Below are 57,671 nucleotides of genomic sequence, written 5' to 3' on the forward strand. Positions count from 1 at the left end.
CGCTGATCAAGGGAGCGGCGCTCACGCTGGACGACGACACACTGGACCGCATCGACGCGATCGTGCCGCCCGGCACCAACGTCTACCCACCGGACGGCGCGTGGACCCACCCGGCGCTGACCGAGACCGAGCAGCGCAGACGGCCCCTGCCGGACCGGCCGGCGGCATGACGCCCGGCGGCGCCTGATCCGGGCTCGGCAGGCGTCAGTCCGCGATGGGGCGGTGATGGACGTACTCCACCACCGCCCCGTCGGCGTGCCGCACGGTGAAACCGGCGCCGCGGGTACCTGCCTGAGGCCGACGACCTCGGCGCCCGTGCCGAGCAGCCGTTCATCGTAGGGCTCGACGTCGTCGGTCACTGGCAGGCGATTGCTAAGATCGGCAATTATCCAGGTCAGCAACAATCACCGAGGCGGAGTGGTCCCCGCGGTGGTGACAGACGGGAGCATCGGACCGGCTGAGCGACATGGTGCGGATGTGCAGGAGAGGGAGGGTGCCGCGGTGAGTACGCCGCTGTACCAGTTGAAGGCGGAGTTCTTCAAGACGCTGGGGCATCCCGCCCGGATCCGTGTGCTGGAGCTGTTGAGCGAACGCGAGCATGCGGTGTCGGAGATGCTGCCGGAGGTCGGTATTGAGCCGGCGCATCTGTCGCAGCAACTGGCGGTGCTACGGCGGGCGAATCTGGTGGTCTCTCGCAAGGAGGGTTCCGCCGTGTACTACTCACTCACCAGCCCGCACGTGGCGGAGTTGCTGGCGGTCGCCCGCCAGATCCTTACGGGCGTGTTGTCGGGGCAGGCGGAGCTGTTGGAGGATCTGCGTTCCTCGGCGGGCGGTTCCTGAGGACCGGCCCGTCCCGCGGACACCCCGGGTGACCGCCCGCCGACCAGGCCGGTCAGAAGGTCAGGCGTCGTTCCGGTGAGGGAAGCGGCCGGATGCGGGTTTTCAGGTCGGCGAGCCAGGGTCGCGTAGCGGCAGCGACCGCTCGAATCCGCAGCCGTCGTTCGGGCTGGGAACCCTGCCCGGGCGATCGGGCGGAGCAGGGGGTCACCCGGCTGGCGCTCGTATCGTTCAGGACCCCGTGGAGCCGAACGATCGCGCCCCCGCGATAGGTCATCCCCGGGATGTGCGGCCCCATCGCCCCCGGTCGATGTGACATGCCAACCGCGCCCTGACGTCCGACGCGTCTGCGGTATTGCTAAAGTTAGCAACTGCCAATGTATGTATGCGCCGGTACGTGGTCGTATCGGTGCGTAGTCGGCCGACGGGCATCGCACGAATCTTCCCTGGGCACCGCGCGATGCCCCTTTCTGCGCCCTGTGGGGCGGCGGTGAATGAGGGGCAGGTGGAGCCGGAATGGGGCTGATCGCCAAGATCTGGGACACAGGGCGGGTCGCCGAGCCGGCGCCGCCCGTACCGGAAAGCGCCGCAAGTGAGGCTGTCGAACAGGTATCGGGGTCGGTTCAGGTCCGGCACGTGGACGCCGGGTCGTGCAACGGGTGTGAGGTCGAGATCGGGCAGGCGTTCTCCCCGGTGTATGACGCTGAGCGGTACGGGGTCCGGTTGGTGGCCTCTCCGCGGCACGCGGACGCACTGGTGGTGACCGGTCCGGTCACCCGCAACATGGCCGACGCGCTGGTCAAGACGTATGAGGCGGCGCCGCGTCCATGTCTGGTGGTGGCGCTGGGCGACTGTGCTCATGACTGCGGGATGTTCGCCGGTGGGCATGGGGTGGCCGGTCCCGTCTCCGATTTCGTCCCAGTGGATGTGGAGGTACCGGGGTGCCCGCCGCCGCCGGAAGCGATCGTGGCCGCACTGCGCGGTCTGTCGGGCCGATGACCGGATCGTTGGTCATCGGGTGAGCCTGGTCGCCGGTGGGCTGGGCGCAGCCGTCGCCGCGGCGGGCGTCTCAGGCCTGGCCGCAGCAGTACTGCCACGACGGTGGCGCGCGGGCGTGGTCGGGAGCGGCACCGCGGCGGCCGGTGTGGCGGGCGCGGTCGCGGGCGGAGCCGCACTGTCGGGACAGGCATGGCGTTCGGCGCTGCCGGGGCTGCTGCCGCTGAGTGGCGTACGTCTCGAGGTGGACGCGCTGTCGGGATGGTTCCTGCTCCTGGTGGGCGGCGTGGCCGCGCTGGTCGGGGTGTACGCGGCCGGCTATGCCGGCCGGTCCGGGACCGGCGCGTCGTCACGTACGGCGCTGGCCGCCCTGCCGCTGTTCGTCGCGGCGATGCTGGCGGTGCCCGCGGCGGGCAGCGTCTCGACGTTGTTGCTCGCCTGGGAACTGATGGCGTTGCTCTCGCTGATGTTGGTGATGAGCGAGCACGCTAAGGGCCCTGCGGTTCGTTCGGCGGGCCGGTGGTATGCGGTCATGACCCAGGCCGGGTTCGTCGTGATCCTTCTCGCCCTGGTGTGGGCGGCCGCCGCGTGCGGCGGGGAGTCCTTCGCCGCGATCCGCCACGCCGCGCCCGGCCTTCCGGGCGCGGTACGCGGCGGGGTGTTCGTGCTGGCGGGGGCCGGGTTCGCCGCCAAGGCCGGGATGGTCCCGGCTCATCCATGGCTGCCGCGGGCACACGCCGAAGCGCCGAGTCACGTCTCGGCGCTGATGAGCGCGGCGATGGTGAGCCTGGGCGTGTACGGGATCATCCGGCTGGGTTTCGACCTGCTGGGCGGCGGGCCGTCCTGGTGGTGGATCCTGCCGGCCGCCGGCGGCGCGCTGTCGGCGCTGTACGGGATCTTGCAGGCCGCGCTGGCCACCGATGTGAAGAAGATGCTGGCCTATTCCACCGCCGAGAACACCGGGTTGATACTCCTCGGCGTCGGGGCCGCGGGCTTGTTCGCGGACGCGGGCGAGCCGGGCCTGGCCGCGTTGGCGTTGGCCGGAGCGCTGCTGCATACCCTCAACCACGCCGGGTTCAAGTCGCTGTTGTTCTTCTCCGCCGGCGCGGTGGTGCGCGCGACCGGCACCCGTGACCTGGACGCCCTCGGAGGGCTGGGCCGCCGCATGCCGGCCACGACCGCGGCGTTCGCGATCGGCGCGTTGTGCGCGGCCGCCCTGCCGCCCGGCAACGGCTTCGTCAGCGAGTGGCTGTTGCTGCAGTCCCTGGTCCAGGCGCTGCCGCCGGCCTCGGACCTGAACGCGATCGGCGCCCCGGTCGCCGTCGCCGTCATCGCGCTCACCGCCGGGATCGGCGTCGCGGCCTATCTCAAGGCGCTCGGTACGGGATTCCTCGCCCGGCCCCGCAGCGCCGCCGCCGAGGCGGCGCGGGAGCCTGGCCCGGCCATGCTGGCCGCCATGGCCGCCGCCGCCCTCGGCTGCGGGCTGCCGGCGATCGCGCCGGGGCTGATGGCGCCCGCCCTCACGCGCATCGTCGGCGTCGTGGGTGGAGGTGAGCCGCTGGAGGGAGCCAGACGGCTGCACCTGCCGGGGGGCGACGCCTTCTACTCGCCGGTGCTGATCACCGCCGGTCTGGCCGTTCTCGTCGCGGCGGTCGCGGCCGTGGGACGCATCGCGGGAAGACCGCGCCGCCGGGCGGCGGCGTGGGGGTGCGGAGGCCGCCCGCAGACCGCCCGTACCGAGTACACCGCCACCTCCTTCGCCGAACCGTTGCAGCGGGTCTTCGACGATGTGCTACGGCCCGAACAGCACGTCGAGGTCAGTCACTATGCCGAGTCCGCCTACCTGGTGGAGCGGGTGCGGTTCCAGCTCCGGGTGCCCGACCGGATCGAGACCTACCTGTATGTCCCGCTGCTGGCGGCGGGCCGAAGAGTCGGCCGGTCGGCTCGTGTGCTGGCGAACGGGAGCGTGCATCGTTACCTCGCCTATGGCCTCATCACGCTGCTGGTCGTGCTGGTGGTGGGGGTGAGCGGATGAACGGCTGGGCCGTGGCGATCGGTCAGCCGGTGCTGATGGCCGTGGCGGCGCCGTTGCTGATCGGGTGGATGCGCCTGATCCGCGCTCGTCTGGAGGGCCGGGCCGGTGCCGGGATCGGCCAGTCGTGGCGGGACCTGCGGAAGCTCGCCCGCAAGGAACCGATCAGCCCGGCCGACGCCGGCTGGCTGTTCGTCTGTGCGCCACCGGTGCTGGCCGCCACCAGCCTGCTGATCGCCGCGATCGTGCCGCTGGCCTCCACCACCTCGGTGGCGGGTGGCTCGGCGGATCTGATCGCCGTGGTGGGATTGCTGCTGCTGGGCACGGTCGCGCTCGCGCTGGCCGCCCTGGACGCCGGCACCGCGTTCGGCGGGATGGGCGCCAGCCGGCAGATGACGATTGCCGCGCTGGTGGAGCCGACGCTGTTGCTGGCGGCCTTCGCGCTGTCGGAGCGCGCCGGATCGACCAGCCTGGCCGCCATCGTGAACGCTGGAGTCCACCACCCGGACCGGCTGGTCTCACCGGCCAGCCTGCTGGCCGCCGCGGCCTTGGCCGTGGCGGTGCTCGCCGAGACCGGGCGGATGCCGGTGGACAATCCCGCCACCCATCTGGAGCTGACCATGGTGCACGAGGCCATGGTGCTGGAATACGCCGGCCGTGACCTGGCCCTGGTCGAGCTGGCTTCGGCGATGCGACTCTCGCTGCTGCTCGGCCTGCTGGCCAACCTGTTCGTCCCCTGGGGAGTGGCGACCACCACCGGCTGGGCCGCCCTGGCCGTCGGCGTGGCCGCATTGGTGATGAAGCTCTCGCTGCTCGGGGGCGTGCTCGCCGCCGGTGAAGTGCTGATGGCCAAGGTGCGTCTGTTCCGGGTACCCGAACTGCTCGCCGGCTCGTTCGTGCTCGGTCTCCTCGCCGTCACCGCCTCCTACGTACTCACCTGACCGCACCGGGAAAGAAGCCGCCATGACCGCCCCCATCCGACAGGAGCCAGAACGAGCGCGATGAGTTCCGCCTCCACCCAAGTGCTGTACGCCGCGTGTGGTGTGCTGGTGCTGTCCGGCATCGGCGTGGTGTGGCGACGTGAGCTGTCCGCACTGGTCCACCTGCTCGCCCTCCAAGGCGCGGCACTCGCGCTGATCGCCGCCGTCCAGGCCGCCCACACCGCGAGCGTGGAACTGGCCGTGATCGCCGTCGTCGTCGCCACGGTGAAAGCGGTCATACTCCCACGGGCGCTACGACGCGTTCTGGTTCACGACGACCAGCCGCGTGAAGCGGCACCGCTGGTGAACGTGACCGCCTCGTTGCTCGCCGCGGGCGCCCTCACCCTGGCCGCCTACGCAGCCGCCCGCCCGTTGGTCGACCTGAACCCCACCCCGGCCGGCCAGGCGGCGTCCGCGGCGCTGGCCGTCGTTCTGATCGGCTTCTTCGCCCTGGTCACCCGCAGGCGCGCCCTGTCGCAGATCGTGGCGGTCCTGATGGTCGACAACGGCATCGCCGCGCTCGCCTTCCTCATCGCCGCCGGAGTCCCGCTCATCGTCGAACTCGGCGTCACCGCTGACGTGCTGCTCGCCGTCCTCGTCCTGCAGGTCCTCACCGCCCGCATGCACACCCACCTCGGCGGCACCGACCTGGACGACCTCCGGGAGCTCCACGACTGATGGACACCGACCTGTTGCTGTACCCGCCGCTCGTCCTCCCCGCCGCGGCCGCCCTGGTGTACGCGGTCTTCGGATGGCGGACCTGGACCGCCTGGTCGGGCGTGGGCACCGCCGCCGGGCAGCTCGCCGCCGCGATCGCCCTCGGCCCCCAGATCGTTCACGGCACGGCCCGTACGGCGGCGGGCGGGCTGTTGCGCGCCGACGCGCTCACCGGCTTCATGCTGATCGTCATCTCCGCGGTCGCCCTCATCGCGACCTGGGCGAGCGTGCACCACATCGCCACCGAACAGGACATCGGGCGCATGAGCTCCGGCGATGCCCGCCGCTACGGAACCCTCATCCACGCCTTCCTCGCCGCGGTGGGCGCCGCCGTACTCGCGGACAACCTCGGCCTGATGTGGGTCGCGCTGGAGGCCACCACGGTCATCACCGCGTTCCTCGTCGGGCACCGCCGCGACCGCGCAAGTCTGGAGGCCGCGTGGAAGTACGTGGTGCTGTGTTCGGTCGGCATCGCCATGGCCTTCCTCGGCACGGTGTGCGTCTACGCCACCGCGCTACACGCCGGCGGCCACGGCGCCGACGCCCTCGACTGGACCTTCCTGCTCGGCCACGCGAACCGGCTCGATCCTCAGGTGATCCGGCTCGCCGCCGGGCTCGCCGTGCTCGGGTTCGGCACCAAGGCGGGGTTGGCCCCGATGCACGCCTGGCTGCCTGATGCCCACAGCCAGGCCCCCGCCCCCGTGTCAGCGCTGATGTCCGGGGTGCTGCTGTCGGTCGCGTTCACCGCCATCCTGCGCTACAAGGTCCTCACCGACGCGGTCCTCGGCCCCGGCTACATGCGAGCCCTGCTGGTCGCCGCGGCCCTGGCCTCCCTCGCGGTCGCCGCACTGCTGTTGATCAGCCAACGTGACTACAAGCGGATGCTCGCCTACTCCTCCATCGAGCACATGGGCCTTGCCGCGCTCGGCGCCGCCGCCGGCACCCGCCTGGCCGCCGCCGCGGTACTGCTCCACGTCCTCGGCCACGGCCTCGCCAAAGCCGTCGCCTTCACCAGCGCCGGGCAGATCCTTCAGCGCACCCGGACCAGCCGCATCGCCGGCGTACGCGGGCTGGCCACCAGCAAGCCCGCACTCGCCGGCGTCTTCGGCCTCGCCGTCGCCGCGCTCGCCGGACTGCCGCCGTTCCCGCTGTTCGCCTCCGAACTCGGCATCGCCCGATCCACCGCCGCCGCCGGGCTCGGCTGGGTGCTCGCGGCCGCCTTGGTCCTGCTACTGGTCATCTTCGCCGCACTCGCCCGCCACACCACCGCCATGTTGCTCGGCCCGGCGCCCGGCACCGACCCGGCGACCCCGGTCCTGACCCGCGGCGCGGTGACACCGCTCGCCCTCGCGCTGATCGCCGCCGCCATCCTCGGGACCGCCCTCGGCCCACTGCAGCCACTACTCCGCGCCGCCGCGACGATCGTGGGAGCACCCTGACCATGCCAATCGAAAACCACCCGACCGACGATCAGCCATACGGCATCGGCTCGGCCGCCGGCGGATCCCCGGCTTGGGGAGACCTTCCGCCCTCACTGAACGACCGCCCCGTCGTTCGCCGTACCCACACCGAGCCCATCGAACAGGCCCGGCTGCATCAACGCGCCGCCGAACTGCTCAGGCAAGGTCATCGGCTCGCTCTGGTCGCCGCTCACCACGACACCGCCGAGGCCGTCGGCGGCCCCGGCATCCGCGTCGTCTACCTGTTCGTCTCCGGCCCGCCCGACACCCGTATCGAGTTGCACCTGAGCCTCGATCCGGACACGCCGGCCGTGCCCACCCTCGCCGGGCTGTCCTTCCCCGCCGGCCGGTTCGAACGCGAAATGCGTGACCTGTACGGAGTGGTGCCGCTGAGCCACCCGTTGCCCCGTCGCCTGGTCCGCCACCCCCACTGGCCTCAAGGCTGGTACCCCATGCGCGCCGACGCCGGACCGCCCCCGCCCTTCGGCGATCCCGACACCCCTTACCCATTCCGTCCGGTCGAAGGTCCGGGAACGTATGAGATCCCGGTCGGTCCCGTCCACGCCGGGCTGATCGAACCCGGCCACTTCCGCTTCACCGTCGTCGGCGAGACCATCCTCAAGCTCAAAGCCCGCCTGTGGTTCACCCACAAAGGCACCGAGAAACTCTTCGAAGGCCACGCGCCCGCCAGCCGCGTCGCGCTGGCCGAACGCGTCAGCGGCGACACCGCCGTCGGCCACGCCCTCGCCTACTGCCTCGCCGTCGAAGACGCCACCGACACCCGAGTACTGCCCGAGGCCGCCCGGATGCGCGCGATCCTGCTCGAACTCGAACGCCTCCACAACCACGTCACCGACCTCGGCGCGCTGTGCAACGACGTCGGCCACTCCATCCTCCATGCCCACGCGCTGCGGATCCGCGAAACCCTGCTGCGCCTCAACCACGACACCACCGGACACCGGCTGCTCCGCGGCGGCATCCTCCTGGGCGGCGCCAACCTCCGCCGCATCCCCGACCCTGCCCGTCTTGAGGCCATCGGCGCCGATATCCGCGAGCTGGTCGCCCTGGCCCTGTCCCACACCGTCATCCGCGACCGCTTCACCGGCACCGCCGTCCTCACCGGCAAGCAAGCCCACGACATCGGGACCCTCGGTTACGTCGCTCGCGCCAGCGGCCTCGCCTATGACGCCAGGATCAGCCACCCTGTCACCGACTACGGGGACGCTCTCACCATTCCTGTTCGGACCGGCGGAGACGTCCTCGCTCGCTTCCTCGTTCGTGCCGATGAAATCGACGTCTCCATCAACGTCATCACCGAGCTCAGCAAGGGCTTGAACCCTGGCTACATCACCAGCTGGCCACCCATCGCCCACACCGGGCCCACCAATACCGGAACCGGCATCGTCGAAGGCTGGCGCGGCGCCATCACCCACCGCGTCGAACTCGACGCCGAAGGACGCCTCACACGCGTCAAAATCGCGGACCCGTCCTTTTTCAACTGGCCGGCCGTCCCCGTCGCCCTTCGCAGCACGATCGTCCCCGACTTCCCCCTCACCAACAAAAGCTTCAATCTCTCTTATGCCGGCAACGACCTCTAACGGTGACGCAGTTATGCGCCGTACACAAATATTGACACCAGGAAATATAGGCGAGGAAATTGTGTCACAAGAAAAATCATGGCAAGAGAAGTTTGAAGAGCGGGTGGCCAAGCAGCAGGCAAAGCGCGGCCCTCTGAAGGAGGGCAAGGTCTTCGAGCATGGTCCCGCCAAATTCCTATTCATCTTCATCATCGGGTTCGTGGTCATCACCCACCTCGCCATCCTCGTCGTCATGATGCAGAGCGGCATGCACTGAGCCCACCCCGCCGGGATCCGCGGGGTCTGTCCAAAGTCACCTTGGCGACCGCACGCGGCGACCCGACGAGGTGGAACGGCGCATGGTCGGAAACGCCGTATGCCCCGGAGATGTCAAGCCTGCGCCGGATTCGTAGTACGGAACGCGTGGCGTACGGTCTCAATGCCGACCGAGGTGCCGGTCCGGTCGAGGCCCAGCAGTGCCGCGCCCGCGACCGGGGGTGCGTCGACGATCGCCAGGGTGAACTCCTGCTCCAGCTCCGGTGCGACCCTCCACACCGCGGTCAGGAGGCGGCCCGCCGGATCGGCGAACAGGCCGCCGCCCAGCACCAACGTCCACGGGCCCTCGTCGCCCAGGCTTCGCCGGGCCGCGCGGGCCATGGTCACGACCTCGCCGGCCAGCTCGCCCACCACCCCGGCCGCGACCGGGTCGCCGGCGACCGCCTGGTCCAGGACCACCGGCACCAGGACGCCCAGTCCGTCCCCGGTCAGCGCGCCCGCGAGCAGTGCCTCTCCCACCGCGCGCACCGACGCGACGCCCAGCGTCGAGCAGACCGCGTCGCGCAGGGTGGTCGACGGGCCCCGGCCGTCCTCGGCGCGGGCGGCGACGCGTACGGTCTCACGGGCCAGGAAGTCGCCGGCGCCGCTCAGGTCGCCCGTCTGCCAGCCCAGCGACGGCAGCTCCCAGGCGCCGGAGCCCGCCCGCGCGACGCACTTCAGGCCCGCGCCGCACACCACGCCGACGGCGGGCGCCCCCGACGGAGCGCCCAGGCGCAGCAGCGCCCACGCGTCGTTGCCGACCTCGACGGAGCCGAACACCCCGAGTGCGGCCAGCGCCTCGCGCCGCTCCGACGCCTGCCACGGCACGTCCACCCCGGCCAGGTAGCAGGCGGCGTGCACGTCGGACAAGGTCACGCCCGCGGAGGAGGCCGCGACGCCCGCCAGCCGGGCGATCAGCGCGGCCACGGCCGGTGCGGCGAGGGCGCAGCCCGGCCCGCGGACCCAGGCCAGGAGCCTCCCGTCGCCGTCCAGCAGCGCGACGTCGGTCTTGGAGTTGCCGCCGTCGACCGCCAGGACCAGCGACGGCATCACGCGGCCCAGGGCAGGTGCGCGCGGTTCGCCTCCAGCAGCAGTTCGGTGAGCCGGTCGGCGACCGCGTGCCGCCCCACGAGCGGGTGGGCCAGCAACGCGCGGAACACCCGGTCGCGGCCTCCGTGCACGGCGGCCTCCAGCGCGAGGTGCTCGTACGCGGTGACGTGGGCGATGAGCCCGGACAGCAGCGGCTCGACCGGTGCGACGGGCAGTGCCGCCGGGCCGTCGGCGCCGACGGTCGCGGGGACCTCGATCACCGCGTCCTCGGGCAGGAACGGCAGCGTGCTGCCGTTGCGCAGGTTCACCACGTGTGTGCGTCCGTCGCCGTCGCGCAGGGAGGCCATCAGGTCCAGCGCCGCCTCGGAGTAGAACGCGCCGCCGCGCCGGGTCAGCAGCTCCGGCTTGGTCGTCACCGAGGAGTCGGCGTACGCCTCCAGCAGCCGGCCCTCGATCTCCATGACCTCCTGGGCGCGCACGCCGTTCGCCTTCTGCTCGGCGACCACCTCATCGTGGGCGTAGTAGTAGTGCAGGTAGTAGGAGGGCACGGTGCCGAGCCGCCGGACCAGGTCCACCGGCAGGCCGGTCGCGGGCGCCACCCTCTCGCCGTACTCCCCGAGCAGGCGCGGGAGCACATCGACGCCGTCGAGCAGCACGCGGCGCTCCCACGTCAGGTGGTTGAGCCCGACGTGGTCGAGGGTCAACCGCGACGGATCGACGCCGAGCACCTTGGCGAAGTGCCGCTGGAACACCACCGCCGCGCTGCACAGGCCGACCACCCGCGTGTGACCCGCCTGGAGCAGCGCCCGGGTGACGATGCCGACGGGGTTGGTGAAGTCGATGATCCACGCGGACGGGTTGACCGCGCGTACCCGCTCGGCGACGTCCAGCATCACCGGCACGGTGCGCAGCGCCTTGGCCAGGCCGCCGGCGCCGGTGGTCTCCTGGCCCAGGCAGTCGCAGCGCAGCGGCAGCGTCTCGTCCTGGAGCCGGGCGGCCTGGCCGCCGACGCGCAGTTGCACCAGCACGATGTCCGCGCCCTCGGCCGCGGGGGCCAGGTCGGTGTGCGTGGTCACGGACGCCGGGTGGCCGCCGGCGGCGAGCATGCGGCGGCTCATCGCGGCCAGCACGTCCAGCCGGCCGGCCGACACGTCCTGCAGGGCGACCTCGGTCACGTCGAGCCGGTCGCGCATGCGGACCAGGCCGTCGATCAGCTCGGGCGTGTACGTCGAGCCGCCGCCGACGATGGTGAGCTTCATTCGTCCTCCTGGAGGTCGACCACGGCGTTCGCGGCGATCACGCGGGCGTAGTAGCGGGCGCTGTCCTTGACGCGCCGTTCCTGGGTGGCGCGGTCGACGTGGACGAGGCCGAAGCGCTGGGCGTATCCCTCGGCCCACTCCAGGTTGTCCAGCAGCGACCAGTGCAGGTAGCCGAGCACCCGCGCGCCCTCGTCCATCGCCCCGGACAGCGCGAGCAGGTGCCGCCGGAGGGCGTGCGCGCGCCCGGTGTCCCGTACGCGCCCCGTGGCGTCCGGCTCGGCGTTCCACACGCCGCCGTTCTCGGTGATCAGCAGCGGGATCCCGTAGTCGCGGTGCAGCCGTACGAGCAGGTCGTGGAAGGCGCCGGGCACGTCCTCCCAGCCGCTCTCGGTGCGCGGGACGCCCTCCTCGGCGCGCAGCACCTTCCAGGGCAGGCCGTCCTGGGGCGCGGCGGCGACCCGGCGGCGCGTGTAGTAGTTGACGCCGAGCAGGTCCGAGCGGGTGCCGATGACGTCGAGGTCGCCGGGGCGCACGAAGTCCAGCGGGCCGACCAGCCGCTCGAACAGCGCGACCATGTCCGCGGGGTACTTCCCGCGCAGGACGGGATCGAGGAACCAGCGGTTGGTGTACCCGTCCGAGCCCCAGGCCGCCTCCGCGTCCGCCTCCGACAACGGGTACGTGGGGTAGAGGCTCAGCGGGATGCCCGCCCGGGCGTCCGGGCGCCGCTCCCGGATGCGGCCCATCGCCAGACCGTGCGCGAGCAGCAGGTGGTGGGCCACGAGCACGGACGTGCGCAGATCCCGCTCCCCCGGCGCGTGCAGGCCGAGCCGGTAGCCCAGCACCGACACCACCCACGGCTCGTTCACCGTCAGCCAGGTCGGCACTCGGTCGCCGAACGCGTCGAGGCAGACCTCGGTGTACGCGGCGAAGGCCTCCGCCGTCTCGCGCGACTTCCAGCCGCCGCGATCCTCCAGCGCCTGGGGCAGGTCCCAGTGGTAGAGGGTCGGCACCGGGGTGATGCCGCGTTCGAGCAGACCGTCGATCATCCGGTCGTAGTGCGCGAGGCCGGCCGGGTTGACCGGGCCGGTGCCCGCCGGGACGATCCGCGGCCAGGCGAGGGAGAACCGGTAGGCGTTCATGCCCAGGCCCGCCATCAGGTCGGCGTCGGCCGGCCAGCGGTGGTAGTGGTCGCAGGCCACCGCACCGGAGTCGATGCCCCGCTCGGCGGTGAAGGTGTCCCAGATCGACGGGGCCCGGCCGTCCTCGGCCACCGCGCCCTCGACCTGGTACGACGACGTCGCGGCGCCCCACAGGAAATCGGGCGGAAAGTTCACCACTGCACTCCCGGCAGGTTCAGGGCGGCCTCGCAGCCGAGGAGGAGAACGCCGACGCTCCACGCGTGCGAGAGCGTGAGCAGCATCCCCTTCGCCTGGAAGCACGCCGTCTGGTAGTAACGTTCGCTGGCCATGCCCTTGTAGGCGTTGAAGTCGCCGTCCTCGCGGGCGATGAACTGCCGGAAGCAGGCGAGGTTCTCCCGGGTCAGCTCCAGGTAGTACGGATCGCCGGTCGCCTCGGCCAGCTCGACCATCTCCGGCAGGCAGATCAGGCCGTACGCGTGCAGGTGCTGGTTGCTCGGCGACGCCTGGTCCGCGCCCCGGCTGCGGAAGCCGTACGCCCCCAGCAGCGTGTGCGGGTCGAAGCGCACGTCGTAGGTGTAGCGGAAGGTCAGCATCCAGTCCGCGGCGCGGCGGGCGAGGTCGCGCCAGCGCGCCTCGCCGGTGACCCGCCACAGCGCCATGTACGCGAGGATCGCGGCGTACCCGTCCTCGGACGTCGGCGCCAGGTCCACGTCCTCGGGCGCGCCGTGCAGGAACTCCTCGTCCACGAAGTGCGCGTAGTGCTCACCGCCGCGGACCGCCGCGGGCAGGTGGGCCGGATCGAGGTCGGCGGCCTCCGCGAGCGCCGCCACCCAGGTCAGCCCGGCCGCCCCTTCGCGCGACAGGACCCGCCCGTCCTCGGCGTGCAGCATGCTGCCGAGGTTGCCGTCGGCGCTCTGGCTCTTGACCGCGACGTCCAGGTTGCTGCGCACCGCGCGCTCCCAGGAGTCGCGGGCGACGCCCGCCGCGCGCTCCGCGAGGACCGCCCGGCGCAGGAACAGCGTCGCCTCGGCGAGGGTGCGGGCGTGCAGGCCGCCGGGAACCGGCGTCCAGCTCCCGACCCAGCCCCGGCTGCCGCCCCACTGGCCCCAGAACGTGCCCGACGGCGCGAGGTTGGCGCAGATGTGGTCGATGACGGCGGCGCCGGCCGCGACCTCCTCGGGCAGCCTCCGGCGGCGGCCGTGCGCCAGCAGCGCGTGCGCGTACGGGATGCCGCTCACCCAGGCGACGTGCATCGCCTCCCGGTCGCCGAGGCCGCGGACGTTGCCGTTGAACTCCCGGTCGAACGCCGCGGTCTCCAGCAGCACCGCCGGGTCCGGACGGTAGTGCCAGCGGTGCAGGCCGTACGCGGCGAGGTCGGCGGCCTCGGCCACGCCGACCCAGGGCCGCAGCGGCTCGGTGGCCGTCCGCGCGTGCCGCTCGCGGAGCACCGGCGCGTACGCGTGCCGGTCCGCGGGCAGCGGGTAGACGCACAGCTCGACCGTGTGCCGCTCCCCCGGCCGCCAGAGGTGGGTCTGCGCCATCGGCGGCAGCGGCACCCTGTCGCCGTAGTAGCTGACCGGCGCCTCACGGTAGGGGAACTCGGCGTGCAGGGTCGCGGTGCCCGCCTCCCAGGCGAAACCGATGCCGGTCAGGCCGAGAGAACTGTTCTCGTCGACGGCCAGCGCGAGCCCGCCCTCGCCGGTCCAGGCGAACACGGCGGGCGTCGCGGCGCGGTCGGCGCGGAAGCTCCACGCCGGCGAGACGAACCTTTCGGTGTCGGCCTCCCGCGCGTACCGCGGGTACAGCCGGTCGTTGCCCTCCGGGCGGTTCTCGCCGTAGAACAGCCCGGGGATCAGCCAGTACGGGTCGTCTTCGGCGGGCAGGCTCGCCGACACCCGCAGCCGCCCCTCGACGGGCCCGGTCCCCCGGTAGGTGGCGGTCACCGTGACGGTGACGCCGCCGGCCGGGGTCGGGTCGGCCGAGCGGTCCAGCTCCACGTCGAACACACCGGGGTCGAGCCCGGTGACGGTCAGGTCCATGTCCGCTCCCCATCGGAGTCCTCGGTCAGCACGCGGGTTCTCCGGCCGGCGTGCGGGTCCTCGGTCAGCACGCGTGCGGGAACGTTCCAGCCGTCGAGCAGCACGCGCCGCTCGGCGGGCGGCGCGCCGTCCCACCGGCACCGCAGCACGATCTCCTCGCCCGGCAGCAGGTCGACGGCGTTGTCGTCCCAGCGGGCCCAGCCGGGCCGGTCCGCCGGACGGCCGTCGAGCAGCCGCACGAACGGCGCGGCCGGGCCGTCCTCGTGCCGCAGCCGCAGCGCCCACTCGTCGCCGGAGGCCGACAGCCGTACGGAGAGACGGGCCGGCGGGAGCGCGAGCAGCGCGCCGAAGCCGGTGCCGGCGGTGAGCAGGTACCGGTTGCGGTACGTCCGCCCGCCCACCCGCAGCGCCAGGTCGAGGAGGAAGGGCGCGCCCGCCAGCGTGGCCGTGGCGCAGCGAATCTCGCCGAGGGGCCGCAGGCCGCCCACCTCACCCCGCGATCCGTCCGCTCCGCCGCGCGATCCGCCCGCCTCGGTCGCGGGGCCCTCCGCGTCGCTTCGCCACGCGGCGGACGCGATCTCCTCGCCGTCCAGGCGCAACACCCGCGCGGTGACCTCGCCCGGCGCGGCCCACACGGTGGCGGTGAACTCCTCGCCGGTCACGCGCGGTGCCGGAAGGGCCGCGCAGACGAGCGGCGAACGGTACGCGCGCCGCACGTAGTGATAGGCCGCCTTCGGCTCGCCGAAGTAGTCGACGGCCGCCGTGCACCAGCCGTTGGGGAAGGACTCGTTGAGCTGCCACGGCAGCACCCCGCAGCTCTCGGGCCGCCGCCGGTTGGCCTCGACCGCGTACCGCAGGCCGTCGGCCTGGAGGAACTGGCTCGCCCGCGACATCGCGGCCAGGTCGCCGATCGCGTCGTCGAAGGCCGCGCGGACCAGGGGCTCGTTGTTCCACCACCGGCCCAGGTGGTCCCAGACCGGGTCGCCGTGCGTGGGGATCCTCGCGCCGGGCACGACCGAGGCGATCGCGCGCAGGTTGCTCATGCCCTCGACGCCGAACTCGCTGAGGAGCAGGCCGCGCCCCTCGTCGTAGAGCCGGTAGTGGTCGTCCAGTCCCTGGTGCTCCCACGGGCCGTGCACGTCGTGCTGCTCGGGCGCGGTGCGCACGCTGTCGAGGGTGTTGCCGAACACCGGCCCGGACGGCGAGGTCGGCAGCCACCGCCGGTCCGGGTCCAGGCGCGCGACCACGTCGTGCAGTGCGGCCAGCACCGGGGAGCCGGCGTCGGTCAGCGGGACGCCGCCGGCGTTCTGCAGCTCGTTGCCGCCGCACCAGATCGCCAGGCTCGGATGGTTGCGGCGCGCGGGCACGATCCGCTCCGCCTCGGCCCGCATCCGCGCGACGAACGCCGGGTCCGCGCTGGGCACGCTGCTCATCCCCGAGCTGGACTGGGCGAACTCCTGCCACACGAGGATGCCGTACTCGTCGCACAGGTCATAGAAGGCCTCGCTCTCGACGAGGCCGCCGCCCCAGACCCGCAGCATCATCACCCCGGCCTCGCGGGCGAGCGTGAGCAGATGGCGGAGCCGGTCCTCGCCGGCCGCTCCGTACATCGCGTCGGCGGGCACCCAGTTCCAGCCCAGGATGTCGACCGGCTCCCCGCCGACCGTCAGCCGGTACGGCAGCGCGCTCGCCGGGCCGCCCGGCTCACGGACGAAGCCGATGTCGCGGAAGCCCACGCGGACCCGGCGTTCGTCGCCGGGCCGACCCGAGCCGTCCCGTACGGCCGTGTCGAGCGTGTACAGGTACGGCTCGCCGAAGCCGTTCGGCCACCAGAGGCGCGGCGAGGGCACCTCCAGGACGAGCTCGGTGACCGCGCCGGTGAGCGGCACGACGGACTCGGCGACCGCCGCGCCGTCCGCGTCGCGCAGCACGCACGCGACGGCCGCCCCGGCCACGTCGCCGTCGGCGGTCACCGTGACGGTGAGCCGGTCGGCCGCGGGACGCGCCCACACGTCCGCGAGGCGCACCGCGCCGGTGATCCGGAGCCGGGCCGGACCCCACAGCCCCTGGTGGACGAGGCGCGGGCAGAAGTCCCAGCCGTAGCCCATCCGGCCCTTGTGCACGGTCACGGCCTCGGTGTGGCCGACCTGCGGTTCGCTGACGGGAGCCGGGTCGACCACGACCGCCAGGGTGTGCTCGCCGGCGCCGAGCCGCCCCGTCACCTCGGTCACGAGCGGGACGAACGTGCCCTCGTGCGCGGCCACCCGCTCGCCGTCGAGGTGCACGGTCGCGGAGTGGTCGACGCCGTCGAACTCCAGGAACGCCCGCTCGCCGTCCGCCAGGGCGGGCGCGCGCAGCGTCGTCTGGTACACCCAGGTCCGCTGCGGCACCCACTCCGACAGCAGGCTCTGCCGCCCGACGCGCGGATCGGGCACCTCGCCCGCCGCGAGCAGGTCCGCCAGCACCGAGCCGGGCACCCGCGCGGGCACCCACCGGCCGCCCACGTCGCGGGCGTGCAGCTGGGCGCGGTGGAGCTGCCAGTCGTCGCCGAGGAAGCCGCGCAGGCGCCAGCCCTCGTCGAGGGCGACCACGGACGTCATTCCGTACGGTCCAGGGTGGTGTCCTCCGGGTGGTCCTCCGCCCCGCCCAGCGGGCGTTCCAGCAGGTCCGTCTCGACCACCGGCAGCGCCCGGTCGTCCGGCACGAACAGCGTCTTGATCTCGTGCGGGTCGAACTCCGCGATCACCGTGCGCCGCAGGAACGGCAGGTGGACCGTCGCTGTCGCCGCCGCGCCGTCCGTCTCGTAGCCGCGCACGATGTGGCCGCCGCCGTCCTCGGCCCGCTTGACCACGGTGATCACGACGTTGCCCGCGTCGCGTACGTCGGCGAAGGACCGGTGCTGGGCCAGCGGGCCGTCGTGGAAGGACTCCAGCAGGGCGACCGGGCGCTGGTCCAGCTCGGCGGCCGCACGCGGGGTGCCGGCCGCGCGCCAGTCGCCGTCGTGCGGCAGCAGCCGGTACGTGAAGCGCTGCACGCCCTGGTCCATCGCCTCGAAGTCGCCGTCCTCGGGCAGCGGCTCCGGGGTGTGCCAGGCGTACGGTGGGCTGCGCAGGACCGTGACGCCGAGGTCACCGTCGGACACGTCGCCGCCGTACTTGGCGTCGTTGAGCACCGACAGCCCGGCCGGGCCGGCGGGCGTCTCCCCCGACACGTCCACCCAGGTGTGGCTCACCGTCTCGTGGCCGTCCGGGACGCGCTCCAGGTGGCCGTACGGGATGGCGTGCGTCGCGGTCACGCCGGTCAGCGCGGTCGGGAAGCGCAGCTTGAGCATCCTCAGCCGCTCGTGCCAGTCGACGGTCACCCGGACCTCCAGGTGCCGCGCGCCCGCGACCAGCACGTAGTCCTCGCGCATCGTCGAGGAGCCGTACGCGCTGTCGACCCGCACCACGTGGCGCACCGGACCGGACTCGACCACGCGGACGGACGTCGGGGTGAACCGGCCGATCACGTCGCGGTAGGAGACGACGCTGTGGCCCCAGGTGTCGGTCCGGTCGTCCAGGACCGCCGCGTGCGCCGCCCGCGCCGCCTCGTCGTCGATGAGGTCGACGCCGCTCGCCTTGTGCACGAGGCTCGACAGCCAGCCGGTCTCCGGGTCGATCTCGGCCCGCAGGTGCTCGTTCTCCAGGACGGTGCCGCGCTCGGCGACCGGGCCGCTCGCCGGGTCGGCGTACAGCCGGTAGAGCCGGTAGCCGAGCGGCGGCAGCTCCACCGGCACCACGAGCACGCGACGCCCGCCGCACACCGTGGACGAGCGCGCGACCTGCACGGGCACGCGCCGGTCCGCGTCGTCGACGGCGACGATCGCGCCCCGGCCGAGCTGGGCGCCGAACTCGACCTCGACCGTGGTCGCCACCGGCCAGGGGTGCGGGTTGAAGACGGCCAGCGGCGCCATCCCCTCCTCGGGCGCGACCGCGATCTGGCGGCTGATGCTCTGGATCGCCCGGTTCTGCAGACGCGCCGCGATCGAGCGGGCCTCGCCGAGCTGGTCGCGCGCGTCGTCGTACGCGCTCGGCAGCGCCGTGCCGGCCGCCGTGTCGTGGAAGTGGTTGAACAGGACCTGCCGCCAGGCCGTCTCGAACTCCCCGGTGACCGGCGCCATCCCCGCCACCTCACCGGCGATCGCCGCCCACTTCTCCGCGGCGGAGAGCGCGTGCTCGGTGGTGCGGATCAGCTTCTTGATCCCCGAGTGCGCGGAGTAGCAGCCGACTCCGTGCGGCTGGATCTCCCCGGTGTACTCCGGCAGGTCGCCGTCCGCCGCGTCGTCGAAGAACGCGGCGGCCGTGGAGAAGATCATCCGGGGGAACTGGTCGCTGCCGTTCAACTCGACGATGCTGTCGATGTTGGCCCGGGTCGGGCCGCCGCCGTGGTTGCCGACGCCGTAGAAGCACATCAGCGGCTCGGTCGTGTGCGGAAGCTGGGCCAGGGCCTTGCCGACGTGGGTGCCCAGGTGCCCGGCCGGGCTGCAGTACTCGTGCGGGATCCGGTAGGTCAGCACCCGGGAGCCGTCCGCCGCCCGCCACCAGAACGTGGGGCCGGGCAGCTCGGCCTCGTGCGGCTGCGGCCGCATGAAGGCGTACCTGTCCATGCCGGACTTGCTGAGCAGCTGCGGGATCACGGCGTTCTGGCCGAAGGGGTCGACGTTGCAGCCGACCGAGGCCATCCTCCCGAACCGGTCGGCCAGGAACCGCTGGGAGTACAGCGCGTGCCGGACGAACCCCTCGCCTCCCGGGATGTTGCAGTCCGGCTCGACCCACCAGCCGCCGACGATCTCGAACCGGCCCGCGCGCACCTGTTCGCGAAGCGCGTCGAACAGCTCGGGGTCGTGTTCCTCGATCCACGCGAGGTACCCGATGGAGTCGCAGGTGAAGACGAAGTCGGGGTACTCGGCGATGCGGTCGAGGGCGGCGCGGAACGTCGCGCGCGCCTCCTGCAGGCCCTCCTGCCACGGCCACAGCCACACCGCGTCGATGTGCGCGTTGCCGATCATGTGGAGCGGTCCGCGGGTGGCCTGCCCGATCGGCGGCGCGGGGCGGGCGGGGGACGCGGTACGCGGCCGGGGGTCCGGTGTCGCGCTGATCATGGTGAAGCGGGGGTTCCTTCCAGTGGGGGGTGCCGGTCCGTTACGAGGACGCGGCGGCCCAGCGGTCGATGTGCTCGCTGAGCAGGTGCAACAGCAGGACATGCGCCTCCTGGACGCGTGCCGTACGGTCCGAGGCGACGGCGAGGACCCGGTCGGCGTGCTCGGCCGCCGGTCCGCCGCCGCTGTCCGCGTGCCCGGTGAGCAGCACGGTCAGCGCGCCGGCCTTGCGGCCCGCGGCGAGCCCGGCGACGACGTTGGGGGAACGCCCGCTCGTGGTGAACCCCACGACGACGTCGTCCGGGCCGGCCAGCGCGGTGACCTGGCGGGCGAAGACGTCGTCGAAGGAGTAGTCGTTGCCGATGCACGTCGAGACGGTCGGGTCGGTGGACAGCGCGACGGCGGCGAGCGGCCGGCGCTCGCGGCAGTACCGGCCGATGAGCTCGCCCGCCAGGTGCTGGGCGTCGGCGGCCGAACCACCGTTGCCGAAGGAGTAGACGACACCCCCGCGCTGGAGGCGGTCGCTCACCTCCTCCCCGAGTGCCTCGACCGCGGGCACCAGGCCGCGGACCGACTCGATCACGGCGAGGTGCTCCTCGAGATGCTCGACGAGCGCAGGCTGATCGGTCATGGAATCCTCCTTCGTCGAAGAAGTGGCCAGGCGGACTGCGCTCTCGATTCCCTCGCTTCGCTCGGTCATGGAGTCCTCCTGCGTCGGGGAGGGTGACCACAGGGCCGCGTCCTCGATTCCCTCGCTTCGCTCGGTCATGTGGATGCTCCGGTGGAGTCGTCGAGGTGGAGGAAGGCCGAGGCCGCCGCGCCGACCACGCCGACCGTGTCGCCGTGCGCGGACAGCTCGACGCGGGCGGCGGCGCCGGCCGGCCGCATGGCCTGCGACAGCGCCGCGCGGCGTACCGGCAACAGGAGGGCGTCGCCCGCGCGGGTGACGCCACCGCCGAGGACGACGAGCTGGGGCTCGACCACGTTGATCATGACCGCGAGGGCGCGGCCCAGCGCGGCGGTGGTCTCGTCCCACAGGCGCCGGGCGAGGGGGTCGCCCCGCATCGCGTGCGCGGAGACGGTCTCGGCGGTCACCACCGTGACGTCCCGCATGGAGGACGCCTCGCCGCCGGCGAGCGCCTCGTTCGCGCGCCGGGCGATCGAGCTGCCCGAGGCGTACGCCTCGATGCAGCCGCGCTGGCCGCAGCCGCAGCGGCGGCCGTTCCAGTCGATGATGACGTGCCCGAACTCCCCGCCGTTGCCGGCCGCGCCGCGGTACAGCCGGCCGTCGAGGATGACGCCGCCGCCCACCCCGGTGGAGACCGTGAGGTAGAGCATCTGGCGCACGTCGCCCCAGCGTCCGTAGTGGTATTCGCCGAGGGCGGCGGCGGTGGCGTCGTTCTCCAGGAACGACGGCCGGCCGTACGCCGCGTCGACCAGGTCGACGATGGGCACGTCGTCCCAGCCCGGCAGGCCGGGCGGGCCCTGCACCCGGCCGGTGACCGGGTCGAGCGGGCCGCCGCAGCCGATGCCGACCGCGGCCATGTCCTCGGCGCCGCAACCGGCCTCGGCCAGGGCGTCCCGGCCGAGGTCCAGCAGGCGTTTGACGGTCGTTTCCGGGCCCTCCTCGACCCTGGTCGGCGTCCGTACGAACGACCGTACGTCACCGGCCCGGCCCACGACACCGGCGGCCAGTTTGGTGCCGCCGATGTCGAGGGCGAGTACGTGATCCCCGAGTGTCACGTGTCAGCCCTTCCGGCCCGTGGTGGCGATGCCCTCGATGATGTGCCGCTGGGCGAAGGCGAAGATCACGATCATGGGTATGGTCGCGATCAGGCTCGCCGCCGAGATGATCTCCCAGTGGTGCTCGCCGCCGTTGCCGAACGTGTCGATGATCGACTTCAGGCCGCGGGGCATCGTGAACAGCGAGGTGTTCTGCAGGTAGATGAGCGGTTTGAGCAGGTCGTTCCAGCTCGCCTGGATCTCGAAGATGAAGACGATCGCCAGCGCCGGCCGCGCCAGCGGCAGGGCGATGCGCCAGAACAGACCGAAGAAATTGCAGCCGTCGACGCGAGCCGCCTCGAACAACTCCCGTGGCAGCGACAGGAAGAACTGCCGCAGCAGGAAGATGTAGAACGCCGAGCCGAAGATGTTCTGCGCCCACAGCGGGACCTGGGTGCCGGTCAGTCCGACCTTGTTCCAGATGATGTAGACGGGGATCATCGTGACCGCCTGCGGCAGCATCATCGTCGCCAGCACCAGGCCGAACAGTATGTTGCGCCCGGGAAACCGGAAGTAGGCGAACCCGAACGCCACGACGGCGCTGCTGATGGTGACGGTCGTCGCCGCGGCGATGCCCACCACCGCGCTGTTCAGCAGCCAGTGGAGCATGTCCCCGTAGTGCCAGACGTCGGCGAAGTTGGCCGGCCTCCAGCGGTGCGGGATCAGCTTGTTGTCGAACACATCGGTGCGCGGTTTGAACGACGCGCTGATCAGCCACAGGAACGGATAGGTGAACAGCACGCTGACGAGCGCGAGCAGCACCACGTACGGTGCGCGCTTCCAGATCGGGACGCGCTCGCGGCGCCCGGCGCCCGGCCGGGCGGCCTTGACCTTCCGGGTGGCCGGGCCCTGGGACGCGGGCGTGGCGGTCAGGCCCGCGGGAGAAGCGGCCATGTCAGTCCCTCTCCCCCTCGTAGTAGACGAACCGGCGCGAGACCCGCACCTGGATCGCGGTGATGATCATGATGACGATGAACAGCAGCCAGGCCAGCGCGGAGGCGTAGCCCATGTGCAGGAAGCTGAAGCCCTGCTGGAACAGGTAGATGACGTAGAACAGTGCCGCGTCGTTGGCGTAGGTGCTGTTCTGCTGGCCGCCGAAGAACATCGTGTACGCCTGGTCGAACATCTGCAGCGCGGAGATGGTCTGCACGATCAGCGTGAAGAACAGCGCGCCGCTGATCATCGGCAGCGTGATCTTGCGGAACCTCATCCACGGGCCCGCGCCGTCCAGGGCCGCGGCCTCGTACAGGTCCTTGGGCACCTGGCGCAGCGCGGCGAGGTAGATGACGACCATCCCGCCGACGCCCCACAGCATCGTGAGGGCCAGGCCCGGCTTGACCCACGCGGTGTCGGTCGTCCAGTTCGGCCCGTCGATCCCGACCACGCGGAGCACGCGGTTGAGCAGGCCCTGGTTGCCGTTGAGCAGCAGCAGGAACAGCGCGCCCGCGGCGACCGGCGGCGTCATCACCGGCAGGTAGAACACCGTGCGGAAGAAGCCCGACGCCCGGCCGACCCGGTTGAGGATCATCGCCAGGATCAGCGCCACGACCATCGCGGTCGGCACGTACATGACCGCGTAGATGAGGGTGTTGGTGAGGGCCTTGCCGACCTTCGGGTCCGAGAACATCTGGCGGTAGTTGTCCCAGCCCACGTTGCGGGGAGAACTGATGGCGTCGTAGTCGGTGAACGACAGCACCAGGCTGGCGATCATCGGGCCCAGCGTGAAGACGATGAACCCGACGATCCAGATGCCGATGAAGCCGTACGCCGCGCGCGTCTCCCGGCGGCGGTTGCCGCCGCTCCGCTTCCGGGTACGCCCGGCCGTCGCGGTGACCGCCGCCATCACTTCACCGCGCTGAACGCCTTGGCGGCCTCCGACTGCGCCTGCTTCATCGCCGCGTCGGGCTTCTGCTGACCGGACAGGGCCCGGTTCACCGCGTCGGTCCACGCGGTCTTGATCTCGCTGCTCGCCTTGGACGGCGGGATGCTGAAGGCGTAGTCGGTGGAGGCGTAGTAGTTCTGGATGGCCTTGTCGAAGCCGGTCGTGCCGGGCTTGACGTACTTGGCCTTGATCTGGGCGTCCGCGGTCGGGTTGGCGGTCCACAGGCCGGTGAAGATGGACTTGTTCTTCTCCACCGTCGCCTGGCGCGCGGCGGCGGCCTTGAGCCACGTGTCGGTGGCGGTCATGAACTTCATGTAGTTGACCGCCGCGGCCGGGTTCTTCGAGCCCTTCGGCAGGCACCACGCGCTGCCGTTGGAGAAGCTGATCGGCTTGCCCTGCCGGTCGGTGAAGGGAATCGATTCCAGATCGAGCTTCGGCGTCGCCTGCACGAGGACGTTGACGTACCAGCCCTCCCAGGGGAATGCGCCGGCCTGTCCCTTGTTGAACTCGTTGCCCGAGCCGAACAGGTCCCAGGCGTCGCGGAAGGCCTTGAACTTCGACCAGCCGCCCTGCTCGCCGATGAGGCTGAGCGCGAACGTCAGGGCCTCGATGATCCTGGGGTCGGCGAGGTTCGGCGAGCCGTCGGGGTTGATCATGTCCGCGCCGTTGGCCTTGGCCCACAGCGGGAGGAACTCCGGCAGCTTGGGGTCGAACCCGATGCGGGTGATCTTGCCGCCGCTCACCTTGTAGAGCTTGGCGGCGTTGGTGTGCAGCTTGTCCCAGTCGGTCGTCGCGAGGTCGGCCGCGGTGAGCCCCGCCGACCGCAGCACCTTGCCGCTCATGAGGATGTTGCGGGTGTCGTAGAACTCCGGGACGCCGTAGACCTTCCCGTCGATCGTCACCTCCTTCGCCGCCGCTGGACGGTAGAGGCTCATCTTGATGCCGGCCTTGTCGATGAGGTCGTCGAGGGGCTGGATGGCGCCCTTCGCCGCGTAGGTGCCGACGAGGTCACGGTCGAGGTACACCAGGTCCGGCGGGTTGCCGCTCGCGATCGCGGACAGGAACTGCTGCGGGTCGAAGTCGCCCTCGTTGATGTTGACCTGGACCTTGGGATAGGCGCTCTTGAACGCGTTCCGGCGGGCCCCGCCGACGTCGTCGGGCTTGCCCAGGCCCTGGATCGACACCGTGCCGGTGTCGCCCTTGGACGCACCGCCGCCGCTGCTCGTGCTCTTGCCGCCGACACCGCCGCAGGCGCTCGTGACGGCGCCGAGTGCGAGCGCTCCCGCCGAGCCGGTCAGAAAACCGCGTCGGGTGATCATTGCTCACTCCTCACAACCAGGCGAATGTCCGGGCCAGGCGTGAAGAGTACGCGGTGACCTGCGGTTTCCGGTTAATCGGGGCACTGCAGACGCGTGGAGGACCGGCCGGGACATTGAATGTGGCATCGTTACCACAGTGCGGTGACCATATTTTCGGCCCGCAGTCACTGTCAAGACCGTGTTTCGGACGCATTAACGCACCGTTCCCGGCAGCGGCGCGGGCCGCCGGACCGCCCCTCCACGCTCCCATTGATCACGCAACGTCACAGACGGGCGGAGCCGCACACGCTGAAATCGCCGTGCTGCGATGCTGGACCCGACCTCGCCGCCCCCGGGCGGATATCGGATCAGACCATGATGAGAGGTGGCCCGCGGAGATGTCGTTGAGGAGATCGGCTGAGCACCTTCGCCGGAAGGCCGCGCCGCATATTCGCGACGCGGACGCGAATGCGGCAGCCGGCAGGTACGGCCCGGCGCTCTCGGAGAACATGACCGCGGTCCAGGCCGTAAGACGCCTCCGCAAGATGGAGCCGGAAAACCGCCGCCACCTCGCGGTTCTGGGATCGCTGTATTACAACCAGGCACTGCTGCTGGAGAAGAACGGGCGGGGACTGGACGGCATCACCGCCGCGCGCAGGGCGGTCCTCTGCTACGAGTCACTCGACCCGACCCGACGTGGGGAAAGAAGCGTCTCCGAAGCCGTGACCGACGACGCCCTCATTGAAGGTGACGGCGACCCGATCGACGCCGCGCGGCTCATCGCCCATCTCGCCGACGCCCGGGCCCGTCTCGCGCGCCTTCTCGGCAGCCATGGGCACCCGGACCATCACCGCGACCGCGAGCTACGGCGATTCGACCTGGATCCGCGGCTCACTTTGAGACACGAGATTAACGTCCTCGACGCGCAGGCATGCTTGACCTATAAAGCGCTGGTCGAATGCTCCCGTTACACCGAGGCGGATTACGAACGGGTACTCCAGGAGAGCGGCGAAGGGCTCGGGCGATACCACGCCCGATTTCCCAAAGATCAATAACTCGGTCCGAGGCGGGCCGACACCCTGCACGCCTCCTGTTCATCACCCAGCGTCACGGTCGCCGATGCCAGGCAAAGCCCGGCCCGGCGCGAGCGGCGTCGGGATCAGGGCGTCGGTGCGGCGGCGGCCGGGCCCGGGTCGGGGCGGACGGAGGTGGCCGTCGTCGTGCGCGGCGGTGCCGTGGAGGCGCGTACGACGATCGAGGGCTGGATGTAGCGCACCGTCGTCTGCCCGGCCGGGGCCCCGGCGATGCGGTCGACGACGAGCTGCGCGCAGGCCCGGCCGAGGTCGTCGGTGTGCTGGTCGACGGTGGTGATGCCCGGCGAGACCATCGACATCCACGGCACGTCGTCGAACGCGACCAGCGAGACGTCGTCGGGCATGCGGTGGCCGCCCTCCTGGAGCGCCTGGAACGCCCCCTCGGCCAGCCGGTTGTTCGCGGCGAACAGCGCCGTGACGTCGGGCCGGCGTTCCAGCAGCGCGGTCACCGCCGCGCGCGCCGTGTCGGGCTGGAACCGGGTCGGCACGATGAGACCCGGATCCACCGGCAGGCCCGCGTCGCGCAGGGCCGCGCGGTAGCCCGCGAGGCGGCCCGCGCCGGTCGTCCAGTCGGTCTCGTCGATCAGCAGCGCGATGCGCGTGTGCCCGAGCTCGATCAGGTGGTCGGTGATCCGCCGTGCGCCCTGGACGTTGTCGACCAGGACGCCGTCGGTGGTCAGGCCGTCGACCATGCGGTCGGCCTGCACGACCGGGACGCCGTCGTTCATCAGCATGCGCACCGCGCGGTCCGACACCGGCGTGATGATGGCCGCCGAGACGCGCACCGCGAGGAACGTCCGGGCACCCTCGGCCTCGGCGTCCTGCTCGCCGTCGTTGTTGACGACGATGACGTGGTAGCCGGCCGAGCGCAGTCGCTGCTCGATGCCGGCCGCGAGGTTGGCGTAGAACGGGTTGCGCAGGTCGGAGATGAGCACGCCGACCGCGCGGCTTCGGCGGTTGCGGAGAGTGCGGGCGTTGATGTCCGGGACGTACCCGATGCGCTCGGCCGCCTCCAGCACCCGCGCCCGCACGTCGGCCCCGACGTAGCCGTTGCCGCTCAGGGCGCGGGACGCGGTCGAGGGCGAGGTCCCGGCGGCGCGGGCGAGGTCCTGGATCGTCGGCCGCCGACGGGGCCGGGGAGGGGGGGTGCCGTTCGGCCGGTGTTCGGCACCGTCCTCACGTCTACGCCCCATCGGGCACTCCCGTGCAGACCGTCGCTTTCAGACGACGGGGAAACCGCAGCGGTATGGCCGCCAGGTCTTGAATGTGCGTTGCCCCGTCGGGTCTGCGCATCAGGAGTCTCCATTCATCGCGCGTGAGATGTGCGGCGCTGTTATTAATGATGGTGTGACTCGTCGGGTGCGTTTACTCGGTGCGGCGTATGGCGTCAGATACCACATGTTGCGGTGCCGGAAGCACCGCCGCCCCGTCCTCGGCGTGCGCGTTGGGACCCGCCCGAAGCAACCGCTCCATACCAGGGCCGACGAGCATGCCCGGCAGATCACGGCTTTCCAGATGGTGCCTGACCGTGTGGGGCTGTTCGTCATGGCACGCTTGAAGCATTCGCCGGTGTCCGTAGCCAGCCAGTTCAAGTGTTCCATCTCCCATCACTTCGGCACCAAATTCGCCGTCTCGCGCTCCCATGTGCCCATAGCGTGGTCGCGGTCTTGCTTCGTGGCCGCTGTCGGAGTCTCTGAAGGAGACGGTCCCGCAGTGCGTTCAGGCACAGTGTGAGGTGTCTGCCTCGGGTGGTGGCGGTGCGTAGATCTTTCAAGTTCTTGATGCGGCCGACCAGCCGTCAGCAGGTCGCGCTCGCTGCGTGTCTGGAAGACCACCGGGTGCTGTACAACGCGGCGTTGGAGCACCGGCGTACTGCCTACCGCAAGGCGGGGGTGAGCGTCCGGTATGGCGATCAGTCGGGTGAGCTGAAGGATATCCGCGCCGATGATCAGGAGGGGCAGGGCCGGTGGTCGTTCTCCTCCCAGCAGGCCACCCTGCGTCGTTTGGACAAGGCGTTCGCGGCCTTCTTCGCCCGTGTGAAGGCAGGACGCGCGCCGGGGTTTCCGCGGTTCAAGGGCCGGGGCTGGTTCGACACCGTCACTTGGCCGAAGGACGGGGATGGCTGTCGCTGGGATTCCCAGCCCGAGCACCCGACGGCGACGTTCGTCCGCCTTCAGGCCATCGGGCACGTACGGGTGCATCAACACCGCCCAGTGCGGGGCCAGGTGAAGACCATCAGCGTGAAACGCCAAGGAACCCGCTGGTATCTGATCTTGTCTTGTGAGGACATACCCGCTACTCCCCTTCCGGCCACGGGCGCGGTGGTCGGCCTGGACATGGGCGTGGCCTCGCTGGTCACGACCAGCGACGGCGAACACCTGGCCAACCCACGCCACCTCGCCGCCTCCGCCGAGCGCCTGGCCGCCGCTCAGCGCGACCTCGCCCGGAAGAAGCGCGGGTCCAAGCGCCGCCGTAAGGCGGTGGCGAGGGTCGCGGCCCTGCACGCCAAGGTACGCAGGCAGCGCCTGGACAGCGCGCACAAGACCGCGCTGGCGCTGGTGCGTGACTATGACCTGATCGTCCATGAGGACCTGCGGGTGGCTAACATGACCCGCTCCGCCTCGGGCACGGTGGAGCAGCCGGGCCGCAACGTGGCTGCTAAGTCCGGGCTGAACCGTTCGATCCTGGACGCGGGTTGGGGGGTGTTCCTGTCGGTCCTCGCGGACAAGGCTGAAAGCGCCGGTCGTGAGCTGATCGCAGTCGAGCCCCGCAACACCTCCCGCACGTGCTCTCGATGCGGGCACTGCACACCGGAGAACCGCCGCACCCAAGCAGCGTTCGCCTGTACGGCGTGCGGTCACACCGCACACGCCGACGAGAACGCGGCGATCAACATCCTCAGGGCAGGGCTTGCCCTTCGCGACGCTGCGAAAGCGGCTTAGCGAGAAGCCGCTCCCATCAAGGAGCGGAGGAGTCACGGCGGTCGATTCTATGTCGCGGTGCGGCGAGTCCATGTTCCGCGCGGTACGCCGACCAGGCGTCGGCGACCGCGGCCCACGTGGCGTCCTCGACGCGTCCCGGCTCCCAGTCCATCCCGTCGGCGTAGTACAGCGCCGGGACGCCCAGGCGCGGCGCGGCGGCGGCGTACGCCCGCAGGTGCCGCTCCCCGGGCAGGCGCCAGCCGTCGGTGTCCACCGGCATCTCCGGGCACGCCGCGTGCACGACCCGGGCCCGGTAGGTCATCTGCTCGACGACGGCCTCGTCCGAGGGCGGCACCAGCCCTTCGGGGTGGTCGTTGTGCAACGCGTCGTTGAGCCGGATCATGTCGGTGACGTCGAGGAAGCCCGGGTCGGGCGTGTGGGTGACGATGAGCGAGTCCGGCTTGACCCGCTTGGCCGCCCGGTAGGCGACCGCCAGCAGCTCGTGCAGCAGGTCGAACCCCCACGACGGACCGGCGTGGCGCAGGGCCGTGCCGGACGGCGTGCGCCCGGTGAAGTCGATCTTCAGGCCGTCGGCGTTCAGCCCGTCCGGGCCCAGCATGGACGCCATGGCGTCCTCGATGACCGCCCGGCCCTCGGCGCTCTCCGGGTCGATGGCGAGCGGTGTGCCGTCCGGGGCGCGCACGCACGCCTCGGCGGGGGCGCCCTCGGGGTCCCAGGCCTTCCACCAGAGCAGCACCCGCTGCCCCCTCGCCTGCCGGTCGGCGACGAACCCGGCGAGGTCGGGCCACTTGGCCGCGTCGGGCCGGCACGTGGCGTACCGCTCCTGCCACTTGTCGTCCACGACGATCGTCCCGGGCACGATGCCGCGACCGGCCAGGGCGTCCAGCCACTCCTCGTACAGCGCGCGGCGCGACAGCGCGGGCGCGGGCGCGCCGTCCGCGGCGGCCAGCGCGCACTGGGCGCCCCAGCCGCAGAAGATCGGCTGGAGCCGGTCGCCGCCGGGTGGGCGCGCGGCGACGGCGGGCGCGAGGCCGCGGGCGGCCAGCTCGTCGCGGTACGCGCGCAGCCCCGCGAACGGGTCGGCCGCGCCGAACAGCAACAGGACCTCGGGCGTGGTGAAGGCGCCCTCGGCGGCCGTGTGCCCCTGGTACTCACAGCGCAGGCTGAACCCGCCGGGCGTCGGGTCGTAGACGACGTCGACGAACGTGCGCCGCGCCGCCGCGAGCCCGAGCATCAGCCAGGGCCCCTCGGGCAGGCTCCGCTCGTCGGCGGCCCGCGCGCGGGACAGCCCGAAGCAGGTCGGCGCGGGCGTGAACAGCCACCGGCCCACGCCCGGCTCGCCGCCCTCGCCGTTGACGCTGATCACGGCGGGCTCGACCGCCGGGCGGGCGACGCGCCAGGGGTGGTCCGGGTTCGGGGAGAAGACGGTGTGGTGGGCCGCTCCGCTCGGCAGCACGCCCTGCGGCAGCCGCGCCCCGCCGAGCAGCCGCACCGTGGTGACGCGGCCCTCGCCGCGCACGGTCGCGCCGAAGGTGATCCGGCCGGGGTGGAACTCCACCACGTGCGTACGCGCGGCCCACCGCGAGCTGGCGCAGGACACGGTCAGCCGTACGCACGACTCGGTGGACTCCCAGGTGACGTCCTCGACACGGGTCGTCTCGTCCGGGCCGTCGAGCGTGTCGACGGAGGCGAGCAGCCGCAGCATCCCCCAGGACCCGCCGTCCGCCCCGGTGACGTCGGCCAGGAGCCGGTCGCGGTCGATGACCGCGGTGTACTGCTCGGCACGGATCCCCATCCGGCCGTCGGTCTCGGTCATCTCGACGCGTCTCATTGGTCGTTCACCCTCCTCACTCCTGTTCATCGCACGTCCAGCAGGGCCTCGGCCTGCTGGCCGAAGTCGCGGTCACCGGCGGTGAGGTTGGCGGCCAGCCGGGCCCGCCGTCGGCGGCCCGGCAGCGGTACGACGGTGAACCGCGCCACCGCCTCGCCGCGTCCCTCCGCCTCGACGACGCGGGACGCGGGGGTGACCTGCCATCCGGCGGGCGCGACCAGGTCGACGCGGAGCTCACAGCGCTGCCGGAACGGGTTGACGACCTCCACCTCGAGCTCCTGGCTCTCGCCGCCGGCCACCACCGACCGGTACGGCAGGATCCGGGCGCCGAAGCCCTCCGCGCCGAAGTCGACCTCGTCCAGCGGCAGCAGCGCCCGGTGCAGCCGGGCCAGCTCCTCGCCCTTGGCCAGGAGCATGTCGAGGTACCGGTCGTCGACCGCGCGCGGCTGCCAGTGCCCGCTGATCATCAGGTCCGGCGACAGCCGGCGGTAGAGCAGCGCGGAGTCGACGAAGTCGTCGAACCGGAACCGGTTTCGGTACTGGAAGTTGAGCACCTCGGTCCGCTCGCCGTCGACCCACCCGCCGTCCTGCTGGTCGCCGGTGGCCAGCACCTTCCTGCCGTCGGCCTCGAACGCGATCGCCACCGCGTACAGCGTGTGGCCGGGCAGCGGGTACATGGTCAGCTCGTACTCGTGCCACCGCACCGGGACGCCGGGCGCGACCACGCGGTCGACGGGCAGCGGGTCGTACCAGAGGCACGGCAGGTCGTACCGGCGCGGGTCGCGCAGGATCGGCGCGATCGACTCCCCGGCCCAGATCTCGGTGCCCTCGACCTCGTGCAGCAGGCCGAAACCCGCCACGTGGTCGTCGTGGTAGTGGGTCGGGATCGCCACCTCGACCCGGTCGACGCCGTACGTGCGCTTGAGGGCGTCGAGCGAGGCGAGCCAGGGACGGCGCGAGGACCGGTCGTCGCCGACCGGCAACCCGGTGATCATGTCGAGCCCGTAGTCGATGAGCAGCGCGGCACCGGAGTCCGACAGCAGGGCGTAGCTCGTCGCGAAGGAGGTGCGGTTGCGCAGCAGGTGCGGGGTGACCTCCTCGTACGGCCGCCGCAGCCAGGCGTCGAGGTCCCACGGCTCGTCACGGCGGAAGTCGACCAGGGCCTGCAGGTTGCGCCGGGTCTCGGCGATCGCCTCGGCCGGCTCGGCGATCGGGCGGCCGTGCGAGGGCAGCACGAGGTCGGGGGCGCGCTCGGCGACCAGGTCGAGGGAGATGACCGACGCGGCGGCGCCCTCCAGCGCGTTGTAGCCCCGTTGCAACGCCGAGACCGACCAGATGGTGCCCGGCCCGTACAGCAGATCACCGGTGAAGGCCATCCTCCGGCCGTCCAGCTCGGTGACGTAGCTGACCGATCCCAGCGTGTGCCCGGGGGTGGGCATCGCGTGGACGTCGACCCCGCCGATGCGCGTGGTGCGGTACTCGGGAACGACGCCGTGGACCGGCACGTCCTCCAGCAGCGAGAACCGGTCCTGGCGCAGGTCGTAGTAGTTGTCGATGACCCGCGTCTGCCAGTGCGTGCCGACGTCGGCGAACAGGTCCCGCTCGGTGGAGGGCACCCAGATGCGTATCCCGGCGGCCGCCGCGCGCGCCAGTCCCTGACCCTGGTCCCGATGGTGATGCGTCATCAGAACGTCGGTGATCCGCTCGATCCCGTGGTCCGCCAGGTGGTCGAGGACCGAACCGGAGCCGAAGTCGATGGCGACGGCGTCCGTGCCGGTGACGAGCAGGTAGACGTTGCAGGTGTCATCATGGACGCGCAGGCTGTCCGTAATACGCATATGGGAACGATTCCATACGGATGGAGCAGCGGGGAAGTATCCCCGCCGGGCCATCCCGGCATTTCGGTCCCGTACGGGCGCCGGCGCGGTCAGCCCTCCGCGCAGCAGGACCGCTTGCTCTCCTCCAGGTAGTGGGGGTCGTGCCACCAGTACTTCCGGTTCGCCGGGTGCTCGGGGAGCTTCGGCAGCATCCGGCCCTTGGGCGCGGCGACCGTGCGGTCCGGGGCGGCGAACGGCGCGAGCAGGTCGTCCACCGTGTGCAGTTCGCCGTTCACCATGACCTGCCGCACGTCGGCCGCCCGGGTGATGTCGGTGAGCGGGTCGCCGCCGAGGAAGGCCAGGTCGGCGTACATGCCCGGCTTGATCTGGCCGAGCGGCTCCGCCAGGAACTCCCCCGGCACCCGCGTTGCCGTGGTCAGCGCCTCGTACGGCGTGAGCCCGTACTTGACCAGGGCGCGCAGGTTCATGTGCGTGCTGACCGCGGTGTGGTCGATCGGCGAGTCCGTCCCGGTGATCACCCGGCCGCCGGCCCGTACCGTCGCGACGACCTGGGCCACCTGGGCGGCGAGGTTGCGCTCGTTCACCGTCTGGTCGGTGGTCTGGGCGGTCTTGACGGCGGCCTGGAGCGAGGCGTACTCCCAGGAGGGGTACAGCGTCTTCACCCGCCGGTCGGTGACCAGCGAGGTGTCCTCGCGGAACATCGTCGCCGCGACGAACAGCGTCGGCGTCCGTACCGCGCCGGAGGCGGTGAAGATGTCGATGACGTCGCGGTACCCGGTGCCGAGCGCGGTGACCGTGCGCGAGTAGCCGAACCGGTTCGTCGCGCCGATGTGCTCCATGCCGTCGCCGCCGAACGCGGTCGCCGGGTAGTGGTAGTGCGACGTGGCGTGCACGCCGTGCTTGTGCGCCCAGGTGATGACCTTCTGCTGCCACTCGGTGGGCAGCCGCACGTAGGCCTTCATCAGGTCGTAGTCGAGGGCGCCGGCACGTTCGAGCTCGAGGGCGAGCTGGTCGTCGTCGAACGTCGGCCGCATGAAGTTGTAGAAGATGCGCGGCCCGTCGACGGCCTCGCCGGTGGCGAAGTAGCGCGGGGCGACGCGGGCGCCGGACTGGAACGACTCGCGTGCCTCGACCATGTGGTACGCCGGGCTGCCGGGCGAGCGGGTCGTGGTGATGCCGAGCGACAGCCAGAGCCGTCCCTGCCGGTCGCCGTACTCATATCCCTGCATCTCCCGGTGGTTGTGCATGTCCACCAGGCCCGGGACGACCACGGAGTCGCCCGCGTCGACGACCTTGTCGCCGCGTCCGTGGCCGCGCGGCTCGACCGCGGCGATGCGATGCCCCTCGACCACGATGTCGACGTTGTCGCGGAGCTTGCGGCTGCTGCCGTCCCACATGCGCGCGGCGCGGACGACGGTGCGCCCCTTGGAACGGGTGTTGGCCCAGGTCAACGGCATCGGCAGGGTGCGCGTACGGCCGCCGTCGACGGTCACGAGGCGGAGCCGCCCGTTGTTCAGGTACAGCAGTTGCCGCGAGTCGCCGCTCCAGCTCACGGCGTCGGTCACCTCGTGGGTGATCTGCCGGGGCTTTCCGGCGGGCGTGCCGTCGGGATGGACGTCGACCACCCACAGCACGCTCGCGACGACGAACGCCATCTTCGTGCCGTCGGGCGACCACACGGGGCCGTCGTCGCCGCGCGTCTGGATGGAACGGTCCGGCAGCGGATCGACGTACGTGCCGGCGCCGGTGTGGCGGTTCACCAGGAGGATCTTGCTGAGCCCCTCGCGGTAACGCGCGGAGTACGGCTTGATCGCCGCGAGGGCGATGACGTCGCCGTCGGCGGACCAGGTCGGCCGCCCCGGCTCGAAGGTGGCGGTGTAGACCTGCTGGACGTCGCCGGAGTCGACCTCGACGGTGTAGAGGGCGCCGGTCTGGTCGAGGAAGGCCAGACGCGAGCCGTCGCGGGACCAGGTGCCCGACACGGCGGCGGCGTCCGGCAGGTTCGTCAGGCGGCGGTCGGTGCCGGTGCGCAGGTCGCGGATCCAGATGTCCAGCTTGCCGGCCCGGTCGGTGGAGTAGGACAGGTACCGGCCGTCCGGTGACCAGGCCGGGGCGCTCTTCCACCAGTGGTCACGGGTGAGCGGGCGGGGCGCCTGGCCGATCGTCATCGTGTAGATGTCGTTGAGCGCGCGGAACGCCACCTGCCGGCCGTCCGGCGACAGCACCGGGCTGCCGATGCCGACGACGGGCCGCGGCTTGGCGGAGTCGAAGTCGCGCCGGCGCTTCCGGTACGCCGGTGCGGTGACGGTGACGCCCGCGGTGAAGCCGATGTCCTTCCGCGTGCCGTCGCTCACCGAGCGACGGCGGATCTTCCCGTCGGCGGTGTAGAGGAACTCGTCCCGCGAGCGCCATGACACGCGGAAGGGGAACACCTCCTCGCCGGTCACGAGCGGCTTGCCCGAGCGCCAGAGCTCGGTGTGGCCCGGTCGGGTGAGGGAGTACACCAGATCCTGGCCGTCCGTGGTCCAGGCCGGACTGTGGATCACCTGGTCGGAGGGGACGGTCACCGGGGTCGTACGCTCGCCGGTGCCGAGGTCGATCACGTCGATCCGCGTGTTGGCCACGACGAACGCGATGCGCGTGCCGTCCGGCGACCACGCCGGTTCGTACTCCTCGTCGGTGGTGTCGGTGAGCGCCGTGAGGTCGCCCGACGCCACGTCGAGCGTGTGGATGCCGTAGCTGCCGGTGAGGTCGGAGGACAGCACGATCCGCTTGCCGTCCGGGGAGAAGCGCGGCTCGCGGTGGTCGTACGGCCCGTGGGTCAGCCGGCGCGCCCCGGAGCCGTCCGGGCGGATCATCCAGATGTCGAAGACGCCCTCGCGGTAGGACTGGAAGGCGATCCACCTGCCGTCGGGCGACCACTCGGGCTGGGCGATGTCGTACAGGTCGCTGGTCAGCCTGCGGGCCTGACCGCCGGAGGCCGGCAGCACCCACAGCACGCCGACGAGGTCGATGGCGATGAACCGCCCGTCCGGCGACAACTGCGCCGCCACGTCGGTGCCCTCACGCAGCCGGACGGTGCGGCCACGGCCGGGCGACTCGGGCGCGGCGGCCTCGGCCGGGCGCGCCGCGCCGACGTTGATACCGCCGATTCCGGCGATCGCGGCGGCGCCCGCCGCACCCGTCAGGAGGCTGCGCCTCTTGATGCCCGCCATGTGCCCTCCGTCCTCGCGCGGACCGCGCGGACGCTCGGCGGGGCCCGCCGAGCGCCGATCGTTCCGGTGAGGAAACTAGCCGCCGAAACAACCCCTGAACAGCACAATGTCCTGTTTCGGCCCTGCCGCGCGAGCGGGCGATCCGCTGACCTGGGCGTTCTGTTGGTAACAATCTGACAATGTCCCGACCAGTCAGTATGTGAGCAGAGTCACGGAGGCCGACAACGGCAGGTTCCGCGAGGAGTCGCCGGCCGCGATCGTGTACCGGCCGCCGGGGACGGTCCAGCGCTGCGCGGCGGTGTCCCAGACCGAGAACGCCCGCCGGTCGAGGGTCAGCCGCACGTGCCTCACCTGGCCGGGCCGCAGCGTGACCTTCGCGAACCCCTTGAGCTGCCGCGGCGGCTCTCCGGCCGACGCGGGATCGGTCACGTACACCTGGGCGACCTCCGCGCCCGTGCGCGAACCGGTGTTGCGCACGTCGAGGCCGACGGTCACGCGCCCGTCGCGATCGGGCCGGCCCACGGTGAGGTGGCCGAACGAGAATCGCGTGTACGACAGGCCGTACCCGAACGGGAAGAGCGGGTCCTGGCCCTGCGCGTCGTACCAGCGGTAGCCGACCTGGAGCCGCTCGGAGTAGGTCGCCACGCCGTTCACGCCCGGGTAGCGCTCCGGCGAGCTCACCGGCGTCTGCGTCTCGCCGCGCGGGAAGGTCACCGGGAGCTTGCCCGAGGGGTTCACGTCGCCGAACAGCAGCGCGGCGAGCGCGTTGCCGTCCTCCTCGCCCGGGTACCAGGCCTCGAGCACCGCCGGGACGTCGTCGATCCACGGCATCAGCACGGGCGCTCCGGTGTTCAGCACCACGATCGTGTGCGGGTTCGCGGCGACGACCGAGCGTACGAGGTCGTCCTGGGCTCCGCTGAGCGACAGGCTCGTACGGTCCGTGCCCTCCTTCTCCGTGTCGCCGACGATGACGACGGCGACGTCCGAGGACTTGGCGAGCGCGGCGGCCGCGGCGGGGTCGGCGCCGTCGGAGCTCCGCACGGTCACGCCCGCGCCGGCACGCTTGGTGATGCCGTCGACGGGGCTGACGGTGTAGAGCGGGTTGACGTGGGCGCTGCCGCCGCCGCCCGGGTGCGCGGCCTGGGCGTACGGGCCGACGACCGCGATCGAGCGCAGGTGGCGCGCGTCGAGCGGCAGGGCCGCGCCGGCGTTCTTGAGCAGCACGCCGGTCTGCTCGGCGACCGACCGCGCCACCGCTCCGCCGGCGGCGGCGTCGATCGGCGTGACCGTCCGCGGGTGGTCGAACAGGCCCGCGCGGATCTCCACCGACAGCCGCCGCTCGATCATCGTGTCGAGCTGGTCCATGCTCACCGTGCCGTCGAGGACGGCCTGCTTCAGCTCCTGGTCGTACGGACCGTTGTCGCGCAGCTCGAGGTCCTGGCCGGCCTTGGCCGAGCCGACCGCCGTGTGCGTGGCGCTCGCGTCGGACTGCACGAAACCGCCGAAGCCCCACTGGCCGCGCAGCACGCCGGCGAGCAGGTGCTCGTTCTCGCACATGAAGGCGCCGTTGACCGACGGGTAGGCGCACATCACCGAGGCCACGTGTCCCTCCTTCACCGCGGCCTCGAACGCCGGCAGGTGGATCTCGTGGAGGGTCCGGTCGTCGATCTCCTCGTCGATGGTCCTGCGGTTGGTCTCCTGGTCGTTGGCGGTGTAGTGCTTGACCTCGGCCAGCACGCCCTGGCTCTGGATGCCCCGGATGTCGGCCACGGCGAGCCGCCCGGCGAGGTAGGGGTCCTCGCCGTAGTTCTCGAACGCCCGGCCGTTGCGGTAGACGCGCACCATGTTCACGTCGGGGGCCTCGATCAGGCTGTGCCCGACGTCACCGGTCTCGCGGCCCTCGACCTCGCCGTACCGCCGGGCCAGCTCCGGGTCGAACCCGGCCGCGAGGGCGACGGGCGCGGGCAGCGCGGTCGCGTTCGGCTGCTGCGGCACCGCACCGGTCCCGACCCCGGCCGGTCCGTTGGAGATGAGGAAGTCGGGGATGCCCAGCCGCGGGATCCCGGGCACGAAGCGGGAGACGCCCCCGGCCCCGGTGCCGGTCGTGTGGACCTGGGAGATCTTCTCGTCCAGGGTCATCTGGGCGACGAGGGCGGCGGCACGCCGCTCGGGCGTCGGAGGCGCGGCGCCCGCTTGCGCTCCGTTCCCGGCGGCGAGCGCGCCGAGCGTGAGGGCCGCCGTCGCGGCGAACGCGGTGGGCAGGCGTCTCATGAGGCCTCCTTCGTCGGTAGGGCGATCCCGGGTCGCGCGCCACTGATTCGCTCGCTCCGCTCACTCATGAGGCCTCCCTCGCCGAAGGGGCGATGGTGCTTCTTGGAGATCGGCCGGGCGGCTGTCAGACAAACACCAGACATCCGATGCGTCAATACCGCCGCGCCCGCCAGGCCTGCGAGAAGTGCCAGGTGACAGCCTCAAACGCGGACATACATCGGATCTCTCGCCAGCCCCTTAACCGGGATAGATCATTAGAAAAGAACACGAACAGTGACGTTCAGGTTGCGAGGGGCTGTGGTCGGTTGCAAGATCTATGCCCCAAGAAGATCAGTAATCGGCGGGGGTCGAGAAAGGCGTGCTCGTGGACAGACCGTCCGCACCGAAGACCATCGGCGGCGAAGTCCTGCCTCCCGGCGCGGAGCCGCTGGAGGCGAGCGACCCGGCCGAGATCGGCGGCCATCGTCTGACGGCGCGGCTCTCGACCGACGGCACGAGCATCGCCTACCTGGCGTCCGGTGCCGACGGCGGGCACGTCGTGGTGAAGACGACGCGTGCGCCCGACCAGGCCCAGGCGCGGCGGGACCTGCGGATCGAGGCCTCCTGCGCCCGGCGTCTTCCTCCGTTCTGCACCGTCGCGCTGCTGACCGACGGCACCGACCACACGCCGCCGTACCTCATCCGGGAGTACATCGAGGGTCCCTCGCTGGCCCAGTACGTCGAGACTCTCGGCCCGCTGGACGCCGAGCAGCAGATGGCGCTGGCCGTCGCCCTCGGACGGTCGATCGCCGCCGTCCACGGCGCGGGCCTGATCCACTGCGACCTCAGGCCGGCCAACATCCTCCTGGCGGCCAACGGCCCGCGGATCATCGGCTTCTCCATCGCGCAGGAGGCGCCGGTCTCCGGCCGTCCCGCCGAGCTCGGCACCGTGCCGTACGAGCCGGGGTGGGTGGCGCCGGAGCGCGTCGACGGCTTCCCGGCCGGCCCGGCGTCCGACATCTTCGGCTGGGGCTGCCTCATCGGGTACGCCGCGACCGGGCACAGCCCGTACGACGGCAACGGCGGGGACGGGCGGTGGAGCGTCGCCGGCGAGGAGAACCTGGCGGCCTTGAACGAGCCGATCCGCGGACTGGTCGAGGCGGCGCTCGCGGTCAACCCGGCCGACCGGCCCTCCACCGGCGAGATCGCCTCCCGGCTCGGCGGCACCGCCGAGAAGCCGCGTCCGATCTCCCCGCCCGCCCAACGCGCGCTGCCCGCGCGTCCCGTCGAGTCGTCCGTCGACGCGCCGACGGCCCCGATGTCCATCGTGGCGCCGGAGATCCTGGCCGAACTCACCGGCGAGGCGCCGCCCGCCCCGTCCGAGCCGCCGGCGGCACGCGAGCCGGTAGCGGCGCGCGAGCCGGTGCCCGAGCTGCCCCAGCGCCGTCCCCACCACGTCCCCGATGCCGTCGGGACCGACGCCTTCCCAACCTCCGCGACCGACGCTCTGACGACTGAGGCTCTGGCGACCGCCCTGACGCCCCAGGCCCTCGCGGCCGCCGGTCTCCAGGACGACGGGCGCGACGACGCTCCGGTCGCGTCATCGCCGCACCCCGCCGAGTCCTCGCTCCGGAACGAGGCACCGCCGCGGCGTGTCGACTACTCCTCCGCCACCGCCGGACGGCCGCGCAGGGAACCCGAACGGCGTCCGCGGCGGCTCCGTGCCGTCGCCATGGTCGCCGCACCGGCCGCGCTCGTGGCCGTCCTCGCCACCGTGATCGCGGTGGTCGCCACCGGCGCCAAGGACCAGCCGGCCGGGCCGAGCAGCGCCGTACGGCCGGGCCAGGGCCCGGCGGACTCCGGGGCTCCGACGCCACCCGCGCCGGACGCGCCCGGCCGCCGGTCGTACAGGCCGCATCACGCCGCCGCCGCGCCCGCCGCCTCCGGCTCACCGACGCCCACCCGTCGCCGGCCCACCGAGACGAGTTCGGCGCCGAGCCGGCCGAGCGGCGGGCACAAGCCAGGGTCACCGCCCCCGTCCTCTCCGCCGCCCAAGTCGCACACGCCGACGCCGACCCCGACGCCCACGCCGACCGAGACGGCGCACACGGATGAGACGACGTCCGGCGTCTCCGGCTGACCGGACGAGATCTTCATTCACTTCTGAGCGATGGTTCTCCGGCGCTCCTGGGACCGTGGTGAGCCGGACCGGCCCCGCGGCCTCCGGCCCTCGTTGAGGCGGTAGTCGCCTCGGTCGTAGAGCCGCTCCCGACGCCGTTGCCGCCGGGCCGCCGGACCGTCTCGAACGACCTCACCGCCCCGCGGTCACCTCCGATGGTGCGACCGGGACGCAGGCATGGAATCCGCGCCGCGCGGCGTCGGCTCGCCGCGCGTGGCCGTCGGCATCGAACCGGGCGGCCCACCTCCACCGGCACGTCCTCGGCGGGCAGCGTCGCACCGCCGCCCTCAGCGCCGACGGCTCAGAGACGTCTCTCCTGCCTCGATCGCGACGAAGCCTATTTAGTGTTAACTTGATTGACATGAATTCCCGCTCTTATCGGATGCGGGCCAGGGCGGAGGCCGCGGAGGACACGCGGCGGCGGGTGTTCGACGCCGCGGCCGACCTGCTCCGCCGGCGGCTGCGCGTCGACATCCGGCTGGAGGATGTCGCCGCCGGCGCGGGAGTGTCGGTGCAGACCGTGCTGCGGGTGGCGGGCAGCAAGGCGGATCTGTTCCGGGTGGCCTTCGACCAGGTCCTCTCCGAGATCACCGGGCAGCTCAGTGACGCCGAACCGGGTGACGTCGACGCCGCCGTACGGACCTGGTTCGACCACTACGAACAGTTCGGCGACGTGGTGATCCGCACCCTGGCCGAGGAGGCGGATCCGACCGTCGTCGGCCCGATCGTCGAGGTCGGCCGGACGAAGCACCGGCAGCGAGTCGAGCAGCTGCTCGGCCCGCTACTGGCCACGCGGCCCGCGGAGCAGCGAGACCGGGCCATCGACGCCCTGGTCTGCGCCTGCGACGTCTACACCTGGAAGCTGCTGCGGCGTGACTTCGGCCGCCCGCGCGCCGACGCCGAAGCGACCATGCGGCTGATGATCGAGTCGATCGTGGAGACGCGAGAATGACCGGATTTCTGTTCCTGACCTGGCCCGGTGCGGGCAACCAGGTGCCCGAGATCGGCATCGCCGCCGCGCTGCGGGCCGCCGGGCACCGGGTGACCTTCGCCGGGTACGCGGCGCAAGCCGAGCGATTCGCGTCACTCGGGTTCGCCTTCCGCGTGCTGCCCCACGCCCAGAGGACGTGGCCCGCACAGCCGCCGCAGGACTGGATGCCGGCCCTGGTCGACGCGGTGTGGGCATGCGGCGGCCATCTGGCCGATATTCCGCGACTGCTCGCCGACGAGCCGGCCGATGTGCTGGTCGTCGACTGCCTGATGTTCGGCGCACTGACCGCCGCTGAGCGAGTCGGCACCCGGACGGCGGTGCTGGTGCACAGCTCCCCGGGTGCCTTGTCGCCACCCGGTGGGCCCTTGGAGCGACTGCTGCTCCCGGCCGTCAACGAGGTGCGCGCCGCCGGGGGGCTCACGCACCTCACGCGGTTGTGGGACGCGTGGACGCCGTTCCCGACGCTGTGCACCAGCGTGCGGGAGCTGGACCCGCCGGCCCAGCGGCTACCGGCGGAGTTCACCTTCGTCGGTCCCGTCGACGAACCGTCCGGGCCGTCCGGCTGGACGTCGCCCTGGCCCGCGGACGACCCGCGCCCGCTGGTCGTGGCCGGCTTCTCCACCGGACCGGCGTGGGACCAGGCATCCCGGGTGCAGCGCACGCTCGACGCACTCGATGACGGCTGCTACCGGCTACTCGTCACCACCGGCATGGTGGACCCGCAGCGGGTTCGCGTGCCGGGCGACGCCGCCGTCGTTCCGTTCATTCCCCACGCCGAGGTGTTCCCGGGTGCGTCCGCCGTGGTGACCCACGCGGGCCACGGCACGGTGGCGACGGCCATGCGGCACGGGGTGCCGGTCGTAGGCCTGCCCAACCCGGCCGCCGACCAGCCGGCGCTGGCCGCCCACCTCGCCGAGCGGGGCGCAGGGATCGCACTCGACGGAGAACGAGCCACGTCGGCGGAGATTCGCGCCGCCGTCGACAAAGTGCTGAACGACAACGGCTACCGTGACGCGGCCGCCGCCATCTCCGCGGCGATCGCCGCCGCGCCCGGCGCCGCCGGGGCGGCCGACCTGCTCGCCAGGCTCGGCGCGGAGCGATGAATCCTCCGGTGCCCATGACCGAGCGAAGCGAGGGAATCAACAGACGCGCCCCTGTGGTCACCCTCCCCGACGCAGAAGGGCTCATGACCGGACGACGCCGTGCCGGCGGATCCGCCCACGGCGCCGGTTCGCACCGCCGGGTTTCCAGCACCGGCCGGGGCGCGTTCCGGCAGAGGAAGCCATGACACAGCAGCCGTCGGGAAGGCCCGCGCCGTGGGTCGTCACGATCGCCTGGGCGGGCTGCCTCCTCCTCGGACCGGTTCCGGCCGGGCTCGGAATCGCCGCGCTGGTCGCGGCTGTCCGCCCGCACCACGATCTCCCCGGGGTCGTCATCGGGGTGATCGCGCTGCTCGGCCTGCCGCTGGGAGCGGTCACCATCACCGGGGCGCTCCAGGTCCGCGGGCGCGACCCCGGCGGTTTCGGCCCCGCGAACATGGGCCTGAAAATCGCGGAAATTTTCGCGTTCGGCAATATGGCCTACGGCATGAAAAACGACAACTGGGCGCACTTCTGGTGGTCACTGACAGTGGCCGTCGCCATTGGACTACTCCTTATCACGCTGTTCTACGTGCGGGAAACACTGGCCCAGAACACCCGAGCCCCGACGGCGGACGCGGAATATGTGAGCCAAGGTCACGAAAGGTGCTCCTGAGCATGGCGCGCGAATCAGCGATACACCAGGCAGCGGCCGAGGCCGGGCTTGGGCGGAAGATCGAGACCTTCGCCCTGCAGGGTTGGCGCAATCGTTCCATGCGGAAGATCACAGTCGCCCATGTTTTCGAGAATGGCTGCGTCTTCAGCCACCACAAGAAGGAAATAGTCCATGCTGTCAGGTGGGACGCGATCACACGCTTCCGCCGCAGAAGAAATATATTGACGGGCCCCATGAAAACGCCCTACAACTTCGAGTTCAGCACTTCTGACGGCAGCAAGTTCCACATGGTCGGCGTCGGCAGTCCCCCGGACCGGCCATGCGGTCTGGAGCGGTTCGCCGATGTGGTCGAACCGCTGATCACCGCGGCTCAGCTGCCCCGGTTCCGGGACGCTCTCGACCGCGGCCGGCGAGTGGAGTTCGGCTGGCTCGCCGTCGAGCCCGCAGGCATTCGCCGCGGCCGCACACTGCTGTCATGGCCCGAACTGGATGAAGTCCGGCTGAACGAGGAAAAGATCAGCGTGAGGCAACACGGCAGGCGATTCCGGTGGGCCGGCGCGTCCGTGCCGGACGTGCCGAACCTGGGCGCCTTCCTGGCCCTGACCCGGTCACCGGCCGAGGACTGGCGTCGATGACCGCGGACGTGGGCTCGCGCCGCCGGTGAGGTCTTGAGGACGCCGGCTCGGCCGACCGGCCGAGGCTCGGCGCCTGCTCATTCGAGCCGCGCGAGCGGCTCGGCCTTGCCGTGGCCGACGGTGTCACCGACCCGCTGGACGTCCGCCGACCTCCGCCGGCGACGAGACATTCCTGGATGAGGTCGCCTCCGAGGACAAGACGAACTCTTCACCATTCGTGTAGCTTTTCTCGCCATTCAATGCCGCGAGAACGGGATACCCGATGGACTTCGAAACGCTCCAGACTCAGCAGCGCCTGCTCGTCCGGCAGCGCGTCCGGCCCATGGTCAACCAGTACGAGGTGCACACCGAGGCCGCGGACGGGTCCGAGGGCGAACTCGTCGCCTTCGCGCAGCAAAAGCGCATGGCGTTCAAGGAACAGGTGACCATCTACACCGACGACACCAAGCAGCACGCCCTGTTCGGCTTCAAGGCGCGCAAGCGGCTCGACCTCGCCTCGGCCTACGACGTGACCGATCCGCAGGGACGCCCGATCGGCGTGTTCCGCAAGGACTTCAAGGCGTCACTGATCGCCTCGACCTGGCACCTCGAGCAGCCGGGGCTGGGCGTGACCACCGGCTCCGAGCGCAACAAGACCGTCGCGATCCTGCGCCGGGTGTGGGACTTCATCCCGTACGTCGAGATCCTGCCGTTCGCGTGGCCGTACCACTTCGACTTCACCGCGGACGGGCAGGAGACGTTCAGCGTGGACAAGAGGTTCGGCCTGCGCGACCGGTACGTCATCGACATCAAGGACCCGCGCCTGGACCGCCGGCTCGTCATCGCGCAGGCGGTCGCGCTGGACGCGCTGCAGCACCGCTGAGCCGCCGCGCGAGCCCGGGGCCCGCGGCGCGCGGGTCCCGGCCCGTCACGGGGAGAACCGAGCGGGTCAGCTCCGGGGGCGGGTGGGCGTCCAGCCGTGCAGCCGCATGAGCACCGCCGCGACGCGGGCGAACCGCTCGGGGTCCAGTACCGCGCCCTCCCGGCGGATGTCGTCCTCATCCAGGGCGAACACGCGGTCCAGCCGCAGGTAGGAGTCCCGGCCCTCGCGGTCCCAGGCGCCCGAGCCCAGGTCGAGCCAGTCGTCGGAGTGCTCGTCGCGGCGGCTCGACAGCATCATGGCCAGCAGCCGCCGCCGGTGGCGGCCGACGACGAGCAGCGGCCGGTCCTTTCCGCGCTCGGGGTCCTCCTCGTACGGCACCCACGCCCAGACGATCTCACCGGGGTCGGCCAGCCCGTCGAGGTCCGGGGAGTACTCCAGCGTCGCCGCCCGCTCGGCGGTGTAGATCTCGCGCACCGCGTCACGTGCCGGCCGGGGAACCTCACCATGATCAAGCATTCGCGCAGCCTACCGGTCCCGGCTCGCCGTACGGACCGGTGCGGGAGGGAAACCGGGAGGACGGGCGGTGTCCGGGCGGACGCGGACGTTCACGGGGAGATCTCGAACGCAACACCGTTTCGTGACCTGTCTTGCCGTGCTCCACCGCCGCGCGCGAGCATGAGCCGTTCGGGGAGCGCGCTGGAGGCGACGGGGTGCACAGACGGGGCTTGGTCGTCCGCCGCGCGCTGGGTCATCGCCTGCTGGTCGTCGCCGCCTCGGCGACCGCCCTCTTCGCCGTCACGGTGCTGGCGGCGCTCGGCGGATACACCGCGTCCGTCACCGGCGAAGGGCTGCGGGCCACGCTCGCGGGCGCGACGTGGGACGACGCGGGCACCCGCATCACCACGTCCGTGGCGGCGCGCGGCATCCCCGCCGAACAGCGCAAGGTCGCGGCGGCCGTCACGAAGGTCTACGGCCGCGTCCCGGTGGCGATCTCGCTCAGCGCGCGCGGCGACTCCTACGCCGTCCCCGGGCAGGAGCGCAGCGCCCACCCGCAGCTCACGGCGTTCGCCACCTACTCCGGCATCGAGGGCCACGCCCACCTGACCGGCGGCCGGTGGCCCACCACCACGACCGGGCACACCGTGGAGGCGGCGGTGCCGGTGAACGCCGCCCGCGCGATGCGGCTCCACACCGGTCAGGTGGTCACGCTCCACAGCCGCGTCGGGGGCCCGCCGGTCACGGTGCGGATCACCGGCCAGTTCACCCCCGGCCGGGCCGACGACTACTTCTGGGGCGGCGACAAGCTCGTCACGACGGGCGTCGAGCGGCTCGGCTACACCACGTTCGGGCCGCTGGTCGTGCCCCCGGCCACCTTCACGACGCGGTTCACCACCTCGGTCACGGCCCGCTGGCTGGTCCTGCCCTCCGTACGGGAGATCCGCTCCGGGCGGCTCGCGGACGTCGCGGCGCGGGCCCGCGCGCTGCCCGCCACGCTCGGCTCCGGCTCCGGCGGCTCGGGCTACGCCGTCAAGTCCTCCGTCGCGGACCTGCTGACGCAGGTCGACCGCGCGCTGCTCGTCTCACGCTCGACACTGCTCATTCCCGCGCTGCAACTCGTCGTGCTGGCCGTGTACACGCTGATGCTCGTGGCGCGGCTCCTCGCCGAGCACCGCCGCCTGGAGATCACCCTGATGCGGGCCCGGGGCGCCTCCACGCGGCAGATCGCCGCGCTGGCCGTCGGCGAGGGACTCCTGCTCGGTCTGCCCGCGGCGGTGGCCGCGCCGTTCCTCGCGCCCCTCCTGGTACGAGCGGCCATGGCCACGCCCCTCCTCGGCACGCCCGGACTGCGCGTCGACCTCGCACCGACCCTGCTGACCTGGGCGATCGCCGTCGTCGGCGCGCTGGTGTGCGTGGTCGCGATCACCCTGCCGCCGCTGCGCGGGATCCGGCGGACCTACGTCGCGACGATGGCCGCGCGCGGCCGGGGCGAACGCCGGGCGATGCTCCAGCGCGCCGGAGCCGACCTCGCCCTGGTCGTCCTCGCCGCGCTCGCCGTCTGGCAGCTCGCGCACTACGGCGGCCCGGTGACCGCGACCGCCGCCGCGGGCGCGGGCATCGACCCGCTCATCGTCGCCGGCCCGGCGCTCGCACTGCTCGCCGGCGGCGTGGTGATCCTCCGGCTGGTCCCGGTCGTGTCCCGCGCCGGTGAGCGGGCCACGACCCGCGGCCGGGGCCTGGCTCCGGCGCTCGGCACCCGGCAGGTGAGCCGCCGCCCGCTGCGCACCGCCGGCCCGGCGCTGCTCCTGGTGATGACGGTCGCCGTGGGCGTCCTGTCGGTGGTGACCGGCGTGACCTGGCGGCAGTCACAGATCGACCAGGCCGACTTCCAGGCCGGCACGGACCTGCGGATCGACGCGCCGAGCGACCAGGGCTCACCCGCCCCGCCCGGTCAGGGCGGGCGCTACGCGCGGCTGCCCGGGGTGACCGCGGTCAGCCCCGTCCTGCGGGACACCGCCTCCACCGGCAGCACCGACGTCACGCTCCTCGCGGCCGACGCCGGCGCGCTCGGCCGGCTGATGCGGACCCACGCGGGCCTTCCACCGGGCGTCACCTGGCAGGCCATGTCCGCGCGGCTCGCCTTCACCGGCACCGGGCTGACCGGCGTCCCCGTCCCGGGCCGGCCGAGCCGGCTCTCGGTCGGGCTGCGCTTCGGGCCGTCCGGGAGCGCCGACCCTGCCTCGGTGTCCCTGGTCGTCAGCGACGCGCTGCACACGACGTACGAGATCGAGATGGGCGCCGTCCCCGCGGACGGCGCGACCCACACCAAGGTGATCGACCTGTCCGCGCTCGCCGGCCGCGACGGCGTGCTCTCCTATCCCCTGGCCGTCCGCGGTCTCCGCTTCACCTACGTCCGCACCCGGGCGACGCCCGCCGCCCGGCTCGCCGTCACGTCCCTGCGGCCCGGCACTGCGGACGGCTTCGGGCCGGCGCTGCGCCGGCCCTCGGGAGCTCACTGGTCCGGGCAGGTCACGTTCAGCGCCGGGGTGGGCTCGGCGATCGGCTTCGGCTCCGGCGGGCTGGTGACGGTGCGCCTGCCCGCGACGACCGACCCCACGACGCCGACGCCGCAGGTCTCCGGCGGCGTCGTCCTGCGCGCCGGGCCCGCCGCCGCGGGGCACACCGTCGCCCGGCCCGGTCCGATCCCGGCGGTCGTGACCCGTGACCTGGCCGTCCGCGCCCACGTCACCACCGGCGGCCGGCTGGACCTGACCGAGAACGGCGTCGACCAGCCCCTCACCGTCGCCGGGATCGTCGCGGCGCTCCCCTCCACCACGCCGGGAGCCCCGGCCGTCCTGGTCGACTGGACCGGCCTCGGCGACGAGGCGCTGGTGAACGGGCTCTCCGTGCCACCGCCGACCGAATGGTGGCTGGCCACGCGCGGGGCCGACCCGGCCGCCGCGGCGCGCGTGCTCGGCGCGCATCCGTACTGGACCGGCACGACGGTCGACCGGGCCGCGCTGCGCCACCGGCTCCGCGACGCGCCGCTGGGCGGCGCGCTGCAGGGCGCCCTCATCCTCGGGTTCGGTGCCGCGCTCGTGTTCGCCGCGATCGGGTTCGCGGTCAACACGGCCGTGTCCGCGCGGGAGCGGGCGGGAGAGTTCGCCATCCTGCGCGCCCTCGGTGTCCGCGGGCGGCAGGTGCTCGGGCTGGTCGCCGTCGAACAGGCCTTCCTCGTCGGCATGGGCCTGGCGGGCGGGCTGCTGCTCGGCATCGTCGTCGCGCGCCTCGTGGTGCCGCACGTCGTGCTGACGGTGAGCGCGACCGCGCCGTACCCGCCCGCGCAGGTCATCCTGCGATGGCCGGTGGTGCTGGCCATGCTCGCCGCCATCGTCGTCCTGCTCACCGCGGTGCTGCTCCTCCTCGTCCGCTCGCTGCGCCGCGGCGGCCCCGGCCAGACCCTGCGGCTCGGGGAGGACCGATGAAGGTGCGAAGGGACCCATGAGCCTCCTGCTCCGCCGTACGGCGCGCGCCCAGTGGGCGTCGCTGCTCGTCCTCGGGCTGCTCGTGCTCGTCAGCGCGTTCCTGGCCGACGCCGGTCCGCGCACGCTCGTCGCCGGGTACGACCGCGCCGCGCGCGAGACCGTCGCCGGCGCTCCCTTCGGCAGCACCGACCTGGTCGCGACGGCCCAGCTCAGCCCGGTCGCGACGACGGACGAACGGATGCGCGCCGGCTTCTCGTCCGCGTCCGCCGAGGGACTCGCGGCGCAGAGCGCGCGGTGGCTGGGGATGTTCCCGCCGACGCTGCGGCGCACCATCGTCACCACCGACCGGAACGCCGCGACCCCGTTCATGGGACTGACCGGTGCGGGCTCGCGCCAGCTGTCGCTCACCTTCTCCGGCACCGCGCCCGGCCACATCCGCTACGTGTCCGGGCGCCCTCCCCGCGCGCCGGAACCGGCGGCGCACGGTCCGCGTTTCGAGGCCGCCCTGCCCGTACGCGCCGCCCGGCGGCTGGGCGTCAAGGCCGGTGACGTCGTGACGACCACGAGCCAGCCGGCGCTCGACGTCCGCGTGACCGGCCTGTTCACCCCGGCCGACCCCGGCAGCGGCTACTGGCCCGCGCACCACCGGTACGAGGACGCGGAGCTGAAGAAGACCCCGGGCGGGCAGGTCATCATCCTGGCGACCGCGCTGGTCGACCCCTCCGGCTACCGTGCGCTGTGCGTGCGCACGCCGTTCCGCATCGATCTCACCTGGACCTACACCCCGGCGGCGTCGCGCGTCACGGCACGCGACGCGCCGACGCTGGCCGAGGACGTCCAGCGGGCCGCCGAGGCGCTGCCGACGGTACGCGTCGACGCGGCGGGCCCCACGCTCGACACCCGGTTCGACGACATCCTGGACGACTTCGTCCACCGGCTGCGCACGACGCAGACGCTCCTGTCGCTCTCCCTCGCCGGCCTGTTCGCCGCGGCCCTCGGCGTGCTGGGCCTGGCCGCCCGGCTGCTGTCGGCCCGGATCGCCGCGGACCTCGCCGTCCAGGCGGCGCGCGGCGCGTCGCGTACGCAGCTCGCCGGGCTGGCCGCCGGCCTGGCCGCCCTCGTCACGCTGCCCGCGGCGGCGCTGGGCCTTCTCGCGTCCGCGCTGTCGGCCGACGGACCCGCGCAGCCGGTGTCGCTCGCCGCCGTCGCCGTGTCCGCCGTGATCGCGATCGCGCTGCCGGCCGTGGTGGCCGGGCGTCGCGCCCGGCGCCGCGCCCGCCCCTCGCACCGCAGGCTCGTCGCGGAGGCGCTCCTCGTCGTGCTGGCGGTCGCCGGCACCTATCTCCTGCGGCGGCGCGGGCTCACCACCGACACGTGGGGCTCGGGCGTCGACCCGTTCCTGTCGGCGGTGCCCGCGCTCCTCGGCGTCGCGGCGGGCCTGATCGTGCTGCGGATCCTGCCGGTTCCGCTGCGCATGGCCGGCCGGTTCCTCGCGCGAGGCCGCTCCGCCGTGCCGTTCGTCGGCGTCGCGCGGGCCTCTCGCCAGGACGCCACGGCCGTGCTTCCGCTCGTGGTCCTGCTGCTCGCCGTCGCGGTCATCGGATTCGGCTCGACGGTCGAGACGAGCCTGGCCCGTACCCAGCGCATCGCGACGTACGAGGCGGTGGGCGGTGACGCGCGCGCCGACGCGCTGACCATGGACGCCCGGGTGGTCGACCTGGTCCGCCGCTCGCCCGGCGTCCGCGCCGCCGTACCGGCGCAGACCATCGACGGCGCGCGCCTGCTGTCCAACGGCGACGTCGCCGACGAGCTGACGGCGGTCGGTGTCGACCTCGGCGCCTACCGGCGGATGATGGCCGGCACCGGGCTGCGGATCCCCGGCTGGCCGCGGACCCGCCCGGGGGATCCGGTGCCGGCGCTGTTCTCCCCCGCCGCGCGCCGCAAGGCCACCGGCGGCGGGCTCGCGCTGTCGACCGGCTACGGGCGGCGGATACCGCTGCGGATCGCCGGCACGATCACGCGGTTCCCCGGCCGCTCGGCCGGCGGGGAGTTCGTGCTGGTGCCCGCCGACGCCCTCGCGCGCGCCACCGGCGGCAACGTCGGGTCGGTCTCCATCTTCGTCCGCGGCGAGCACCTCGACGTCGCCGCGCTGCGCCGCGCTGTCAGCCGGCCCGAACTGGGCGAGGCGGGGGCCGGCGGCGTCACGACGTACCGGATGATCCACGACTCGTTCACCCAGGGCGAGCTCGGCCACCTCGTCGCTCGCGGCTTCGGCCTGACCGGGGTCCTCGTCGCCGGCTACGGGACGCTCGCGGTGCTGGTGATCCTGTTCGCCGGCGCCGCCGAACGCGGGCGCGCGGTCTCGTACCTGCGCACACTCGGGCTCAGCCGACGCCAGGCGCGCTCGCTCGCGTTCGTGGAGATCGCGCCGACCCTCCTCACCGCGTCGGTGGCCGGGTGGGTACTGGGACTCGTGCTGCCGCGGCTGCTGGGACCGGCCATCGACCTGCGCCCGTACACCGGCGGATCCCCGGTCACCCACTACGTGCCCGACCTGCCCCAGGCGGCCGGGCTGGCAGGCGGCCTGCTGGTCTTCGCCGGGCTGGCCGTGTTCATCGACGCCGTGACCGCCGCGCGCCGCGGTCTCGGCGGCGTCCTGCGGATCGGAGAAACATGACCGACGCACCCGATCTCACCGAGTTGGAGCGGCGGGCCGCCGGGCGCGGCCCGGAGTACGGCGAGAAGGCGCACATCGTCTGCGACAACCTCGTACGGATCTACCAGACCGAGGGCGTCGAGGTGATCGCGCTGCAGGGCCTCGACCTGCTCGTCGAGGAGGGCGAGATGGTCGCCCTCGTCGGCGCCTCCGGGTCGGGCAAGTCCACGCTGCTCAACATCCTCGCCGGGCTGGACGTGCCGACCGCCGGCGTGGCCCGGGTGGCCGGCGCGGACCTGCTCGACATGTCCGGCCGCGACCGGCTGCGGTTCCGCCGCGAGCTCGTCGGGTTCGTCTGGCAGCAGACCGCGCGCAACCTGCTGCCGTACCTGACGGCCGCCGAGAACGTCGAGATGCCGATGCGGTTCGCGGGCGTCGGGCGCCGGGAGCGCCGGGAGCACGCGGCGGCCCTGCTGGACCTCATGGGCGTCGGCGACCGCGCCGCCGCCCGGCCGGCCGAGATGTCCGGCGGCGAGCAGCAGCGCACCGCCATCGCGGTCGCGGTCGCCAACCGGCCCAAGGTCGTCCTGGCCGACGAGCCGACCGGCGAACTCGACACCGCGACCGGCGCGCAGGTCTTCGGCGCGCTGCGCCGCGCCAACCGCGAGCTGGGGGTGACCACGGTCATCGTCACGCACGACCCCGAGGTGGCCGGCAGCGTCGACCGTACGGTCGGCATCCGCGACGGCCGTACGAGCAGCGAGATCCTGCGCCGGACCACACGCGACGCGTCGGGCCGCGAAGAGGTGATCGCCGAGGAGTACGCCGTGCTCGACCGGGCGGGGCGGCTGCAGCTGCCGCGGGAGTTCACCTCGGCCCTGGAGATGAAGGACCGGGTGCGCCTCGCGCTGGAGACCGACCACATCGGCGTCTGGCCGGACCGGAGCAATGATGATCACCGTTGAGGGCCTGAACAAGACGTACCGGACCGGTCACACGCCGGTACGGGCGCTGCGCGACGTGAGCCTGCACGTCGCCGAGGGCGAGCTCCTGGCCGTGAAAGGCCGGTCGGGCTCGGGCAAGACGACGCTGCTGAACCTCATCGGCGGCCTCGACACCCCCGAGTCGGGCCGCGTCGTCGTCGGCGAACACGAGGTGACGGCGCTGAGCGAGGCCGGCCTGCAGCGGATGCGCCGGGAGACCGTCGGCTTCGTGTTCCAGTCGTTCGGCCTGATCCCGGTCCTGTCGGCCGCCGAGAACGTCGGCGTCGCCCTGCGCCTGACCCGGACACCGGCCCGCGAGCGGGAGGAGCGGGTGCGGCTGCTGCTGGCCATGGTGGGCCTGAGCGACCACGCGCGCCAGCGCCCGTACGAGCTGTCGGGCGGTCAGCAGCAACGGGTCGCGATCGCCCGCGCGCTGGCCCACCGCCCCCGGGTGCTCATCGCCGACGAACCGACCGGGCAGCTCGACTCGGAGACGGCCCAGTCGATCATGCAGCTGATCCGCGCTGTCGTCCGCGACCAGGGCGTCACCGCCATCGTCGCCACCCACGATCCCCTCCTCGTCCGCCACGCGGACCGGGCGATCGAGCTCAGCGACGGAACTCTGCCCGCGGACGCCTGACCCCGGCGGCGCCCGGTTCCCTGCCGTGTCCGTCCGCTGCCGAGAGCGGCACACGGATCCCGTACCGGCTGCCATCGTCCGTTACGGGTGACGCTCAGGCGGCCGCGCGCGGGCCGGGCGGTGGTGGTCGCCGACGGTCAGCCGGGCTTCACGGTCAGCGGCAGGTCGACCAGCGGGAGCTCGGTGAGCCGTGCTCGCTCCTCCGCGACGATCTCGGCGCGCCGATGGGCGCCGAGTTTCTCGTTGCCCACCTTGTCGTGCAGCTTGACGATCGCGTCCAGCAGCATCTCCGGGCGCGGCGGGCAGCCGGGCAGGTAGATGTCGACCGGGACGATGTGGTCGACGCCCTGGACGACCGCGTAGTTGTTGAACATGCCGCCCGACGACGCGCACACTCCCATGGCGATCACCCACCGTGGCGCTGCCATCTGGTCGTAGAGCTGCCGCAGGACCGGCCCCATCTTCTGGCTGACGCGGCCCGCGACGACCATGAGGTCGGCCTGCCGGGGACTGCCCGACGGGCGTTCCATGCCGAAACGCGAGAAGTCGTGCCGAGGGTCGCCGACGGCCATCAGCTCCATTCCGCAGCACGCGAGGCCGAACGTCATCGGCCACATCGACGACTTGCGCGCGTGACCGAGCACGGTCTCGACCGTGGTGAGGAGAAAGCCGGCAGGAAGGTGTTCTTCGAGTCCCATAACACTTCGAGGCTTCCCGCCGGGCCGGCGGCGATCAATGCCGGAGTTCGTCACGATCGTTAAGCGGGGCGACATAATAGCCGCGTGGAGATGCGCGAGATCGAGGCGTTCCTGGCGGTGGCCGAGGAGCTGCACTTCGGCCGCGCCGCCGAGCGCCTGCGCGTCAGCACTCCCCGGGTCAGCCAGTCGGTGCGCGCGCTCGAACGCCGGGTCGGCGCGCCGCTGTTCGAACGCACGAGCAGGCGGGTGCGGCTGACGTCTCTGGGCGAGCAGCTGCTGGCGGAGATGCGGCCGGCCTACGAACGCATGGACCAGGCGCTGCGCCGCGCCCGGCGGTCCGCGAGCCACGAGTTTCTCCGGGTCGGCGTCGCGACGAGCGTTCCGGCGGCCGTCGCGCCGCGACTGATCGCGGCGTTCGAGCGGCTGCGCCCGCAGTGCGCCGTGGTGCGGTCGACGCATCCCAACACCGACCCGGCTCGCTGGGGGGAGAACTGGCCGGTCGACGTGTTCGTCGGGTGGCTGCCCTCCGACCCCGCCCTCCGGGACGGCCCGGAGTTTCAGGTCGGGCCGACCGTGCTGCGCGAGGAGCGCGCGGTGCTGGTCGCGGCGGGCCACCCGCTGGCCCGCCGCGCCGTCGTCGACGCCGAGCTGCTGGCCGACTACGACATCCTCTATCCGAGCGACTTCCCGGCGCGGTTCGCCGACCTCTGGATACCGGCGCAGACTCCGGCGGGACGTCCGCTTCGCAGGATGCCCATCAGCGCCTCCGCGTCCATCGAAGAGGCGATCATCCTGGTCTCCGGAGGCGAGGTCGTACACCTGACCATGGCCTCGCTGCGTCCGGACGATCCCCACGTCGTCACCGTGCCCGTGTCGGGCCTGCCGCCCCTGGAGTGCGCGCCCGTGTGGCTCACCGGGACCGAGACCGACCTGATCCACGACTTCGCCAAGGCCGCCGCGCAGGCGTTCGCCTCGCCCGGGTGAGCCGGTTCGTCACGCCCGCTCGCCGGTGACGGTCAGACCGGTGCGCCCCATGTCAGTTTTACACGGTCGTAGATTTTTTGCCCTGTTCCGTCGCGACCACTAGGTAGTTGACGGTTAAATGAGTTCGTCCGCCTCCCCCGTGTCAGCCATCGTCTCGGACGAACTGCATTCACCCGATGCGGGGAGGCGGGCGCCTCAGCTCTCGACGACCGGCCGGTCGATCTTCCTCGGCATGAGCAGCAGCGCCGCCACGCCGAGCACGGCCACGATGACGAGCGCGACGAAGACGTGGTGCGCCGCGCCGTACAGACCGTCGCGTACGAACGCCTTCACGTCAGGGGCGCCCGCACCGCCGTGCCCGGTGAGGGCCAGGCTCGACGCGTCGACGCTCTTGGGCAGCCGCCCGGCCAGCGCGGACGGCGGGTGCGCGAAGCGGTCCGCGAGAGTGGCGTTGGCGATCGCGCCGAACACCGCCGCGCCGACGGCGCTGCCGAGGGACCGGCTGAACATGTTGATGCCGGTCACGACGCCGCGGCGCTCCCAGCCGACGACCGACTGGGCGGCGACGAGCACCGGGCTGGCCATCAGGCCGAGCCCCATGCCGACGAGGAAGCAGACCGCCGCGACCTCCCACACGTGCGAGCGGGTGCCGAGCAGGAGACACAGCGCGGTGCCCGCGACCAGGATCACGTTGCCCGTGAGCCCGGTGTCACGGAAGCCGATGCGCAGGTAGAGGCGGCCGGAGAAGGTCGCCGTGAGCGGCCAGCCGACCGAGAGCGCGGCCAGTACGAACCCGGCGAGCAGCGCTCCGGTGCCGAGCACGGCCTGGGCGTACGTCGGCACGTACGAGCTGAGCCCGATCATGACGGCGCCGACCACGACCGCCGAGAGGTTGCCGCCGGTGAGCACCCGGCGGCCGAAGACCCAGAGCGGCAGGATCGGCTCGGCCGCCCTGCGCTCGACCAGGACGAACCCGGCGAGCATCACCGCGCCGACGGCGAAGACCGTACAGCTCGTCGCGGACGCCCAGCCCCACGAGACGCCGCCCTCGAGCAGCCCGAGGATCACCAGCGAACAGCCGCCGGTCAGCAGGACCGCGCCCGCGTAGTCGATCGTGTGGCTGCGCCGCACCACCTTCTCCTTGAACCGGCGGGCGAGCATCCAGGCGGCGACCGCGCCCAGCGGCAGGTTCACGAAGAAGATCCAGCGCCATGAGACGTACTGGGAGAAGACGCCGCCGAGGGTCGGCCCGACCACGGCGGCGATCCCCCAGACGCTCGCCAGGTACCCCTGGACGCGGGCGCGCTCCTCCACCGTGTACATGTCGCCGACCATCGTCATGCTCATCGGCTGCACGGCGCCCGCGCCGACGCCCTGCACGGCGCGGAAGGCGATCAGCGCCGGCATGTTCCACGCGGCCCCGCACAGCACCGAGCCGAGCAGGAACACCCCGATGCCGAAGAACATCACCGGCCTGCGCCCGACGACGTCGGCGAACTTCCCGTACAGCGGCACGGTGACGGCCTGGGTCAGCAGATAGATCGAGAACAGCCAGGGGAACTGGGAGAACCCGCCGAGGTCGCCGACGACGGACGGCACCGCGGTAGCGATGATCGTGCTGTCCAGCGCTACGAGGCCGGTGCTGAGCATGAGAGCCGCGAGCACGGGCCCGCGCTCCGACCGGAAACCGACCCCCTTGACGGGTGCGGCCGAAGTCGTCGTCACGTAGGGAGAACCTTCCTTGGGGCAGCGTCGGGGGCCGGTCCCGGCGCCCGAGAACGTGACCGACCCCGAGGGTGGACAACCGAGCGGATGCCCGAACCATTCCGCGATGACACGATGCGGTCGCCGAAGCCTCCCGAGACCGTGCGGGCCGGGTTCGCCGGCCGCCGCTCACCGGTGTCGCGGCGAGCGGAATTCATCGACCGAATAGCTCATAAGGCGCTCAAGGTCGTAATTTTTTTTGCGCCGGGAGCGGGAAATCTCCTTTCCCGCTCCCGGATCTTCTGCCTGTTCCGTTCGGAATGAGTCAGGTGAAATTGACGCCGTTCATGGTGGGCTGGAGTGTGCCCAGGGTGATGCTGTCGCAGATCGGTGGCTGGTAACCGTCGTCGAGGCCGTGGTAGGTGAGCGGAATCCAGGAGCTGTGCCAGGCGACGCCGAGACCGCTGGTGGCGCCGCCGGGGCAGCCCTTCTCGGTGTGCCACTTGGTTCCGGCGAAGGCCGAACTCCCGGGCCGCAGCGTGATGGTCCGGCCGGCGCCGGGGTAGCTCAGCCGCGTCGAGGGAATCACCGTGTAGTTGTGTTGCCCGCCCTTCCCGATCAGCGCCCAGCCGGCGGGCAGGTAGCAGCTCTCGCCGGACCGGTTGGTGAGGATGAGCGTGGCGATCGCCTGCTCCGCCTCCTCTTCGCCGGAGTTGGGAGGTTGGAGCCGCAGATCGCCTCTGAGCTCGGATGCCATACAGCTCGGCGTGTCGCCCTGACCGGTGTACGCCGTCTTCGCGCTCTTGCCATGGGTGCTACTGGCGGGCGACGGCGTCGTCTCCGACGAACCAGACGCCGTCGACGCCTTGCCGTCGGCGTTGCAGCCGGCCAGAGCAAGAGCGACCATCCCGCCGCCACAGGCCAGAGCGGCGGTCGTACGCAGGCGCTTGAACTGCATGAGTAAAGCCTCCCCGGTTGCTTGATGAATCGGTTGGTTCGATGTCCGGTAATGGCGCGGAGGTTCACAGAATTACCCGAGTTTTCTGCCGTGACGGTTGTCACACGAACCACGGAAGCCGACGCGGCATCGGAGTAATAAGCAGCGGGTGTTCACCGCGCCTGACCGAATTTTCACTCGGCCGGATTCGACTCCGAATGGCCCCTCGACATCGTTGCGCGCCCTCGCCCGGCACCACGGCGCTCTGGTATGGACGACGGTTTCCGGGCACCGTACGGTAGGCGCCCGCCCCTGCCGACGAGTCCTCGCGAGGTTGATTCGATGTCCCGACGCGGAAACGACCCCAGCCGCCCCCCACTTTCCGTGCGGATCCAGAAGCCCGCCATGCGGCTCATGTTCCGGCTCCCCGAACCCGTCAAGCGGCGTATGGCGGGACCCACCGTCCAGATCGACGGCCAGGCACTGGGCCTCGACGCGCAACTGCTGGTCGAGATGAGCCGTCGCGTCGGCTTCTCCCTCGTCGTCAACGAGTCACCCGAAGAGTCCCGAGCGGCCATGGAGAACGGCCGATACACGCTGGAAGGGCCACGCTATGAGGACATCGTCAGCGAGAACCTGGCGATCGACAGCACTCACGGCGACCTCCACGCGACCCTCTACACGCCGCGGCACCTCGCCGCCTCCGCCGCTCCCCTGCTGGTGTTCTTCCACGGCGGTGGATGGGTCATCGGCAGCCGGACCTCCTACGACCCCCTCGTGCACTTCCTCGCGCACCACGCACAGGTGAAGATCATGTCCGTCGACTACCGCCTGGCGCCCGAGCATCCGTTCCCGGCCGCCTCCGAAGACGCGCTGGCCGCGTTCGAACACGCTCACCGGCACGCCGACGAGCTGGGCGTCGACCGGGCGCGCATCGCCGTCGGAGGCGACAGCGCCGGTGCTCACCTGTCCGCCGTGCTCGCCCAGGTCACCG

At 72.2% G+C, this 57,671-nt stretch carries 44 protein-coding genes (2 of these 44 cut by a window edge); 24 read left to right on the forward strand and 20 right to left on the reverse strand.

The features are described from left to right. From OG417_RS35400 to OG417_RS35440, 9 genes are all read left to right on the forward strand, one after another. A protein-coding gene (locus OG417_RS35400; protein WP_329238209.1) for an aldo/keto reductase crosses the window boundary here: on the forward strand, nucleotides 1–170 show its 3' end. The gene continues 880 nt to the left of window position 1, outside the view; only the last 170 of its 1,050 coding nucleotides appear in the window; the start codon falls outside the window, past its left edge; it ends in the stop codon at nucleotides 168–170. 331 nt (nucleotides 171–501) lie between these two features. Then, a complete protein-coding gene (locus OG417_RS35405; protein ID WP_329238212.1) occupies nucleotides 502–840 on the forward strand; it encodes an ArsR/SmtB family transcription factor in 339 nt (112 codons plus the stop codon). Nucleotides 841–1,353: 513 nt separating this feature from the next. Continuing rightward, a complete protein-coding gene (locus OG417_RS35410; RefSeq protein ID WP_329238215.1) occupies nucleotides 1,354–1,836 on the forward strand; it encodes an NADH-quinone oxidoreductase subunit B family protein in 483 nt (160 codons plus the stop codon). Between the two features lie 19 nt (nucleotides 1,837–1,855). Beyond that, the gene (locus OG417_RS35415) at nucleotides 1,856–3,868 is read left to right on the forward strand and encodes a proton-conducting transporter transmembrane domain-containing protein (RefSeq protein WP_329238218.1); all 2,013 of its coding nucleotides are present in this window, start codon (nucleotides 1,856–1,858) and stop codon (nucleotides 3,866–3,868) included. Continuing rightward, the gene (locus tag OG417_RS35420; protein ID WP_329238221.1) at nucleotides 3,865–4,806 is read left to right on the forward strand and encodes a respiratory chain complex I subunit 1 family protein; all 942 of its coding nucleotides are present in this window, start codon (nucleotides 3,865–3,867) and stop codon (nucleotides 4,804–4,806) included. Before OG417_RS35415 ends, OG417_RS35420 begins: the two co-directional genes overlap by 4 nt. Nucleotides 4,807–4,866: 60 nt before the next feature. Continuing rightward, nucleotides 4,867–5,523, forward strand: coding sequence for a hypothetical protein (locus OG417_RS35425; protein WP_329238223.1), 657 nt, complete (start codon nucleotides 4,867–4,869; stop codon nucleotides 5,521–5,523). Continuing rightward, complete coding sequence (locus tag OG417_RS35430) at nucleotides 5,523–7,001, forward strand: proton-conducting transporter transmembrane domain-containing protein (RefSeq protein WP_329238226.1); 1,479 nt, start codon at nucleotides 5,523–5,525, stop codon at nucleotides 6,999–7,001. The genes OG417_RS35425 and OG417_RS35430 overlap by 1 nt, the downstream gene beginning before the upstream one ends. 2 nt (nucleotides 7,002–7,003) lie before the next feature. After that, nucleotides 7,004–8,620 carry a hydrogenase large subunit gene (locus OG417_RS35435; protein WP_329238229.1) on the forward strand — a complete coding sequence of 539 codons (1,617 nt, stop codon included), beginning with the start codon at nucleotides 7,004–7,006 and terminating at the stop codon, nucleotides 8,618–8,620. After that, nucleotides 8,601–8,876: a hypothetical protein gene (locus OG417_RS35440; protein ID WP_329238233.1), complete on the forward strand. Its 276-nt coding sequence runs from the start codon at nucleotides 8,601–8,603 to the stop codon at nucleotides 8,874–8,876. Before OG417_RS35435 ends, OG417_RS35440 begins: the two co-directional genes overlap by 20 nt. Nucleotides 8,877–8,989: 113 nt before the next feature. Here OG417_RS35440 and OG417_RS35445 read toward each other — a convergent pair whose 3' ends face one another. The 11 genes from OG417_RS35445 to OG417_RS35495 all read right to left on the reverse strand — a co-directional run bounded on the left by OG417_RS35445 (nucleotide 8,990) and on the right by OG417_RS35495 (nucleotide 24,521). Next, the gene (locus tag OG417_RS35445; protein ID WP_329238236.1) at nucleotides 8,990–9,967 is read right to left on the reverse strand and encodes an N-acetylglucosamine kinase; all 978 of its coding nucleotides are present in this window, start codon (nucleotides 9,965–9,967) and stop codon (nucleotides 8,990–8,992) included. Further along, on the reverse strand, nucleotides 9,964–11,223 hold the full coding sequence (locus tag OG417_RS35450) for a 6-phospho-beta-glucosidase (protein WP_329238239.1): 1,260 nt from the start codon (nucleotides 11,221–11,223) through the stop codon (nucleotides 9,964–9,966). Before OG417_RS35450 ends, OG417_RS35445 begins: the two co-directional genes overlap by 4 nt. Beyond that, nucleotides 11,220–12,557, reverse strand: a complete 1,338-nt coding sequence (locus OG417_RS35455; protein ID WP_329238244.1) for a GH1 family beta-glucosidase — start codon at nucleotides 12,555–12,557, stop codon at nucleotides 11,220–11,222. Before OG417_RS35455 ends, OG417_RS35450 begins: the two co-directional genes overlap by 4 nt. Further along, the gene (locus OG417_RS35460; protein ID WP_329238246.1) at nucleotides 12,554–14,401 is read right to left on the reverse strand and encodes a hypothetical protein; all 1,848 of its coding nucleotides are present in this window, start codon (nucleotides 14,399–14,401) and stop codon (nucleotides 12,554–12,556) included. Before OG417_RS35460 ends, OG417_RS35455 begins: the two co-directional genes overlap by 4 nt. After that, entirely contained in the window at nucleotides 14,392–17,001 is a 2,610-nt protein-coding gene (locus tag OG417_RS35465) for a glycoside hydrolase family 2 protein (RefSeq protein WP_329238249.1), read from the reverse strand. Before OG417_RS35465 ends, OG417_RS35460 begins: the two co-directional genes overlap by 10 nt. Then, complete coding sequence (locus OG417_RS35470; RefSeq protein ID WP_329238251.1) at nucleotides 16,998–19,541, reverse strand: alpha-mannosidase; 2,544 nt, start codon at nucleotides 19,539–19,541, stop codon at nucleotides 16,998–17,000. The genes OG417_RS35465 and OG417_RS35470 overlap by 4 nt, the downstream gene beginning before the upstream one ends. 40 nt (nucleotides 19,542–19,581) lie before the next feature. Further along, the gene (locus OG417_RS35475; protein ID WP_329238254.1) at nucleotides 19,582–20,169 is read right to left on the reverse strand and encodes a D-sedoheptulose-7-phosphate isomerase; all 588 of its coding nucleotides are present in this window, start codon (nucleotides 20,167–20,169) and stop codon (nucleotides 19,582–19,584) included. Between the two features lie 134 nt (nucleotides 20,170–20,303). Next, entirely contained in the window at nucleotides 20,304–21,281 is a 978-nt protein-coding gene (locus tag OG417_RS35480) for an ROK family protein (protein WP_329238257.1), read from the reverse strand. Between the two features lie 3 nt (nucleotides 21,282–21,284). Next, on the reverse strand, nucleotides 21,285–22,214 hold the full coding sequence (locus OG417_RS35485; protein WP_329238260.1) for a carbohydrate ABC transporter permease: 930 nt from the start codon (nucleotides 22,212–22,214) through the stop codon (nucleotides 21,285–21,287). A 1-nt stretch (nucleotide 22,215) separates the two neighbouring features. Next, the gene (locus OG417_RS35490) at nucleotides 22,216–23,163 is read right to left on the reverse strand and encodes a carbohydrate ABC transporter permease (protein ID WP_329238263.1); all 948 of its coding nucleotides are present in this window, start codon (nucleotides 23,161–23,163) and stop codon (nucleotides 22,216–22,218) included. Beyond that, nucleotides 23,163–24,521, reverse strand: coding sequence for an extracellular solute-binding protein (locus OG417_RS35495; protein WP_329238266.1), 1,359 nt, complete (start codon nucleotides 24,519–24,521; stop codon nucleotides 23,163–23,165). Before OG417_RS35495 ends, OG417_RS35490 begins: the two co-directional genes overlap by 1 nt. Nucleotides 24,522–25,009: 488 nt before the next feature. On the opposite strand from OG417_RS35495, the gene OG417_RS35500 reads away from it, so the two are divergent. After that, a complete protein-coding gene (locus OG417_RS35500) occupies nucleotides 25,010–25,555 on the forward strand; it encodes a hypothetical protein (protein WP_329238268.1) in 546 nt (181 codons plus the stop codon). A 104-nt stretch (nucleotides 25,556–25,659) separates the two neighbouring features. Here the strand turns inward: OG417_RS35500 and OG417_RS35505 are convergent, their stop codons facing one another. Then, complete coding sequence (locus tag OG417_RS35505; RefSeq protein WP_329238271.1) at nucleotides 25,660–26,787, reverse strand: LacI family DNA-binding transcriptional regulator; 1,128 nt, start codon at nucleotides 26,785–26,787, stop codon at nucleotides 25,660–25,662. Between the two features lie 127 nt (nucleotides 26,788–26,914). Between OG417_RS35505 and OG417_RS54535 the strand changes: the two genes are divergently transcribed. Next, the gene (locus OG417_RS54535) at nucleotides 26,915–27,328 is read left to right on the forward strand and encodes a transposase (protein ID WP_442875593.1); all 414 of its coding nucleotides are present in this window, start codon (nucleotides 26,915–26,917) and stop codon (nucleotides 27,326–27,328) included. A 14-nt stretch (nucleotides 27,329–27,342) separates the two neighbouring features. Then, nucleotides 27,343–28,536, forward strand: a complete 1,194-nt coding sequence (locus tag OG417_RS35510; RefSeq protein WP_329238274.1) for an RNA-guided endonuclease InsQ/TnpB family protein — start codon at nucleotides 27,343–27,345, stop codon at nucleotides 28,534–28,536. Between the two features lie 16 nt (nucleotides 28,537–28,552). Here OG417_RS35510 and OG417_RS35515 read toward each other — a convergent pair whose 3' ends face one another. The 4 genes from OG417_RS35515 to OG417_RS35530 form a co-directional block, all read right to left on the reverse strand. After that, nucleotides 28,553–30,352 carry a hypothetical protein gene (locus OG417_RS35515; protein ID WP_329238277.1) on the reverse strand — a complete coding sequence of 600 codons (1,800 nt, stop codon included), beginning with the start codon at nucleotides 30,350–30,352 and terminating at the stop codon, nucleotides 28,553–28,555. A gap of 41 nt (nucleotides 30,353–30,393) precedes the next feature. Continuing rightward, on the reverse strand, nucleotides 30,394–32,205 hold the full coding sequence (locus OG417_RS35520) for an MBL fold metallo-hydrolase (protein ID WP_329238279.1): 1,812 nt from the start codon (nucleotides 32,203–32,205) through the stop codon (nucleotides 30,394–30,396). Nucleotides 32,206–32,294: 89 nt separating this feature from the next. Then, complete coding sequence (locus tag OG417_RS35525) at nucleotides 32,295–35,420, reverse strand: amidohydrolase family protein (protein WP_329238282.1); 3,126 nt, start codon at nucleotides 35,418–35,420, stop codon at nucleotides 32,295–32,297. A 192-nt stretch (nucleotides 35,421–35,612) separates the two neighbouring features. Then, the gene (locus OG417_RS35530) at nucleotides 35,613–37,691 is read right to left on the reverse strand and encodes a beta-glucosidase (protein ID WP_329238284.1); all 2,079 of its coding nucleotides are present in this window, start codon (nucleotides 37,689–37,691) and stop codon (nucleotides 35,613–35,615) included. A gap of 364 nt (nucleotides 37,692–38,055) precedes the next feature. Here OG417_RS35530 and OG417_RS35535 point away from each other — a divergent pair, with 364 nt between their 5' ends. From OG417_RS35535 to OG417_RS35560, 6 genes are all read left to right on the forward strand, one after another. Then, the gene (locus tag OG417_RS35535; protein WP_329238287.1) at nucleotides 38,056–39,810 is read left to right on the forward strand and encodes a serine/threonine protein kinase; all 1,755 of its coding nucleotides are present in this window, start codon (nucleotides 38,056–38,058) and stop codon (nucleotides 39,808–39,810) included. A gap of 400 nt (nucleotides 39,811–40,210) precedes the next feature. Beyond that, nucleotides 40,211–40,801: a TetR/AcrR family transcriptional regulator gene (locus OG417_RS35540; RefSeq protein ID WP_329238290.1), complete on the forward strand. Its 591-nt coding sequence runs from the start codon at nucleotides 40,211–40,213 to the stop codon at nucleotides 40,799–40,801. Then, on the forward strand, nucleotides 40,798–41,943 hold the full coding sequence (locus OG417_RS35545; protein WP_329238293.1) for a glycosyltransferase: 1,146 nt from the start codon (nucleotides 40,798–40,800) through the stop codon (nucleotides 41,941–41,943). The genes OG417_RS35540 and OG417_RS35545 overlap by 4 nt, the downstream gene beginning before the upstream one ends. Nucleotides 41,944–42,124: 181 nt before the next feature. Beyond that, nucleotides 42,125–42,595 carry a hypothetical protein gene (locus OG417_RS35550; RefSeq protein WP_329238297.1) on the forward strand — a complete coding sequence of 157 codons (471 nt, stop codon included), beginning with the start codon at nucleotides 42,125–42,127 and terminating at the stop codon, nucleotides 42,593–42,595. A gap of 2 nt (nucleotides 42,596–42,597) precedes the next feature. Then, nucleotides 42,598–43,230: a DUF6585 family protein gene (locus tag OG417_RS35555; protein ID WP_329238300.1), complete on the forward strand. Its 633-nt coding sequence runs from the start codon at nucleotides 42,598–42,600 to the stop codon at nucleotides 43,228–43,230. A 262-nt stretch (nucleotides 43,231–43,492) separates the two neighbouring features. Then, on the forward strand, nucleotides 43,493–44,092 hold the full coding sequence (locus OG417_RS35560) for a hypothetical protein (RefSeq protein WP_329238303.1): 600 nt from the start codon (nucleotides 43,493–43,495) through the stop codon (nucleotides 44,090–44,092). A gap of 66 nt (nucleotides 44,093–44,158) precedes the next feature. On the opposite strand, the gene OG417_RS35565 is transcribed toward OG417_RS35560, so the two are convergent. Beyond that, a complete protein-coding gene (locus OG417_RS35565) occupies nucleotides 44,159–44,608 on the reverse strand; it encodes a type II toxin-antitoxin system PemK/MazF family toxin (RefSeq protein ID WP_329238305.1) in 450 nt (149 codons plus the stop codon). Between the two features lie 194 nt (nucleotides 44,609–44,802). Between OG417_RS35565 and OG417_RS35570 the strand changes: the two genes are divergently transcribed. From OG417_RS35570 to OG417_RS35585, 4 genes are read left to right on the forward strand one after another with little or no spacing between them, the layout of a single operon-like run. Continuing rightward, nucleotides 44,803–48,075, forward strand: a complete 3,273-nt coding sequence (locus OG417_RS35570; protein ID WP_329238308.1) for an FtsX-like permease family protein — start codon at nucleotides 44,803–44,805, stop codon at nucleotides 48,073–48,075. Between the two features lie 16 nt (nucleotides 48,076–48,091). Beyond that, nucleotides 48,092–50,752, forward strand: a complete 2,661-nt coding sequence (locus OG417_RS35575) for an FtsX-like permease family protein (RefSeq protein ID WP_329238311.1) — start codon at nucleotides 48,092–48,094, stop codon at nucleotides 50,750–50,752. Further along, nucleotides 50,749–51,696 (forward strand): ABC transporter ATP-binding protein, encoded by a 948-nt coding sequence (locus OG417_RS35580; protein WP_329238314.1) that lies wholly within the window; start codon nucleotides 50,749–50,751, stop codon nucleotides 51,694–51,696. Before OG417_RS35575 ends, OG417_RS35580 begins: the two co-directional genes overlap by 4 nt. Continuing rightward, on the forward strand, nucleotides 51,683–52,354 hold the full coding sequence (locus tag OG417_RS35585; RefSeq protein WP_329238318.1) for an ABC transporter ATP-binding protein: 672 nt from the start codon (nucleotides 51,683–51,685) through the stop codon (nucleotides 52,352–52,354). Before OG417_RS35580 ends, OG417_RS35585 begins: the two co-directional genes overlap by 14 nt. A gap of 137 nt (nucleotides 52,355–52,491) precedes the next feature. On the opposite strand, the gene OG417_RS35590 is transcribed toward OG417_RS35585, so the two are convergent. Continuing rightward, a complete protein-coding gene (locus OG417_RS35590; protein WP_329238321.1) occupies nucleotides 52,492–53,052 on the reverse strand; it encodes a NuoB/complex I 20 kDa subunit family protein in 561 nt (186 codons plus the stop codon). A 90-nt stretch (nucleotides 53,053–53,142) separates the two neighbouring features. On the opposite strand from OG417_RS35590, the gene OG417_RS35595 reads away from it, so the two are divergent. Then, complete coding sequence (locus OG417_RS35595) at nucleotides 53,143–54,036, forward strand: LysR family transcriptional regulator (protein ID WP_329262810.1); 894 nt, start codon at nucleotides 53,143–53,145, stop codon at nucleotides 54,034–54,036. Between the two features lie 195 nt (nucleotides 54,037–54,231). On the opposite strand, the gene OG417_RS35600 is transcribed toward OG417_RS35595, so the two are convergent. Together OG417_RS35600 and OG417_RS35605 are read right to left on the reverse strand one after the other, a co-directional pair. Beyond that, nucleotides 54,232–55,761 carry an MDR family MFS transporter gene (locus OG417_RS35600; RefSeq protein WP_329238324.1) on the reverse strand — a complete coding sequence of 510 codons (1,530 nt, stop codon included), beginning with the start codon at nucleotides 55,759–55,761 and terminating at the stop codon, nucleotides 54,232–54,234. Between the two features lie 304 nt (nucleotides 55,762–56,065). Continuing rightward, nucleotides 56,066–56,698 carry a DUF4232 domain-containing protein gene (locus OG417_RS35605; protein WP_329238327.1) on the reverse strand — a complete coding sequence of 211 codons (633 nt, stop codon included), beginning with the start codon at nucleotides 56,696–56,698 and terminating at the stop codon, nucleotides 56,066–56,068. A gap of 384 nt (nucleotides 56,699–57,082) precedes the next feature. On the opposite strand from OG417_RS35605, the gene OG417_RS35610 reads away from it, so the two are divergent. Further along, nucleotides 57,083–57,671: the 5' portion of an alpha/beta hydrolase gene (locus OG417_RS35610; protein WP_329238329.1), read on the forward strand. It continues 434 nt past the right edge of the window; only the first 589 of its 1,023 coding nucleotides appear in the window; it begins with the start codon at nucleotides 57,083–57,085; its stop codon lies beyond the right edge, outside the window.

The sequence above is a fragment of the Actinoallomurus sp. NBC_01490 genome (assembly GCF_036227085.1).
GTDB classification, from domain to species: domain Bacteria; phylum Actinomycetota; class Actinomycetes; order Streptosporangiales; family Streptosporangiaceae; genus Actinoallomurus; species Actinoallomurus oryzae.

Excerpts from the sequence above, each read along its gene's own strand:
- OG417_RS35410 (WP_329238215.1), top strand. The coding sequence starts at position 1,354 with ATGGGGCTGATCGCCAAGATCTGGGACACAGGGCGGGTCGCCGAGCCG.
- OG417_RS35420 (WP_329238221.1), top strand. The coding sequence starts at position 3,865 with ATGAACGGCTGGGCCGTGGCGATCGGTCAGCCGGTGCTGATGGCCGTG.
- OG417_RS35425 (WP_329238223.1), top strand. The coding sequence starts at position 4,867 with ATGAGTTCCGCCTCCACCCAAGTGCTGTACGCCGCGTGTGGTGTGCTG.
- OG417_RS35430 (WP_329238226.1), top strand. The coding sequence starts at position 5,523 with ATGGACACCGACCTGTTGCTGTACCCGCCGCTCGTCCTCCCCGCCGCG.
- OG417_RS35435 (WP_329238229.1), top strand. The coding sequence starts at position 7,004 with ATGCCAATCGAAAACCACCCGACCGACGATCAGCCATACGGCATCGGC.
- OG417_RS35440 (WP_329238233.1), top strand. The coding sequence starts at position 8,601 with ATGCCGGCAACGACCTCTAACGGTGACGCAGTTATGCGCCGTACACAA.
- OG417_RS35450 (WP_329238239.1), bottom strand. The coding sequence starts at position 11,223 with ATGAAGCTCACCATCGTCGGCGGCGGCTCGACGTACACGCCCGAGCTG.
- OG417_RS35460 (WP_329238246.1), bottom strand. The coding sequence starts at position 14,401 with ATGGACCTGACCGTCACCGGGCTCGACCCCGGTGTGTTCGACGTGGAG.
- OG417_RS35465 (WP_329238249.1), bottom strand. The coding sequence starts at position 17,001 with ATGACGTCCGTGGTCGCCCTCGACGAGGGCTGGCGCCTGCGCGGCTTC.
- OG417_RS35470 (WP_329238251.1), bottom strand. The coding sequence starts at position 19,541 with ATGATCAGCGCGACACCGGACCCCCGGCCGCGTACCGCGTCCCCCGCC.
- OG417_RS35475 (WP_329238254.1), bottom strand. The coding sequence starts at position 20,169 with ATGACCGATCAGCCTGCGCTCGTCGAGCATCTCGAGGAGCACCTCGCC.
- OG417_RS35485 (WP_329238260.1), bottom strand. The coding sequence starts at position 22,214 with ATGGCCGCTTCTCCCGCGGGCCTGACCGCCACGCCCGCGTCCCAGGGC.
- OG417_RS35490 (WP_329238263.1), bottom strand. The coding sequence starts at position 23,163 with ATGGCGGCGGTCACCGCGACGGCCGGGCGTACCCGGAAGCGGAGCGGC.
- OG417_RS35495 (WP_329238266.1), bottom strand. The coding sequence starts at position 24,521 with ATGATCACCCGACGCGGTTTTCTGACCGGCTCGGCGGGAGCGCTCGCA.
- OG417_RS35500 (WP_329238268.1), top strand. The coding sequence starts at position 25,010 with ATGACCGCGGTCCAGGCCGTAAGACGCCTCCGCAAGATGGAGCCGGAA.
- OG417_RS35505 (WP_329238271.1), bottom strand. The coding sequence starts at position 26,787 with ATGGGGCGTAGACGTGAGGACGGTGCCGAACACCGGCCGAACGGCACC.
- OG417_RS54535 (WP_442875593.1), top strand. The coding sequence starts at position 26,915 with ATGTGCGGCGCTGTTATTAATGATGGTGTGACTCGTCGGGTGCGTTTA.
- OG417_RS35515 (WP_329238277.1), bottom strand. The coding sequence starts at position 30,352 with ATGACCGAGACCGACGGCCGGATGGGGATCCGTGCCGAGCAGTACACC.
- OG417_RS35520 (WP_329238279.1), bottom strand. The coding sequence starts at position 32,205 with ATGCGTATTACGGACAGCCTGCGCGTCCATGATGACACCTGCAACGTC.
- OG417_RS35525 (WP_329238282.1), bottom strand. The coding sequence starts at position 35,420 with ATGGCGGGCATCAAGAGGCGCAGCCTCCTGACGGGTGCGGCGGGCGCC.
- OG417_RS35530 (WP_329238284.1), bottom strand. The coding sequence starts at position 37,691 with ATGAGACGCCTGCCCACCGCGTTCGCCGCGACGGCGGCCCTCACGCTC.
- OG417_RS35540 (WP_329238290.1), top strand. The coding sequence starts at position 40,211 with ATGAATTCCCGCTCTTATCGGATGCGGGCCAGGGCGGAGGCCGCGGAG.
- OG417_RS35545 (WP_329238293.1), top strand. The coding sequence starts at position 40,798 with ATGACCGGATTTCTGTTCCTGACCTGGCCCGGTGCGGGCAACCAGGTG.
- OG417_RS35550 (WP_329238297.1), top strand. The coding sequence starts at position 42,125 with ATGACACAGCAGCCGTCGGGAAGGCCCGCGCCGTGGGTCGTCACGATC.
- OG417_RS35555 (WP_329238300.1), top strand. The coding sequence starts at position 42,598 with ATGGCGCGCGAATCAGCGATACACCAGGCAGCGGCCGAGGCCGGGCTT.
- OG417_RS35560 (WP_329238303.1), top strand. The coding sequence starts at position 43,493 with ATGGACTTCGAAACGCTCCAGACTCAGCAGCGCCTGCTCGTCCGGCAG.
- OG417_RS35565 (WP_329238305.1), bottom strand. The coding sequence starts at position 44,608 with ATGCTTGATCATGGTGAGGTTCCCCGGCCGGCACGTGACGCGGTGCGC.
- OG417_RS35575 (WP_329238311.1), top strand. The coding sequence starts at position 48,092 with ATGAGCCTCCTGCTCCGCCGTACGGCGCGCGCCCAGTGGGCGTCGCTG.
- OG417_RS35580 (WP_329238314.1), top strand. The coding sequence starts at position 50,749 with ATGACCGACGCACCCGATCTCACCGAGTTGGAGCGGCGGGCCGCCGGG.
- OG417_RS35585 (WP_329238318.1), top strand. The coding sequence starts at position 51,683 with ATGATCACCGTTGAGGGCCTGAACAAGACGTACCGGACCGGTCACACG.
- OG417_RS35590 (WP_329238321.1), bottom strand. The coding sequence starts at position 53,052 with ATGGGACTCGAAGAACACCTTCCTGCCGGCTTTCTCCTCACCACGGTC.
- OG417_RS35595 (WP_329262810.1), top strand. The coding sequence starts at position 53,143 with ATGCGCGAGATCGAGGCGTTCCTGGCGGTGGCCGAGGAGCTGCACTTC.
- OG417_RS35605 (WP_329238327.1), bottom strand. The coding sequence starts at position 56,698 with ATGCAGTTCAAGCGCCTGCGTACGACCGCCGCTCTGGCCTGTGGCGGC.